At 64.0% G+C, this 57,099-nt stretch carries 47 protein-coding genes and 2 pseudogenes (1 of these 49 only partly in view); 31 read left to right on the forward strand and 18 right to left on the reverse strand.

All coding sequences use genetic code 11. From position 1 onward, the window contains the following. The first annotated feature begins 58 nt into the window (after positions 1 to 58). The 4 genes from ABID26_RS25595 (at position 59) to ABID26_RS25610 (ending at position 3,436) form a co-directional block, all read left to right on the forward strand. Positions 59 to 202 (forward strand): hypothetical protein, encoded by a 144-nt coding sequence (locus ABID26_RS25595; protein WP_189521228.1) that lies wholly within the window; start codon positions 59 to 61, stop codon positions 200 to 202. 92 nt (positions 203 to 294) lie between these two features. Further along, positions 295 to 753: a hypothetical protein gene (locus ABID26_RS25600; protein ID WP_292301787.1), complete on the forward strand. Its 459-nt coding sequence runs from the start codon at positions 295 to 297 to the stop codon at positions 751 to 753. A 310-nt stretch (positions 754 to 1,063) separates the two neighbouring features. Continuing rightward, the gene (locus tag ABID26_RS25605; protein WP_292301785.1) at positions 1,064 to 2,131 is read left to right on the forward strand and encodes an aldo/keto reductase; all 1,068 of its coding nucleotides are present in this window, start codon (positions 1,064 to 1,066) and stop codon (positions 2,129 to 2,131) included. A gap of 36 nt (positions 2,132 to 2,167) precedes the next feature. Further along, positions 2,168 to 3,436: a cysteine desulfurase-like protein gene (locus ABID26_RS25610; RefSeq protein WP_354416948.1), complete on the forward strand. Its 1,269-nt coding sequence runs from the start codon at positions 2,168 to 2,170 to the stop codon at positions 3,434 to 3,436. A 1-nt stretch (position 3,437) separates the two neighbouring features. On the opposite strand, the gene ABID26_RS25615 is transcribed toward ABID26_RS25610, so the two are convergent. From ABID26_RS25615 to ABID26_RS25630, 4 genes are all read right to left on the reverse strand, one after another. Further along, complete coding sequence (locus ABID26_RS25615; protein ID WP_354416950.1) at positions 3,438 to 4,466, reverse strand: histone deacetylase family protein; 1,029 nt, start codon at positions 4,464 to 4,466, stop codon at positions 3,438 to 3,440. Further along, a complete protein-coding gene (locus tag ABID26_RS25620) occupies positions 4,463 to 4,972 on the reverse strand; it encodes a GNAT family N-acetyltransferase (protein ID WP_354416952.1) in 510 nt (169 codons plus the stop codon). Before ABID26_RS25620 ends, ABID26_RS25615 begins: the two co-directional genes overlap by 4 nt. Positions 4,973 to 5,195: 223 nt before the next feature. Further along, complete coding sequence (locus tag ABID26_RS25625; protein WP_354416954.1) at positions 5,196 to 6,563, reverse strand: aminotransferase family protein; 1,368 nt, start codon at positions 6,561 to 6,563, stop codon at positions 5,196 to 5,198. Continuing rightward, positions 6,560 to 8,212 (reverse strand): N,N-dimethylformamidase beta subunit family domain-containing protein, encoded by a 1,653-nt coding sequence (locus tag ABID26_RS25630; protein ID WP_354416955.1) that lies wholly within the window; start codon positions 8,210 to 8,212, stop codon positions 6,560 to 6,562. The genes ABID26_RS25625 and ABID26_RS25630 overlap by 4 nt, the downstream gene beginning before the upstream one ends. 288 nt (positions 8,213 to 8,500) lie before the next feature. Between ABID26_RS25630 and ABID26_RS25635 the strand changes: the two genes are divergently transcribed. The 4 genes from ABID26_RS25635 to ABID26_RS25650 all read left to right on the forward strand — a co-directional run bounded on the left by ABID26_RS25635 (position 8,501) and on the right by ABID26_RS25650 (position 10,849). After that, positions 8,501 to 8,749 carry a ParB N-terminal domain-containing protein gene (locus ABID26_RS25635; protein WP_354416957.1) on the forward strand — a complete coding sequence of 83 codons (249 nt, stop codon included), beginning with the start codon at positions 8,501 to 8,503 and terminating at the stop codon, positions 8,747 to 8,749. 126 nt (positions 8,750 to 8,875) lie between these two features. Beyond that, complete coding sequence (locus ABID26_RS25640) at positions 8,876 to 9,823, forward strand: alpha/beta fold hydrolase (RefSeq protein ID WP_354416959.1); 948 nt, start codon at positions 8,876 to 8,878, stop codon at positions 9,821 to 9,823. A gap of 136 nt (positions 9,824 to 9,959) precedes the next feature. After that, complete coding sequence (locus tag ABID26_RS25645) at positions 9,960 to 10,355, forward strand: GFA family protein (protein ID WP_126100555.1); 396 nt, start codon at positions 9,960 to 9,962, stop codon at positions 10,353 to 10,355. Positions 10,356 to 10,636: 281 nt separating this feature from the next. After that, complete coding sequence (locus tag ABID26_RS25650; RefSeq protein WP_292301769.1) at positions 10,637 to 10,849, forward strand: hypothetical protein; 213 nt, start codon at positions 10,637 to 10,639, stop codon at positions 10,847 to 10,849. A 14-nt stretch (positions 10,850 to 10,863) separates the two neighbouring features. On the opposite strand, the gene ABID26_RS25655 is transcribed toward ABID26_RS25650, so the two are convergent. Continuing rightward, positions 10,864 to 11,769 carry a hypothetical protein gene (locus ABID26_RS25655; RefSeq protein WP_354416960.1) on the reverse strand — a complete coding sequence of 302 codons (906 nt, stop codon included), beginning with the start codon at positions 11,767 to 11,769 and terminating at the stop codon, positions 10,864 to 10,866. A 186-nt stretch (positions 11,770 to 11,955) separates the two neighbouring features. Here ABID26_RS25655 and ABID26_RS25660 point away from each other — a divergent pair, with 186 nt between their 5' ends. Both ABID26_RS25660 and ABID26_RS25665 read left to right on the forward strand, forming a co-directional pair. Beyond that, complete coding sequence (locus ABID26_RS25660) at positions 11,956 to 12,828, forward strand: undecaprenyl-diphosphate phosphatase (RefSeq protein ID WP_292301764.1); 873 nt, start codon at positions 11,956 to 11,958, stop codon at positions 12,826 to 12,828. A gap of 53 nt (positions 12,829 to 12,881) precedes the next feature. After that, positions 12,882 to 13,673, forward strand: a complete 792-nt coding sequence (locus ABID26_RS25665; RefSeq protein WP_292301762.1) for a phosphodiester glycosidase family protein — start codon at positions 12,882 to 12,884, stop codon at positions 13,671 to 13,673. A gap of 45 nt (positions 13,674 to 13,718) precedes the next feature. On the opposite strand, the gene ABID26_RS25670 is transcribed toward ABID26_RS25665, so the two are convergent. After that, positions 13,719 to 14,681, reverse strand: coding sequence for a Tim44 domain-containing protein (locus ABID26_RS25670; RefSeq protein WP_354416961.1), 963 nt, complete (start codon positions 14,679 to 14,681; stop codon positions 13,719 to 13,721). 294 nt (positions 14,682 to 14,975) lie between these two features. On the opposite strand from ABID26_RS25670, the pseudogene ABID26_RS37095 reads away from it, so the two are divergent. The 3 genes and pseudogenes from ABID26_RS37095 to ABID26_RS25680 form a co-directional block, all read left to right on the forward strand. Next, positions 14,976 to 15,114: pseudogene (locus ABID26_RS37095) on the forward strand (GH25 family lysozyme); the annotation flags it as partial. A 137-nt stretch (positions 15,115 to 15,251) separates the two neighbouring features. Continuing rightward, positions 15,252 to 16,112, forward strand: a pseudogene (locus ABID26_RS25675) (glycoside hydrolase family 25 protein); the annotation flags it as partial. A gap of 205 nt (positions 16,113 to 16,317) precedes the next feature. Beyond that, positions 16,318 to 16,788 (forward strand): YbhB/YbcL family Raf kinase inhibitor-like protein, encoded by a 471-nt coding sequence (locus ABID26_RS25680; protein WP_126100548.1) that lies wholly within the window; start codon positions 16,318 to 16,320, stop codon positions 16,786 to 16,788. A 309-nt stretch (positions 16,789 to 17,097) separates the two neighbouring features. Here ABID26_RS25680 and ABID26_RS25685 read toward each other — a convergent pair whose 3' ends face one another. From ABID26_RS25685 to ABID26_RS25700, 4 genes are all read right to left on the reverse strand, one after another. After that, entirely contained in the window at positions 17,098 to 17,337 is a 240-nt protein-coding gene (locus ABID26_RS25685; protein ID WP_430691635.1) for a hypothetical protein, read from the reverse strand. Between the two features lie 360 nt (positions 17,338 to 17,697). Further along, entirely contained in the window at positions 17,698 to 18,084 is a 387-nt protein-coding gene (locus tag ABID26_RS25690) for a VOC family protein (protein ID WP_126100547.1), read from the reverse strand. Between the two features lie 116 nt (positions 18,085 to 18,200). After that, a complete protein-coding gene (locus ABID26_RS25695; RefSeq protein ID WP_354416964.1) occupies positions 18,201 to 18,938 on the reverse strand; it encodes a hypothetical protein in 738 nt (245 codons plus the stop codon). Between the two features lie 306 nt (positions 18,939 to 19,244). Beyond that, entirely contained in the window at positions 19,245 to 23,036 is a 3,792-nt protein-coding gene (locus ABID26_RS25700) for a vitamin B12-dependent ribonucleotide reductase (protein WP_354416965.1), read from the reverse strand. 804 nt (positions 23,037 to 23,840) lie between these two features. Here ABID26_RS25700 and ABID26_RS25705 point away from each other — a divergent pair. From ABID26_RS25705 to ABID26_RS25740, 8 genes are all read left to right on the forward strand, one after another. Further along, entirely contained in the window at positions 23,841 to 25,379 is a 1,539-nt protein-coding gene (locus ABID26_RS25705) for an ABC transporter substrate-binding protein (protein ID WP_292301751.1), read from the forward strand. A 110-nt stretch (positions 25,380 to 25,489) separates the two neighbouring features. Beyond that, positions 25,490 to 26,431 (forward strand): ABC transporter permease, encoded by a 942-nt coding sequence (locus ABID26_RS25710; RefSeq protein ID WP_292301749.1) that lies wholly within the window; start codon positions 25,490 to 25,492, stop codon positions 26,429 to 26,431. Next, positions 26,431 to 27,294, forward strand: coding sequence for an ABC transporter permease (locus tag ABID26_RS25715; protein ID WP_292373603.1), 864 nt, complete (start codon positions 26,431 to 26,433; stop codon positions 27,292 to 27,294). The genes ABID26_RS25710 and ABID26_RS25715 overlap by 1 nt, the downstream gene beginning before the upstream one ends. Then, positions 27,294 to 28,514 carry an amidohydrolase/deacetylase family metallohydrolase gene (locus ABID26_RS25720; RefSeq protein WP_292301746.1) on the forward strand — a complete coding sequence of 407 codons (1,221 nt, stop codon included), beginning with the start codon at positions 27,294 to 27,296 and terminating at the stop codon, positions 28,512 to 28,514. Before ABID26_RS25715 ends, ABID26_RS25720 begins: the two co-directional genes overlap by 1 nt. Beyond that, positions 28,511 to 29,530, forward strand: a complete 1,020-nt coding sequence (locus ABID26_RS25725) for an ABC transporter ATP-binding protein (RefSeq protein WP_292373601.1) — start codon at positions 28,511 to 28,513, stop codon at positions 29,528 to 29,530. The genes ABID26_RS25720 and ABID26_RS25725 overlap by 4 nt, the downstream gene beginning before the upstream one ends. Next, complete coding sequence (locus tag ABID26_RS25730; protein ID WP_292301742.1) at positions 29,527 to 30,549, forward strand: ABC transporter ATP-binding protein; 1,023 nt, start codon at positions 29,527 to 29,529, stop codon at positions 30,547 to 30,549. The genes ABID26_RS25725 and ABID26_RS25730 overlap by 4 nt, the downstream gene beginning before the upstream one ends. A gap of 27 nt (positions 30,550 to 30,576) precedes the next feature. After that, complete coding sequence (locus ABID26_RS25735; protein WP_435528610.1) at positions 30,577 to 31,398, forward strand: IclR family transcriptional regulator; 822 nt, start codon at positions 30,577 to 30,579, stop codon at positions 31,396 to 31,398. Between the two features lie 115 nt (positions 31,399 to 31,513). Then, a complete protein-coding gene (locus tag ABID26_RS25740; protein ID WP_292301739.1) occupies positions 31,514 to 32,887 on the forward strand; it encodes a glutamate--tRNA ligase in 1,374 nt (457 codons plus the stop codon). On the opposite strand, the gene ABID26_RS25745 is transcribed toward ABID26_RS25740, so the two are convergent. From ABID26_RS25745 to ABID26_RS25760, 4 genes are all read right to left on the reverse strand, one after another. Beyond that, entirely contained in the window at positions 32,805 to 34,025 is a 1,221-nt protein-coding gene (locus ABID26_RS25745; RefSeq protein ID WP_292301737.1) for a DUF2865 domain-containing protein, read from the reverse strand. The two genes, ABID26_RS25740 and ABID26_RS25745, sit on opposite strands and share 83 nt — an antisense overlap. Before the next feature lie 60 nt (positions 34,026 to 34,085). Then, the gene (locus ABID26_RS25750; RefSeq protein ID WP_292301735.1) at positions 34,086 to 34,493 is read right to left on the reverse strand and encodes an MAPEG family protein; all 408 of its coding nucleotides are present in this window, start codon (positions 34,491 to 34,493) and stop codon (positions 34,086 to 34,088) included. Between the two features lie 112 nt (positions 34,494 to 34,605). After that, positions 34,606 to 36,930, reverse strand: a complete 2,325-nt coding sequence (locus ABID26_RS25755; protein WP_292301733.1) for an NADP-dependent malic enzyme — start codon at positions 36,928 to 36,930, stop codon at positions 34,606 to 34,608. Positions 36,931 to 37,160: 230 nt separating this feature from the next. Next, a complete protein-coding gene (locus ABID26_RS25760; RefSeq protein WP_292373597.1) occupies positions 37,161 to 37,940 on the reverse strand; it encodes an SDR family oxidoreductase in 780 nt (259 codons plus the stop codon). A 119-nt stretch (positions 37,941 to 38,059) separates the two neighbouring features. Here ABID26_RS25760 and ABID26_RS25765 point away from each other — a divergent pair, with 119 nt between their 5' ends. Next, positions 38,060 to 38,890 carry a UDP-2,3-diacylglucosamine diphosphatase gene (locus ABID26_RS25765; RefSeq protein ID WP_292301730.1) on the forward strand — a complete coding sequence of 277 codons (831 nt, stop codon included), beginning with the start codon at positions 38,060 to 38,062 and terminating at the stop codon, positions 38,888 to 38,890. Between the two features lie 18 nt (positions 38,891 to 38,908). Here ABID26_RS25765 and ABID26_RS25770 read toward each other — a convergent pair whose 3' ends face one another. Further along, complete coding sequence (locus ABID26_RS25770) at positions 38,909 to 39,829, reverse strand: AraC family transcriptional regulator (protein WP_292373595.1); 921 nt, start codon at positions 39,827 to 39,829, stop codon at positions 38,909 to 38,911. 129 nt (positions 39,830 to 39,958) lie between these two features. Between ABID26_RS25770 and ABID26_RS25775 the strand changes: the two genes are divergently transcribed. Next, on the forward strand, positions 39,959 to 40,849 hold the full coding sequence (locus tag ABID26_RS25775; protein WP_292301726.1) for an SDR family oxidoreductase: 891 nt from the start codon (positions 39,959 to 39,961) through the stop codon (positions 40,847 to 40,849). A 171-nt stretch (positions 40,850 to 41,020) separates the two neighbouring features. Next, positions 41,021 to 42,235, forward strand: a complete 1,215-nt coding sequence (locus ABID26_RS25780; protein ID WP_292301724.1) for an MFS transporter — start codon at positions 41,021 to 41,023, stop codon at positions 42,233 to 42,235. Here the strand turns inward: ABID26_RS25780 and dgcA are convergent. Next, positions 42,206 to 43,189 (reverse strand): N-acetyl-D-Glu racemase DgcA, encoded by a 984-nt coding sequence (gene dgcA / locus ABID26_RS25785; RefSeq protein WP_292301722.1) that lies wholly within the window; start codon positions 43,187 to 43,189, stop codon positions 42,206 to 42,208. The genes ABID26_RS25780 and dgcA overlap by 30 nt on opposite strands. Positions 43,190 to 43,266: 77 nt before the next feature. Here dgcA and ABID26_RS25790 point away from each other — a divergent pair, with 77 nt between their 5' ends. The 4 genes from ABID26_RS25790 (at position 43,267) to ABID26_RS25805 (ending at position 47,338) form a co-directional block, all read left to right on the forward strand. Continuing rightward, complete coding sequence (locus ABID26_RS25790) at positions 43,267 to 44,448, forward strand: ABC transporter permease (RefSeq protein WP_126100528.1); 1,182 nt, start codon at positions 43,267 to 43,269, stop codon at positions 44,446 to 44,448. A gap of 1 nt (position 44,449) precedes the next feature. Next, positions 44,450 to 45,268: an ABC transporter ATP-binding protein gene (locus tag ABID26_RS25795; protein WP_292301720.1), complete on the forward strand. Its 819-nt coding sequence runs from the start codon at positions 44,450 to 44,452 to the stop codon at positions 45,266 to 45,268. Positions 45,269 to 45,282: 14 nt separating this feature from the next. Further along, positions 45,283 to 46,656, forward strand: coding sequence for an MlaD family protein (locus ABID26_RS25800; RefSeq protein WP_292301718.1), 1,374 nt, complete (start codon positions 45,283 to 45,285; stop codon positions 46,654 to 46,656). Positions 46,657 to 46,735: 79 nt separating this feature from the next. Next, positions 46,736 to 47,338 carry an ABC-type transport auxiliary lipoprotein family protein gene (locus tag ABID26_RS25805; protein WP_126100526.1) on the forward strand — a complete coding sequence of 201 codons (603 nt, stop codon included), beginning with the start codon at positions 46,736 to 46,738 and terminating at the stop codon, positions 47,336 to 47,338. Positions 47,339 to 47,708: 370 nt separating this feature from the next. Here the strand turns inward: ABID26_RS25805 and ABID26_RS25810 are convergent, their stop codons facing one another. After that, positions 47,709 to 53,804, reverse strand: a complete 6,096-nt coding sequence (locus tag ABID26_RS25810; protein WP_292373592.1) for a kinesin — start codon at positions 53,802 to 53,804, stop codon at positions 47,709 to 47,711. A 291-nt stretch (positions 53,805 to 54,095) separates the two neighbouring features. Here ABID26_RS25810 and ABID26_RS25815 point away from each other — a divergent pair, with 291 nt between their 5' ends. From ABID26_RS25815 to ABID26_RS25825, 3 genes are all read left to right on the forward strand, one after another. Then, on the forward strand, positions 54,096 to 54,464 hold the full coding sequence (locus ABID26_RS25815; RefSeq protein ID WP_126102725.1) for an Hpt domain-containing protein: 369 nt from the start codon (positions 54,096 to 54,098) through the stop codon (positions 54,462 to 54,464). Positions 54,465 to 54,572: 108 nt separating this feature from the next. After that, positions 54,573 to 54,893 (forward strand): 2Fe-2S iron-sulfur cluster-binding protein, encoded by a 321-nt coding sequence (locus ABID26_RS25820; RefSeq protein ID WP_126100524.1) that lies wholly within the window; start codon positions 54,573 to 54,575, stop codon positions 54,891 to 54,893. Between the two features lie 196 nt (positions 54,894 to 55,089). Beyond that, positions 55,090 to 56,121, forward strand: coding sequence for an NAD(P)/FAD-dependent oxidoreductase (locus ABID26_RS25825; protein WP_292304216.1), 1,032 nt, complete (start codon positions 55,090 to 55,092; stop codon positions 56,119 to 56,121). 23 nt (positions 56,122 to 56,144) lie between these two features. Here ABID26_RS25825 and ABID26_RS25830 read toward each other — a convergent pair whose 3' ends face one another. Continuing rightward, positions 56,145 to 57,099: the 3' portion of an MDR family MFS transporter gene (locus ABID26_RS25830; RefSeq protein ID WP_126100522.1), read on the reverse strand. It continues 527 nt past the right edge of the window; the window shows 955 of its 1,482 coding nt (coding positions 528–1,482); its start codon lies beyond the right edge, outside the window; its stop codon occupies positions 56,145 to 56,147.

The raw sequence follows: 57,099 nt of genomic DNA on the forward strand, positions 1-57,099 counted from the left end.
CAATCGATTCTTTCTGAAACTTTCGCTGACGCTCTGCCGTACGCCTCGATGCTGGCGCATGGCCGGCTTTTTCCTCGCCACTCCTGGCGATCTTGCCGGGCTGCACGAAAATGCAGCCCGGCCTTTTATTTCGGCGAGTCGGGCAACGGGTTTCGGAGCTGAAAAGGCCGCAATTGTTAACGTCGCCGGCATTCATTTTTAACGAGAGCGATCTATGGTCGACGGCAGAATGAATGCCGTGACGACAAGAGGGAGGCTGAGATCGGCACCGGGAACAAGCTCGATTTCGCTTCGTTGCTCGACGACCTGATCATCGCCTCGGAGAAGGGTGAGGACGGGGGCGCCCGGCCATCCATTCCGTTCGACTACCTTTCGGTGGCGGACGAGCTTCACTCCGGCCGTATCAAAGTTGCCGGCGAGAGCGTTGCCGCTGAATATCGTGAGGCAGGCGCTGACCTTGCCGCTGAGTTCGCGGCACTTCTCGACCAGGCTAAGCCCGCGCTTGCCGACGAAGAGCACGGGCCGGAAGAAAAGCTGCCGCCGGTCGATCCCGAATCGATTGCCGGCGAGCTCGGCCTCGATCGTCCTGCCAAGAATGCCGATTTCGGCCGCATGCGCCGCAACTTTGCCTTCTCCAACCATCCCGACCGCGTTGCCCCGCATCTGCGCCAGCGCGCCATGATCCGCATGCAGGTGGCCAATATGCTGATCGACGAGGCCAAGCGGCGGGCGCTGGCAGGGGCTAGGCGGTAGTTCCCTCGACACCGGTATTTGAGAGGTTGCAGGCTTGTCGGCGGGCGAAGATTTCGCCGTTCGTTTCCGTCAATCGGCGCAAGCGCCGGGGATTGGCTGAAGCATCCCCAACCTCATCATCCAGGGCGAAGCAGGCGCGCAGCGACGCAGCGCAGACCCAAGGATGACGAACTGACTGCGCTTCGGCCCATGTCCGCACTGTGCGATTTTGCCAAACGACTGTGCGATTTTGCCAAACGCAAGCATTTTGCTTTATGCTTGAATTTCCCTCCCGCGCAGCCCGCGCAAAACCTCCCGCCGGAGACATTCCATGCAAAAACGCCGCCTCGGTCGGACCGATCTCCTTGTTTCGCAAATCTGCCTGGGCTCGATGACCTGGGGCCAGCAGAACACCGAGGCGGAAGGTCATGCGCAGATGGACCTGGCATTCTCGCGCGGGGTGAATTTCATCGACACGGCCGAACTTTACCCGATCCCGCCAAAGGCGGAGACGCAAGGATGGACCGAGAGGATCATCGGCAGCTGGATGAAGGCGAAGGGAAACCGTGACAAGGTCGTCATCGCCTCGAAAGTGGTCGGCCGCACGGCCAACACGTGGTTCCGCGGCGATCGGCCATCGAAGCTGGTACGCGCCGACATCTTTGATGCGGTCGAGAAGTCGCTGGCCAAACTCCGCACCGACTATATCGACCTCTACCAGATCCACTGGCCGGACCGAGACATTCCGTGGGGCTCGAATCCGACACGCGTCGGCGCGGTTGCACGGCGGGCCGACGCTGCCGGCGCTCCGGCGGGCGAGACGCCGATTGCAGAGACGCTCGCCGTCTTCGAGGAGCTGGTGAAGGCAGGCAAGATCCGGCATCTCGGCCTGTCGAACGAGAGCTCGTGGGGCGTCATGCGTTTCCTAGCCGAATCCGGCAACGGCATCGGCCCGCGCGTCGCCTCGCTGCAGAACGCCTACAATCTGGTCAACCGCACCTTCGAGGTGAACCTGGCCGAGGTCTGCGAGCGCGAAGAGATTTCGCTGCTTGCCTATTCGCCGCTGGCGCAGGGCTATCTGACCGGCAAATACGATCATGGGGCGCGGCCGCAGGGCTCGCGCTCACAGCTCTTCAATCGCGGCCAGCGCTACGAGACGCCGAATGCGGCAGAGGTGCTGCTCGAATACAATGAGCTGGCGCGCTCCTTCGGCATGGAGCCGGCGCTCTTCGCCAATGCCTATGTGTCGAGCCGACCGTTCGTGACCGCGAACATCGTCGGCGCAACAACCGTCGCGCAGCTCGACACGGCGCTGTCCTCCGCCGAGGTCAGGTGGACGGAGGAGATGCAGAAGGCTGTCGACGCCATCCATCAGCGCGTCGGCAATCCGTGCCCGTGAGCGGAAATCATTAGAAAAGACAAAGGGATGGAGACAATGGCAGACTTTCCGATCGAGGTCGTGCGCGGGAAGTTTCCGGCACTTTCGCTGACCGACAAAGGCCGCCGCCGCGTCTATCTCGACAATCCCGCCGGCACGCAGGTGCCGCAGGCGGTGGCCGACGCCGTGTCGCGCTGCCTGCTCACTACCAACGCCAATCTTGGCGGTTTCTTCGAAACGACGGTCGCAGCGCAAAAAGTGGGCGACGAGGCGCATGCTGCGATGGCCGACTTCCTCGGTGCGGCAAGCGTCGAGGAGATCATCATCGGCGCCAACATGACGACCTTGACTTACCACATGTCGCGAACGCTCGGCCGGACGATGAAGCCGGGTGACGAGATCATCCTGACGCGCATGGACCATGAGGGCAATGTCTCGCCCTGGCTGCAGCTTGCCGAGGATCTCGGTCTTGTCGTGCGCTTCCTGCCGTTCGACGAACGGAGCTGGCAGGTCGAGGAAAACGCTTTGAAGGCGCTGCTTTCGGAAAGGACGCGGCTCGTGGCGCTGAACTATGCCTCGAACCTCACCGGCTCGATCAACCGCGTGAAGGCACTGACGGCGATCGCCAGGCAGGCCGGCGCGCTGGTCTATGTCGATGCCGTGCAGTTCGCGCCGCACGGGCTGATCGACGTGCAGGAACTCGGCTGCGATTTCCTGGTCTGCTCGGCCTATAAGTTCTTCGGGCCGCATATGGGCATACTGTGGGGCCGTCGCGACGTCATCGATACGCTCAAGCCATACAAGTGCCGCTGCTCATCGAACGGCCTGCCGGAGCGTTTCGAACTCGGCACGCCGCAGATCGAGCTGATGGCCGGCCTCACCGCCGCGGTCGATTATTTCGCCGATCTCGGCGCTGCGGCTGGCGAGGGCGGCTCACGGCGGCAGCGGATTGCGAAAGCCTTCGAGGTGTCGATCGCCTACGAAAACGCACTGGCCCGGCAGTTGATCGAAGGCCTGTCAGATATCGCTGGCCTGACCATCCGCGGCATCACAAATCCGGAGCGTTTCGGCGAACGCGTGCCGACGGTTTCCTTCACGGTCGAAGGCATCGCGCCGGAGACGATCGTGCGGCAGATGAACGCCGAGAACAATTTTCTCTGGTCGGGCCATAACTACGCATGGGAAATCGTCCACCAACTCGGCATTCCGCCGGAACAAGGTGTCGTGCGCATCGGCATCGCCCATTACAACACGGCGGCAGAGATCGGCGAGACGCTGGAAAGCGTGCACCGCGTGATCGCGATGCTGAGGCAGCAGCGCTCTTGAGCTAACCCTTCTTGCCGCCGAAGCCGGTCAGGAACGCGGTCAAGTTGTCGCCGAGCGCATCGCAGAGATAACCGCCCTCCTGGACGATCACCGTCGGCAGGCCGAGCCCGGCAATCGCCTCGCCGATGCGCGCGAAGCCGGGCGTCGTCACAGAAAGCCCGCCGAACGGGTCGCCTTCGAAGGCATCGAGCCCGAGCGCCACGACCAACGCCTCGGGCGCGAAAGAGTGGACGCGCCGGAAGGCTGAGGCCAGCGCTTCGAGAAACGCAGCGTCGCCGGATTTGCGCGGCAGCGGCAGGTTGAAATTGTAGCCGAGGCCGGGGCCTTCGCCGCGCTCGTCGGCATGGCCCCAGAAAAAGGGATAGAAGCGCACCGGATCGGCGTGCAGCGAGACGGTGAGCACATCGGGCCTCGCGTAGAAGATGCCTTGCGTGCCGTTGCCGTGGTGCAGGTCGACATCGAGGATGGCAACCCGTGCCGCTTGTCCGCGCAGGACCTGTGCGGCGACCGCCGAATTGTTGATGAAGCAGAAACCGCCGGCGATGTCCGCGAAGGCGTGGTGGCCGGGCGGTCGGCAGAGCGCATAGGCCGAAGGCGCGCCGGCCATCACGGCTTCTGCAGCCTCGACCGCGCTCCAGGCGCTCCACAGCGCGCTGTTCCAGGTCTCGGCCGAGATCGGGCAGGCGGTGTCGGCCATGTGGTAGCCGGCCTGGCCGACCGCCGAGGCCGGATAGGAGCCGTCGCGGGCGATCGGGTGGATGTTCGGAATGACCTCTGCCGAGGCGCCTTCGATACGCTGCCAGCGTGCGAAGATGTGCTCGAGGAAGTCGAGATATTCGGGCGTGTGCACGGCGGCGATCGGCCCGAGGCCATGATTTTTCGGTCTCTCGATCGTCAGGCCGGCCGATCTTGCGCCGGCTAGCAATCTTTCGACCCGCTCCGGCTTTTCCGGATTGGGCTGGGGAGCGCCGCTGGAAAGGAAGGCCTTCGGGTCGTGGCGCTTCTGTTCCTCGGCATAGAAGGCTTTCATCGTTCTTCCTCCGGCGCGTCGGCAAAGGCGAAGAAGGCGTCGCCGACGATCTTTTGCACCTGCTCGTAGCTCGACCAGCCGATGCCGAGCTTTTCATAAAAAGCCTTGGCGGTCTCGTTGTCGGTGTCGACGGAGAGTCGGAGATAGATGCCGCCCGCCGCGCGGCATTCCCTGGCCACGCGCCGCAGGAGTTTCTCGCCGATGCGGCGGCCGCGAAAGCGGTCCTCGACATAGAGGTCCTGCACGTAAACGCCTGGCCCGCCCATCCAGGTCGAGAAAATCGGGAAATGCAGGCAGAGCCCGGCGAACTCGCCGCCGACCTCGGCGATCAGGGTCGAGAAGGCGGGGTTTTCGCCGAAGCCGTAGCGGCGCAGGTCATCGGGGGTGGAGGTGATTTCCTGATGCGCGCCGATGTGGGTGCCGAGGCGGAGCAGGGCGGCGTGGATGGTTTCGATGTCGTCGATACGGCCGGGGCGGAGGGTGATTGCCTGTGAGGGTTTACTCATGGAGAGGATGGCGCCAAGGCACCCCCCTCTGGCCTGCCGGCCATCTCCCCCTCAAGGGGGGAGATCGGCGGTTTCTGCGCTGCCGCCCACCCTGCGACGTTTGGGATTTGCGAAGGCTGTCGTGACGGCCAATCTCCCCCCTTGAGGGGGAGATGTCCGGTAGGACAGAGGGGGGCGCGAAGGAACGCAAACATCTCAGGATGTCTCAACACGCCACCCGATCCTATCTTCCCACCGGCAGATCGAGTTCCGCGGCCAGCGTTTCCAGCGCGTCGCCAAGGACCGCGATAATCTCGCCGATTTGCTCGCGGGTCGTGATCAGTGGCGGGCAAACCATGAAATTGTCGCTCACCGGTCCGCCACGCACGCGCCGCGAGTAGATGATCAGCCCGCGTTCAAACGCCAGGTCGATGAGCCGCAAATTGGCGTTGAGGCTTTGCGGCAGCGGCGTCCTGGCTACGGGGTCGGCGTAAAGCTCGGCGCCCATGAACAGGCCCTTGCCTCGCACGTCCGCTATGAAAGGGAAGCGGCCGGACAAGGTTTCGAGCTCGCTCCTCAACACCTCGCCCATGGCGGCGGAATTCTCGGTCAGGCCAAGGCGGTCGACCTCGCCGAGGACGGCAACGCCCGCCGCGCAGGCGACAGGATTGCCGCCATAGGTATGGCCATGCAGGAATCCACCCGCCTCAACAACCGGCCCGACAATCCTCTGGGTCGCGGCAAGTGCGCCGAGCGGCGCATAGCCAGATGAAAGACCCTTCGATAGCGCGACGATATCCGGCCGGCAGGCCCAGTGGTCTCCGCCGAGGAATTTGCCGGTGCGCCCGATGCCGGTCATCACCTCGTCGTGGATGAGAAGGATGCCGTAGCGATCGCAGATTTCACGGATCCGCGGGAAATAGCTGTCGGGCGGGACCAGCGCCGCGGTTGCGGCGCCGCCGATCGGCTCCATGATGAAGGCGAGCACGCTTTCAGGCCCTTCCTCCAGGATTTTTTCCTCCAGCATGTTCGCGTAGCGGACGCCTCGCTGTTCTATCGAAAGATTGTCGTGATCGCGATGAACAAACGGAGCCGGTACCAATGGCATGGGCCGGCCAACCGGGTCGAATGTCTTGGTGAGGACGTCATCGCCGGTCACGGCAAGCGTACCGAGCGTGATGCCATGATAGGAGGGCATACGCCCGATGGTCTTCCAGCGTTTGTCCTGACCTGTCGCCACCGCCCATTGCCGCGCGAGCTTGACGCAGGCCTCGACCGCCTCGGAACCGCCGGATACGAAATAGATGCGGTCGAGCCCGTTCGGGAGCCGGTCGGCCAACCCCCGCGCGAGTTCGATGGCCTGCTCGTTCTCGAATTGGAAGATGTAGGCGAAGCTGACGCGATCCAGCTGCCACTTCATCGCATCGATGACATTGCGGTTGCCATGACCAACGTTGACGTTGACCGCGCCGCTCGATCCGTCGATGTAGCGGCGGCCGCTCTTATCCCACAGGTAGATGCCGTCGGCGCGGTCCACCATCGGCTGAGGCCGCCGCGTGAAATGGAAAAGGTTCTGTCGGCGGTCGGTTTCGACGGACTGCATGGCGCTCATTCACCCTTCTTGTCTCGGCCAAGATAGCGGTCGAGAACATTTTTGGTCACGCGTTCGACCATCGCGTCCTGCCTTAGCAGGCCGGCGACCCATTCGCAGCTTCCGGCGTGGAAGACCTCGCCCTTGCCGCGCGGGAAATTGACGATCATGCCGTCGCCGCGCTTGACCTTGTCGAGATTGGCGTCGCTGGCCTCGCCGAACAACGTCTCGGCGGTGAAGCGCCCGTCCTCGTCGGTGAGGAACTGGTCCTCGATCGGGATGTCGGCGCTTTCCTCGACCTGGCTCGCCATGCCGACCGCCAGCACCTGCAAGCCGTCCGGCGCGCCGCTGGTGGCGGTCGGATAGGGCAGGCCGCCGCGGATCTCGAAATCGAGCCCGTCGACCTCGTAGCCATAGACATGGCTGTCGGCGCCGAGCAGGTCGCCATAATAGATGCCGGTGCCGGCAAAGGCCCAGTGCTCGGGCCGGTAGACCGGGAAGCCGCGCACGCCGCGCGGCGCGCAGCCGCCCCAGCCGGCATAGACGCCCCTGGTCGCGTTAAGGCCGAAGGTGGCGCTGCCCGGACGGCCGATCTCCGGTGCTTCCCAGGAATTGGTGGCGCGGGTGACATCGCCGCCGCGATAGGCGGGGTCCTCGGCGCGGGCTCGGTACTTGTAGCAGACCTGGCGGCGGCCTTCGTCCTCCAGCCTGGTCTGCCACATGAAATTGCCGGCGAAACGGGCGGCACGACCGCCTCGCTCGACGTAGTTGTCGACCGCGTCGCGCATCTCCCAGGTCCAGTATTCGTCATGGCCAACGAAGGCGACGCAGTCATAGCCGTCGAGGATTTCGGGCGAGAAATGCAGCTCGTGCTGGCTGGCGATATCGATTTGATAGCCGGCGCGCTCGGCGAAGCGGAAGAAATGGCTGTCGTAGCTCGCCCAGCCGGAAGAGGCGTATTTCTTCGAATGGCCAGTCGCGAAGGCCCATTCCATATGCGGATAGCGCGGCACCGTCTTCGGCGGCACAGCGACTTCCAGCGGCACGCGCGGCGCCTCCTTCGGCAGCACGACGAAGCCGCGGCACCAGGGGCGCTGCGTGGAAACCATCGTCGCGTATTGATCGCGGTTCGGGCCGGTTATGCCCTGATAGTGGTTGGAGCCGCCCCAGGTGTTGTAGGCAAGCCAGGTGCCGGTCGCCGCGACCTGCAGCAGGCGGCCGGGTTTTTTGCCGGGCAGGGGCGCGACGAGGAAGAGATGGTGGCTGTGGATCGGGCTGCCGTCCCGCCCTTCGGCCGATAGGGTGACGCGATAGGCGCCCGACGGCCAGTCGTTGCCGATGCGGAATTCGAACGAGGCCTCCCAGCCGCAGCCTTCGACCGAGCATTGATCGGGTGTCTCCTGCCAGCGTGCCGAAAGGCCGGTCTTCTCGAAGACCTTGGTTTCGCTGCCGCCGTCGCGGATGACGACGATGCCGAATTGCGGTGCCGTCGAGCTGACATGCAGCACCACGGTCTCGCCCGGCCGATAGGAAAAACGGTCGCTGTAGCACCAGATCTCGCCGCTCGAGCCATCCATGCCCGGCCATTCATAGTAATGGCCGCGCACCGCCTCGCGGCGCTGCTCGGGCGTCAGCCCGAAATCGGGAAATTCGGTGGGCAGTCGCGTCAAAGAGCACCTGAAACCAAGACGCCGCCATTGAGACCATCAGCCGGCCAAGCGTCAAATGGAAACAATCGGGCCAGCGAGCGCTTGGCCATATGCGGCAAACCAACTATTTCATTCTAGGGTCTATCGATATTCAGGTGAGGCCGGCCTGCGAACGGCAGTTCCCTGAGCTTCCGGTGCTCACGTACTTCAAGTACGCTCCGCTCCGGTTCGCGGAAACTGCCCTTCTCGGCTCGGCCTGACCTGAATCTCGACGGACCCTAAGGCAAGATTTCCGCACTGGGAGCCGACATGCTGCGCGTGCAAAAGGTCAAGGTCGACGACATCTACGTGCCAGCGGCGCGCCGCAAGACGCTGCATCCCGAGACCGTGCGCCATCTTGCCGAGGACATCCTCGAGAACGGCATGAAGATGCCGATCCAGGTGCGTCACGACGGCAAGCGCCATGTCCTGGTCGAGGGGCTGCATCGGCTCGAGGCCGCCAAATGGCTCGGCGAAACCGAGATCGATGCCTACCTCGTCCAGGCGCGGCGCCACTAACCTTCCTTTCTCCACTTGGGCTCGAGACGCAGCAACTCGCCGCCCGTTTCCATTTTTTTTGGGCAAGCCATGTCGGCTTGGGCTTTGTCGCCGCGTCCTTGGGCACACAGACGGAGGAGACCAAAAGTGTCCAAGACCCTGCTTTTAGCCATTCTCGCGTCGGTCGTGGCCCTAATTGCCGCGCCGGACGCACAATGCGAGGAGTCCAAGCCTGCCATGACCACCGAAGCCAAAGCCCTTTTGAAGCCGGAAAGATCCGGCCTGCTGCCGATCGACGGCCTGAACTATTACTTCGCCATCTACGGCAAGGGCGAGCCGCTGCTCCTGCTTCACGGCGGGCTTGGCTCGACCGACATGTTCGCACCGATCCTGCCGAAATTCGCCGAGCATCGCACCGTGATTGCCGTGGACCTGCAGGGTCATGGCCGCACCGCGCTCGGCGAACGGGCATTCGGCCTTGAGGCGATGGGCAACGATATGGCGGCCATCGTCAAGGCGCTCGGCTACGACAAGGTCGATGTCATGGGCTATTCGCTGGGTGGCGGCGTTGCCTTGCGCATGGCCGTCCAGCATCCGGAAGCCGTGCGCCGGCTGGTCATGATGTCGACCGGCTACGCCGCCGATGGCTTCTACGACGAGATGCGCCCGCAGCAGGCGCAGGTGAGCGCGGCGGCCGCCCCGTTCATGAAGGACACGCCGATGTACAAATCCTATGTCGCCGTGGCGCCGAAGCCAGAGGATTTCCCGAAGCTGCTCGACGCGCTCGGCAATTTCATGCGCAATGACTATGATTTCTCGGCCGATGTGCCGAAGCTGAAGATGCCGGTCATGCTCGTTTATGGCGACAGCGATATGTACAAGCCCGAGCACGAGATCAAGTTCTTCCAATTGCTCGGCGGCGGGCTGAAGGACGCGGGCTGGATGCGCGAGAACCTGTCGCAGAACCGGCTGGCGATCCTGCCCAACCGCACCCACTACGATGTCTTTCTTGCGCCGGAACTCGCTGCCACCACGCTTCCCTTTCTCGACGGCCAGACCAAGGTGAAAACCTGGGACGAGATGGTCAACGAGTAACCCTTGACCGCTGGCTGCCCGAGGGAAGGCGGCCAGAGGCATCACGACAATCGATAGCATCCCATCAAAGCTTTTTGATTGACCACGCCATGCCGGCCGCTACCGTGCCCGCACTCCCACGAACCGAGTGCTTGTGATGACCAAATACCAAGGCGGATGCCTGTGCGGCGCGGTGCGCTATCGTGCCGAGGCCGAGCCGATCAACGAGCGCATCTGCCATTGCCGGGTCTGCCAGAAGGCGATCGGCGCCGCCTTCAACGCGCGGCTCCTGTTCCGCATCGAAGACGTGACCGTCGAAGGGCCTTTGGCGACGGTCAATTCATCGCCGGATCTCGAGCGCGGCTTCTGTCCCGCCTGCGGCACGACGATGTTTTCGCGCCGCGACTCCAGGGGCATTCTCGGCATCACGTCCGGCTCGCTCGACGATCCGTCCGCGTTCAAGCCAGACATGCATTTCTGGACGGCGTCCATGCAGCCTTGGGTCCGGCTCGATGATGGTTTGCCGCAATATGAGGGCGCGCCTCCGGCTTAGAGTTTCTTCCTCCTCCCCTTGCGGGAGAAGGTGGCCGAGCGAAGCTCGGTCGGATGAGGGGTGTTCCAGCTTGGCAATGCGCTTGAAATTGCCGCCGCCTCATTCCTTCCAACACCCCTCATCCGTCGCCTTCGGCGACACCTTCTCCCACAGGGGGAGAAGGGGAAAACTGCACAAAAATTTCATCTTCGATTCACGAGATAGCCGGCAAAGCGTCATTGGCGGGCCATCATTGGCTGCCTATCTAACCGCCATGCGGGAAGGCATCGAGGAGGCGACGGATGAGCGAGAGCATCAACACCCTGGACGAGCTTTTGAACGACCCGATGATCCAACTCGTGATGGAACGCGACCGCGTGCGCCCGGCGGAACTCCGCATGCTCTTGGAAAAAGCGCGCGACAGGGCCGCCGACGATTCCCGGATCGACCAGCCTATGGTGCCGCCGGCCCATGTCGTGGCCAGAAGCTGCCTTGCGCAATGGCTGTACCGCTAGAGCCGTGAAGGGCTCTAGCTCGAATGCGCCGGCAAATAGCTGTAATGGTTGCGGAAATAGGCAATTTTAAAACCGAGCCGCGCGTAGTTGCGGTAGGCCGGACCGTCGCGGTCGGGGTGTGGCGCCTCGATATCGGCGACGAACAGTTTCGCGCCGGCGGCGATGCCGTCGCGCACCAGCATTTCGCCAAGCACGGCGTCGAGATCGAAACTCGGCGCCATAATGCCTGGAACCGGCGCGTCGATGCCGCTCCAGGCGGCGCCGTCTGAGATGAACAGCGAGCGCACCGCGACCACCGCGGCATCTCGTTTCAGCATGTAGTGACGCCAGCCCTTGCGGCCGACCAGCGCCATGAGCCAGGGCGAAGTGGGCAGTCTGTACTTGCCGTCGATGAAGGCAGCCCATTCCGGAGCCGTTTTGGACGTGACCTCTTCGACTGACACATCGTCTGACGGGAAGAGTGGTTTGGCCGGCAGCGGCGTCGCGTCGCGGAAGATGCGTTCCCAGCCGCTCTGATGCTGCAGCCCGCGTGCTTCCAGCCAGCATCTCAACCGCGACGGCTCGGTATGCGGACTGGTGTAGAACCAAGGCCGCAGGATGCCGGCCGCGCGATAATGCGCCAGCAGCGCATCGAGCTGAGCCTCCGAAGCCGGAGCCTCGACGCCGATGTTCTTCGCGCAGTTGAAATGGATGAATGGGATCGTCGTGCAGGTGGTCCAGACCAAGTCGCCGTCGCGGGCGATCGACAGGCCGTGCCGGGCGGCAAAATCCGCGGGCGCCGCGTCATAGAGGTCGAGCCAGGCATTGACCTCGGCGCGTTCGATGGCGCGGCTCAGATCGCGCGAGACATCCTCGACCGCAATTTCCGGCAGGTGCGGCTCCGGCGGTGGCTGCAGTTCCGAGAGGGCGGCGGTCGACATGGTGGTCTCCTCCGATCTACCTTACAGTGTAAGATTAGCGGATGATAATATGGAGGCGCCCATTGTCAAGCAAGATTAGCGGCACCTTACAAATCCGTGAGTTGGATTCCCGGTTTCGCGCGGTTAAGGCTGTCCTTGAGGGGCTTTGCGAATGACGATGCACTTTGTTCTGGGGAAAGGACCGGGATGACCGACGTCTGCACGCAGGGACTGGATACGGGCTTTGTCGGCCTGGGTTATGCCAAGGTGGCGTTTCTCGGCATCGTGCAAGGCATAACCGAACTGCTGCCGATCTCTTCAACGGCGCATATGCGCGTCGTGCCTGCCGTGCTCGGCTGGCAGGATCCCGGCTCAGCCTTCTCCGCCGCCATGCAGCTTGCGGCCTTGGCGGCGGTCGTCAGTTATTTCTGGAGCGATGTCAGGGATGTCGCGGTGGGTTCGCTGTCGGCGCTCGCAAGCCGCGATTTCGCCAACCGCTACTTTCGCCTGGCGGTCGGAATCGTGCTCGCGACCGTTCCGATCGTCATCGCCGGCCTTGCGCTTTCCGGTGTTCTCAATGCCTGCAACTCGCCGCTGCGAGGGCTGGCCGTGATCGGCTGGGCCTGCATCGTCATGGCCGTGCTGCTGGCGCTCTCCGAAATCTATGCCCGCCACAGGCTGACCCTCGAAAAGGTGTCCGTGCTCGACGCCTTGCTGGTCGGCGTCGCCCAGGTCGGCGCCCTCATCCCCGGTGTGTCGCGCTCGGGGTCGACGCTGACGGCGGCGCTTGGACTTGGCTATGCCCGGCCGGAGGCGGCGCGGCTCTCCTTCCTGCTCGGCCTGCCGGCGATCGCGCTTGCCGGCCTGAAGGAGCTTTGGGAGCTGCATAAGATCCATCTCGGCGCCTATGGCTGGTCGGTCCTGGCCGTCGGCCTTGTCGTCGCCTCCATCTCGGCCTTCTTCGCCATATGGGGGTTGATGCGGGTGCTCGAGCGCTTTTCCGCCTGGCCGTTCGTCATCTACCGCGGACTGCTGGGCATCGTGCTTTTGATCGGCGTCGCTTTCGGCTGGTTGAGCTAGAGGCCCTCACAGAATCCGCTATACCGGCACCTGGACATTCTTCGGGTGCGCTGATGGATCTCGCGACGCTTCTGCAATCGGTGCCTTTGCTCGCTGCGCTGGTGAAATCGGCGCTGCCGGCCGCTTTCGGCGCCGGCTTAGGCGCAGGCCAGTGGCTGGCGGCGCTGCCGCCATGCCGCGACCACACTTTCGAAAGCGCGGCCTATCTGGTCTGCGAGGCCGATCCGAAGCATTATTCGATCGAGTTGTTCTGGAAGAACAAGGACGGCGATCTCTATCGCTCGCTGCACAATCTGCGCACCGCCGAGCAGGCCGCCGGTCGCACCATGCTCTTCGGCATGAATGCGGGCATGTATCACCCCAACCTTGCGCCGGTCGGGCTCTATGTCGAGCACGGGCAACAGATCACATCGGCGAAGACCGGGGCAGGCAGCGGCAACTTTTCCATGCAGCCGAACGGCATCTTTTATCTCGGCGACGGCAAGGCAGGCGTTCGCGCGACGAAGGACTTTTTGAAGCGTTCGCCGCGCGTGGATTACGCAACCCAGTCCGGGCCGATGCTGGTCATCGACGGCAAGCTGCATCCGAAATTCCAGGCGGGCAGCCCGTCGCGAAAAATCCGCGACGGCGTCGGTGTGCGCGCCGACGGCGTTGCCGTTTTCGCCATCTCCAACGACGTCGTGACCTTCCACGAATTCGCGCGCCTGTTCCGCGACGAGCTCGGCTGCCCGAACGCGCTGTTCCTCGACGGTTCCATATCCAGCCTGTACGCGCCAGCCATCGGCCGCAACGACGATTTCTGGAATCTCGGGCCGATGATCGGGGTGTTCAGGCGAGGCCGGTAGGCACCAGCGTAGGTTACCGCGGCGCGGATAGCGCCGCGGTTGCGTTTAGCTGGACGCGTCCTGGATTGCGGACAGCAGCCATCGCCCACCGGCCTCGCGGGTGAAGGTCCACAACTCGGTGGCTTCGACCGGATTTCTCGGGTCGCCTTTTTCGACGGCGCCGGTCTGGCGGTTGCGCATGACATCGATGGCCGACCAGCGCATTGCCGCGGTGGCGTAATCGCGCGAGCCCTCTCGCCACGCCTCCGCAATATCGGCTTCCAGCAGCTCGAGATTTGTGACATCGTTCTTGAGGCCATGGGTTGCGTTGTCCGCCAGCTCCTCCGAAAGGTAGGAAACCATCTCGGGCGTCGTCAGCCTTCGCAATCCCTGGTGATCCTCGCGACTGAATGCGGCCTGCACGTCGCCGAGGATATTTTCGAACGCGTCCCGATCGGCATCCGTGATGCCGATTTCGTCAGCGCCGGATGCGCCGAAACCCGTGGTGCGGGATGGGTGGCTGTGCTGCGCGCCTCCCCAGTCTTGCCGGCCGAAGGGAAAGCCGGAGCTTCTCATATTGGCCGGCGCGGCATTATAGCGGCTGAAAAACCGCATCGCCAGCATGACGAGGCCGCCGATGAGCAGCAGCTGGAAGATGAAGCTGAAGCCGCCGCCGATGCCGCCGAAGCCATGGCCGAGCATCATGCCGAACAGGCCATTGAAGAGCAGTCCGCCGACCAGCCCGCCGACCAAGCCGCCGCCAAACCCATTCCAGAATCCCGGGCGCGCCTGGCCTGGAAACGACTGCGACGGCGGGATCGACTGGGTGGTGTTCGGCGTCATCGAGCGCGTCACGGGCGCGGTATAGGGCGCTGTCCTGGTCGGGGCCGGGGCTTGGAAAGTCCTGCTGCCGCGGCTGCCGAAACTGCCGCCCATGCGCGCCTCCGCCGGGCCGATGGTGACGCTTCCGAGCGCCATCAGCAGGATCAGGAAGATCGATGCAACTTTGATCGCCCGTGATTTTGACATTGGTGACAATCCTTTGGTCGGAGCGTTTCAACGCATCTAGTGAGCCTCCTATATGGGTACGAATTGGGGCAGGGTTAGACCCCGACTTTCAGGACATAGGTTGTAGCGGCCCACAGCCCCATCCGATCAGCCTGTTGCTTTCTCGAATTCACGGCGACGCGGCCGGCCGCGAATCGCTTCCCCGACCAAAAGTAAATTTTGATTCAAACTTTGTTGGTAATTTCTCATTAGGAAAGGGGCTTCCGGCGGCGCCGTTCCTGCCTTCGGTCTGTTTTGTTTTGCGTACAGGTCAAGATGCGGATTTTTGGCGTCGTCAGTTTCGTGCTCGCAGCGCTTTGCCTTGCCGGCTGCTCGTCCACGTCGGGCGTCGATGCCTTGCAGATGCCGTCCAATGAGACGACCAGCTCCGTGGTCAGGCCGAGCGCGCCGGTGACGAAGGCCGTGAGGACGGCTGAGACCGAGACAACCGTTGAGACTGCGTCGATGTCGGGCGCCACCCGCTTCGAGCCGCCTGCGCCGTTGCCCGAGGACAACGCGCGTCCTGACGACGAGAATTCGCGTCTTGACGACGAAAATTCGCGTCCTTTCGGGCTGGCCGAGGAAGAGACGGTGGCGTTTCCCACGCCCGATCTGCCAGGCAGCGTCGAGCCGCCGGTTCAGGAGGCGGCGCTCGTGTCGCCGCCGAAGCGGCTATCGCGCGCGGCACCGGCAATGATCGCGAGCCCGGTCACCCGCTACGCTTTCCGCGATGCCAAGCCGATCAATTTCGGTCGCTCCTCGCCGCGGCACCTTGCCGTGCACGGCGTTGATGTCTCGCGCTGGCAGGGCAACATCAACTGGGAAAAGCTGCGCGCCCAGGGCGCCAATTTCGCCTATATCAAGGCGACCGACGGCGGCGACCATCTCGATCCGATGTTCAGGGCGAACTGGCGCGGCGCCGATGCCGCCGGGCTGAAGCGCGGCGCCTATCATTTCTTCTACTGGTGCCGCACCGCCGGCGAGCAGGCCGACTGGTTCATCCGCAACGTGCCGCGGGTCGAGGGCGCGCTGCCGCCGGTAATCGATGTCGAGTGGAACGGCGACTCCTCCTGCAGGCGGCGGCCCTCGCGCGAAAAGGTGCTGGAGAAGATGCAGGTGTTCATGGACAAGCTGGAACGCCATTACGGCCAGCGGCCCATCATCTACACCAGCCCCGACTTCTATCGCGACAACCTGCGCGGCGCCTTCCTCGACTATCCGTTCTGGCTGCGCGCGGTGGCCGCGCATCCCTCAAAGGTCTATCCGGGCCGCAGATGGCTGTTCTGGCAGTATTCCGGCTCCGGCCTGTCGCATGGGGTGAGGGGACGCATCGACCTCAACGTCTTCCACGGCGACGAGCGGCAATGGCGCGCCTGGTTGGGCGGCGGGCAAATGGTGGCCGACGCGGATTAGGGTGCGTCCGCTCATGGCTGGCACGATGCGCCACGCCACGATCTCACCGCCGGCGGCTGAGCCGGCCGTCCTTCCTTAAGATCCGACAGGACGAAAACAATTCCATGCGCGCCGCAACTCGCTGGCGCCGCGGAACGATCCGGTGCGGCATTCGTTGGTGGTTGCGGGTTGCGGTCTTGCGGCGTCAAAAGCGGAAGGGACCAACATGCCATTAACACTCACCAGTCCGGCCTTCGCCGACGGCGATCCCATCCCCGAACGTTTCACCCGCGATGGCCAAAATGTTTCTCCGCCTCTGAAATGGTCCGGGATCCCTGACGGGACCAGGAGCCTGGTTCTCGTCGTGGACGACCCCGACGCACCACGCGGGACGTTCGGCCACTGGGCGGTGTTCAACATTTCGCCCGACGTCGAGCAACTCGCCGAAGGGGAGGACGGGAAACCGGGAACCGAAGCGCTCCATCAGGGGAAGAACGACTTCGGCAACGCCTCCTACGATGGCCCGGCTCCGCCCGCCGGGCATGGCGTCCACCATTACCATTTCCGGCTGGCGGCTCTCGATGTGCCGAGCCTCGGCATTCCCGGCCAGACCGGCGTCAAGGAAATCTGGAAGGAGGCCCGGCGCCACGCGATCGAGGCGGCGGAACTCGTGGGCACCTACGAACATGCCGCCTGAATGCAAAAGGTGATCTTTTCAGCTGGGCAACGCTGGCCGCATGACTCAGGAGGCCTGCAATGAACAATCCAGACCCGAACAATCCCGAACCGATGCCGGGCGATCCCAATCCCGAGCCCGCGCGGCCTCCAACTCCGCCGGAAAACCCGCCCGGAGAACCACCGGGCGTTCCTCCACCTTCACCCGATCCCATCCCGGGACCGGGGAGGGGACCCCCTGATATTCCGCCGGACGCGCCACCTGAGTTCCCGCCGGAGGAGCCGACATCTCCCAGCCCGAGGGCAGGAGAGTTCCGCCGACGTGTTCAAATCAGATCGCCGGAACCCATTTCCAGAACACGCCTTCCATCCTCTCGGGATAGTACTTGAATTCACATTCGAACCGTCGTCCGTAGCTGGCGGCGGCAGCAAGCGCTGCTTTGCTGACGGGCCGCATGCCCGTTCCCGGCGCGAACCAATCCTCCAGCAGATCGTCGGGCACATAGGCGCCGATCCTCAGCGGCAGTTGTTGCAGGACGACGTCCATTTCCTTCGGCGGCACCGCGTTCATTCCCTTCCGGCTCCTCCCGGGTGCGGTGAATTTGAAGTTCCTGCGATTGCGAAATCACACTAGTGAACTGCGTTCTCGGTCTCGAGTTCCATGAGAACCGGCAGGAACGCTTCTTCCCTTCTCCCCTTGTGGGAGAAGGTGGCCGCGAAGCGGCCGGATGAGGCATGCTGGATGGAACGCCGCCCCTTGGGCTTCGCGCCTCGTAGCGCGCCTTCGTCATCCTCGGGCTTGACCCGAGGATCCATGCCGTGACCGTTGTCGTAGCGCGCAACGGTGCAGAATTCTGAACCGCTGCAACGCCTTGATGCAATGGCATGGATTCTAGGGTCTGCGCTGCGTCGCTTCGCTCCTTGCTCCGCCCTAGAATGACGAAGCCGAAGGCTCGTTGATCATCGCCTCGATGTTGTAGCCGTCGGGATCGAGCACGAAGCAGGCGTAGTAATGCTCAGCATAATCCGGACGCGGACCGGGCGCGCCATTGTCCTTGGCACCTGCCTCGAGCGCCGCGCGATAGAACGCCTCGACCTCCGCCTTGCTCTTTGCCCGGAAGGCGACATGCAGATGGGTGAGCGGCGGCTTCCCCCCCGTGCTCTGGATCTCGAACAGACAGCCAGTGCCGACATCGAAGGCCCAGAAGATGCCGTCCTTGCCGAAGGAGAGGCCATAGCCCAGAGGCGCAAAGGCTTTTTCGTAGAAGAGCTTGCTCTTATCGAGGTCGCTGACTTCGATCGTGATGTGGTCGATCATGGCTATTTCGAAACCTTTGTAATTGGCCGTCGACATGCCCGCAGGTGTTGTACGTCGAATCCTCCCTTCTCCTAACCAGGAGAAGGGAGGAGCGGCCAGTTTCTTAGGGCTTCGGTCTACTTATCTTTCTGCTGTTTGCGACGTCCCGCCTCGTCCGCAATCAGTCGGGCTCTTATGGATTGCCACCTATCAGCAATCTCTAGGCACGAAGCTGCCAGCAGTTTTCGCCGTTGGCTATAGTTACGAGGTCCGGTGAAGATTTTCTGCGCAAAAACGTCAACGACAAAGCACAACTCCGGGCGAGGTTCGCCAGCACCAACGAACGACTCCTCCGCGTACCAATGCAGCAGGGTACCGTGGAGTGCGGAGGTTTCCGTAGTTAACGGCAGCGTTTTGCAAATGTAGGGCTTGATCAGACCGAAAGCTGATGACTTTTTTCCCACCTGCGGCAACTTGAATGAGTTCGTCGGTCGAATGCCAACCGCGACGCCCCCAAGAGAGAAACGCGGCTGATTATCTGGAATGCCGACTATCTTTGCAGCCGCAGGTAGCTTCGCCAAGCTCATGGTACGGCAAAGCTCTATTGCGTCATGCGCCGTGAGCAGCCTTTGCTCATCATGAGAGGTGGCAGGCTTACGAGACAACAGAGCTTTGTCGAGCTGCGTCAGTCGGGTGTCGTCTTTCCCATGAGACTCAATGAAATACATCATTGAGCGCTCTATCTCGTTGTAGCGCGTGTCGAGAAGGAAGTTCTTTGGTTTAATGATATCTTCGATAATCGCAGTTCTTCGGGTTGATCGCGCGAAACAATATTCAACTAATTTGTTGGCGCTTATTTGTGGCTCGATTTTCATATACGAGAAATCCTTCTCTAGATTCGTTAAGTTACGGAAAGTGCCGATGCCTTCTCGACTCTGAGATGAGAATCTCCATATAATAACCTTGTCACAGGAGATGGGATTCTCGATCTCGTCGCCCCGCGTGGGCCTCGGCTTTTCGCGGTATCCAAAGCCGATCCCGAGGGGTCGGCTTTGGTGTTTTTGAGCGCATTCGCGCAATTTAAAGTCTTTAAGGCTGTTTCCCTTTTTGTTCCCTTTGCCATTTCGGCCCGATCTTACGACCGGGCCGATGATGTTGCGTTTTAGTTAGCGTTTCAGATTTCAGCTGCACCCGCTCGTCGAACCACAGGTGTCGCACTTCTCGCAGGTGCCGTTCCGCACCATGGTGAAGTTGTGGCATTCGGAGCATTCGTTGCCGGTGTAGCCCTGCAGCAGCGACTGCTGGCGACGGGTCGCGGCGAGCTTCTTCGCTTCGGCCGCTTCGTTGGCGGCGGCGTCGGTGAAGAGTGCCTCGGCGCCGCCGGCGGCTTCGGCTTCCTGTTCCACCATCTCCTCGGCCAGTTCCCTGGCGCGCTCCTCATAGTCGCGCTTGTAGGCGAGGGCTTCGTCGCTCGCTGGCTTCAGCGCCAGCACGTTGGAGCCGGCGAAGGCGGTAGGTGCTGCGCGGGCAGGGGCGGGCGTCGGGGCCGAGCCGCCAAAGCCCTTGGGTTCGCTGCCGATGCCCGACACCAGCTTCACCGGCGAGGCGCCGCGATAGAGACCCTTGGAGAAGGGCGTTGCCTTGCCTTCGGTGATGCCGCGGCCGAGCGCGGTCTTGTCGAAGTCCGACTGGTCGACATGGGCGAGGTCGTGGCGGCCGAGATAGGACACGGCGAGCTCGCGGAACACGTAGTCGAGGATCGACGTCGCGTTCTTGATCGCGTCGTTGCCCTGCACCATGCCGGCCGGCTCGAACTTGGTGAAGGTGAAGGCCTCGACATATTCGTCGAGCGGCACGCCGTATTGCAGGCCAAGCGAGATGGCGATGGCGAAGTTGTTCATCATCGCGCGGAAGGCGGCGCCTTCCTTGTGCATGTCGATGAAGATCTCGCCGAGGCGGCCGTCGTCGAACTCGCCGGTCCTGAGATACACCTTGTGGCCGCCGACCACTGCCTTCTGCGTGTAGCCCTTGCGGCGGTTCGGCAGCTTTTCGCGGTCGCGGTAGAGACGCTCCACCACGCGCTCGACGATCTTTTCCGTCACCTGCACGGCGCGCTGCGCGGCGGGCGCCGCGATCAGCTGCTCGACAGCCTCGTCCTCATCCTCGTCGTCATCGGCGAGCAGCGAGGCGTTGAGCGGCTGCGACAGCTTCGAGCCGTCGCGGTAGAGCGCGTTGGCCTTCAGCGCCAGCTTCCAGGACAGCATGTAGGCGTTCTTGGCGTCCTCGACCGTCGCCTCGTTCGGCATGTTGATGGTCTTGGAGATGGCGCCCGAGATGAAGGGCTGCGCCGCAGCCATCATCAGGATGTGGCTCTGGATCGACAGCGACCGCTTGCCGATCTTGCCGCAGGGGCTGGCGCAGTCGAACACCGCGAGATGTTCGGCCTTGAGGAAGGGGGCGCCCTCCAGCGTCATCGCACCGCAGACATGGATGTTGGCGGCGTCGATGTCCTTCTTCGAGAAGCCTAGCGCCGGCAGCATCTCGAAGGAGAAGTCGCCGAGCTGCTCATCGGTGAAGCCAAGCGTCTCCTTCACCCAGTCGGCGCCCAGCGTCCACTGGTTGAACACGAACTTGATGTCGAAGGCCGACTTCAGCGCCGCGTTCAGCGCCGCGATCTTCTCGTCGGTGAAGCCCTTGGCCTTCAGCGTCGACGGGTTGATGCCGGGCGCCTGGTTGAGGTTGCCGTGGCCGACCGCATAGGCCTCGATCTCGGCGATCTGGCTCTCGGAATAGGCCAGCGTGCGAAGCGCTTCCGGCACGGCGCGGTTGATGATCTTGAAGTAGCCGCCGCCGGCGAGCTTCTTGAACTTCACCAGTGCGAAATCGGGCTCGATGCCGGTGGTGTCGCAGTCCATGACCAAGCCGATCGTGCCGGTCGGCGCGATCACGGTCGCCTGCGCGTTGCGGTAGCCATGTTCCTCGCCGAGCTCGATGGCGCGGTCCCAGGCGGCGCGGGCATGCTCGGCCAGCGCCTGCTGCTTGAGGTCGGACGCGACCAGCGGCACCGGGTTGACGGCGAGCTTCTCGTAGCCGTCCTTGTCGCCATAAGCGGCGCGGCGGTGGTTGCGCATGACGCGCAGCATGTTCTGAGCGTTGCGGTCGTAGTCCGGGAAGGCGCCGAGCTCGGAGGCCATCTCGGCCGAGGTCGAATAGGCGACGCCGGTCATGATCGCGGTGAGCGCGGCGCAGATGGCGCGGCCCTCGTCGGAGTCGTAGGGAATGCCCGAGGTCATCAGCAGGCCGCCGATATTGGCGTAGCCGAGGCCGAGCGTGCGGTAGTCGTAGGAGAGCTTGGCGATCTCCTTCGACGGGAACTGCGCCATCATCACCGAGATTTCGAGCACGATGGTCCACAGCCGCACGGTGTGCTCGTAAGCCGCGATGTCGATCATGCCGTCTGCCTTGCGGTAGGGCAGGAGGTTGATCGAGGCGAGGTTGCAGGCCGTGTCGTCGAGGAACATGTATTCCGAGCACGGGTTGGAGGCTCGGATCGCACCGGCGGAGGCGCAGGTGTGCCAGTCGTTCATCGTCGTGTTGAAGTGCAGGCCGGGATCCGCCGACGCCCAGGCGGCGTAGCCGATCTTTTCCCACAGGTCCTTGGCCTTCAGGGTCTTCAGCACCTTGCCGTCCTTGCGGGCGGTAAGCTGCCAGTCGCCATCGGCCTCGACAGCGCGCAGGAAGTTGTCCTTCAGCGACACCGAGTTGTTGGAGTTCTGGCCGGAGACGGTGAGGTAGGCGTCCGAATCCCAGTCGGTATCGTAGGTCTTGAACGACATCGAGGTGTAGCCCTGGCGGGCGAACTGGATGACGCGGTAGATGTAGTTCTCCGGCACGGCGTCCTTCTTGGCCGCCTTGATCTCGCGCTTCAGCGCGGTGTTCAAAGCCGGGTCGAAGCAGTCGTCGCCATCGCCTTCGCAATTGACGCAGGCCTTCATGATCGCTTCGAGGTGCTTCTTGACGATCTTGGAGCCGGTGACCAGGGAGGCGACCTTCTGCTCCTCATTGACCTTCCAGTCGATGAATTCCTCGATGTCGGGATGGTCGGCGTCGACGATCACCATCTTGGCGGCGCGGCGCGTCGTGCCGCCCGACTTGATGGCGCCGGCGGCGCGGTCGCCGATCTTGAGGAAGCTCATCAGGCCCGACGAGCGGCCGCCGCCGGAAAGCTTCTCGCCTTCGCCGCGCAGCATCGAGAAATTCGAGCCGGTGCCGGAGCCATATTTGAACAGGCGCGCCTCGCGCACCCACAGGTCCATGATGCCGCCCTCGTTGACGAGGTCGTCCTGCACGCTCTGGATGAAGCAGGCATGCGGCTGCGGGTGCTCATAGGCCGACTTCGACTTGGTCAGCTTGCCGGTGAAGGGGTCGACATAGAAATGGCCCTGGCTCGGACCGTCGATGCCATAGGCCCAGTGCAGGCCGGTGTTGAACCACTGCGGCGAGTTCGGCGCGACGCGCTGGGTGGCGAGCATATAGGCGAGCTCGTCGCGGAAGGCGCGCGCGTCCTCTTCCGACTTGAAGTAGCCGCCCTTCCAGCCCCAATAGGTCCAGGTGCCGGACAGCCGGTCGAAGACCTGGCGGGCATCGGTTTCCGACCCATAGCGTTCAGCCTCCGGGAGCTTGGCGAGTTCGGCCTCGTCGGCGACCGAGCGCCACAGGAAGGAGGGAACGTCGTTCTCCTCGACCTTCTTCAGGCGCGCAGGCACGCCGGCCTTGCGGAAATACTTTTGCGCCAGGATGTCGGCCGCGACCTGGCTGAATTGGGCCGGCACATCGATGTTGTCGAGGCGGAACACCACCGAGCCGTCGGGATTCTTGATCTCCGACAGGGCCTTGCGGAATTCGATCTCCGCGTAAGCTGCCCTTTCTTGACCTGCTTGTTCTGGCTTGGTGAAGCGACGCTCGATGCGCATTGGTCCGGTCCCCTTTTGTCTACATATAGCGCTTTTCCCCAGGGATTTCTGCCCCGCATGGCTAAAAGCGCAGTCCGCCGTTTGCCGGCATCGCAGGCGACGCCGGCACTCTCCTCGTCGCAAGTGCCGGCATGCAGACAGCAATACGCTTCCCCAAGCGCTTACCCGGGCTGCAGACCGACCCTCGCGGGTCCCTAACTGAAACTTTTGTCGATTCCCTCAGAAGAGGGAGGTTCACACTATCTAGGGTCGAGCCTGCCTGCAAACACTAAATATAGTGTTAACAGATCATTTTTTCAAGGCCGACAATTCTCCCTTTCGCCCACCCAAGCCCCAACATTCCCAACGCTTCCGCCGGCCTCGTGAACAGGCGGAAATGCGGGCAAAACGCACAAAATCCGGGAAAAAAGACCGGCCTCTGAACTTTCCGGTCACGCCCGCAACAGGAGCGCATGGCCTATAAAAAGCGACTCGTTCTGACCCGTCAAGGATTCGTTTTTGTAGGTTTTGTGACCCCCAATATGTTGTGTGTCACATATGTGGATAACGGGGACAGAAACGGCCGACGCGGAATTCGCTTCGGCCCGATTGAAAGCCGCTCCGCACCGCAAATCGCGACCCGTTCCGCGCCCCCTGACGACGCGAACATGCTCAAGCGCCTTGTGCGGCGAGCGCCCGACCCGTGTTCCAGACGCAACCATTGCAAATTCCGAAAGACCTTGACGCAGCGATATCCCGATGCACTAATTAGTCCGTAACTAAGATATAAATTCCATAAATATGGAATAGCAGAAGGGAACCAAGATGAAGCGCTTCGTGAAAATTGCTGCTTCGCTGGCGGCGCTTGTGCTTTCGGCAACGGGCACAGCGTGGGCCGAGCCTGCCAAGGGCGGCGTCATCGACGTGGCCACGATCGGCGAGCCGCCGACACTCGATCCGATGGCGTCGACGGCCGATCTCGTCGGCATCGTCACCCAGCACATTTATGAGACGCTTTACACCTTCGACAAGGATTGGGGCATCACTCCGCTTCTCGCGGCCGACATGCCGCAGATTTCGCCCGACGGGCTCGTCTACACGATCAAGCTGAGGGCCGGCGTGAAGTTCCACGACGGCAGCGATATGGACGCCACGGACGTCATCGCGTCGCTGCAGCGCTGGATGAAGATCGCCACCCGCGGCAAGCAGGCCGCCGAGGTGATCGCCTCGGTCGACAAGGTCGACGACAACACGGTCAAGATCACGCTCAAAAAACCCTTCGCGCCGCTGCTGGCGCTGCTGTCGCTGAACAACGCGGCCGCCATCATCATTCCTTCTGAGAACGCCAAGCAGGACCCGCTGACCAGCTTTGTCGGCACCGGGCCCTACATGCTGAAGGACCGCAAGCCCGACCAGTTCATCCAGCTTGCCCGTTTCGACGGCTACAAGTCGCGCGACGGCGAGCCGAACGGCTATGGCGGCGCCAGGAAGCAGTATCTCGACGAAATCCGTTTCGTGCCGGTTCCCGACGCCAACACGCGCGTGGAAGGGGCGGTCGCCGGCCAGTTCGCTTATGCCGACGCGCTTCCCGTCGAATCCTTCGACAAGATCTCCGGCGGCAAGACTGCGCCCGTCATCCTGAAACCGTTCGGCTGGCCGGTCTTTGTCCTCAACACCAAGCAGGGGCCGAACAGCGACATCCGTATCCGCAAGGCGATCCAGGCAGCGCTTGCCCCCAACGACATGCTGCTCGCGGCGTTCGGTTCCAAGGATTTCTTCGCCGCCGACGGCGCGCTCTATCCGGAAGGCTATGCCTGGCACAGCGATGCCGGCACCGAAGCCTACAAGCCGGATGGCGACACCGAGGCGGCCGCGACCCTGCTGAAGGAGGCCGGCTATGACGGCAAGCCGCTGCGCATCCTCACCAGCCGCCAGTACGAGTTCCACTACAAGATGGCGCAGGTCGCGGCGGAATATCTCAAGGCCGCGGGCTTCCAGGTCAAGCTGGACGTGGTCGAGTGGGCGACGCTGACCAAGAACCGCACCGATCCGGCGCTCTGGGACATCTACATCACCCACAGCCCGTTCCTGCCCGAGCCGTCGCTGACCGGCATCATGTCGGACTCTTCGCCCGGATGGTGGGTCTCCGATCGCAAGCACAAGGTGCTCGACGCCTTCAACGCCGAGCCCGATCCGGCCAAGCGCGTCACATTGTTCGCGGATGTCCAGAAGGCGGTCCTCGACGAGGTTCCGGCAGTCAAGATCGGCGACTTCAACGCACTGGCCGCCCAGGCGCCGACGCTCAAGGGCGTGACCCCGGCGCCGTGGCCGTATTTCTGGAACGCTTATCTCGAAGGCAAGTAGGTTTCCTCCCGCATGTCCCGGCGCGCAACCGGGGCAGGCAACAGGGTGCCGGCCAGTTACGGTCGGCACCCAAAAACTTCGCTAGACCACCGAAGAGAGGCTGAACGCCGATGCTGCGCTCTATCCTCAACAGGCTTCTCGGCATGATCGTCGTGATGGCGCTGGTCGTCACCATCGTCTTTGTCATCGTGCGGATAACACCCGGCGATCCGGCCGCCGTGATGCTCGGCCCGGATGCATCCGCCGCCGACATCGCGGCACTCCGCTCCAGGCTCGGACTCGACGGCTCGATCCTGGAGCAGTTCGGACGCTACGTGCTTGGCGTCGTTCAAGGCGATTTCGGCCAGTCGATCTTCCTCAACGAGCCGGTCACGACAGCGCTCGCCCAGCGCGCCGAGCCCACCTTCTTTCTCACCGTGTTCTCGCTGCTGATCGCGACGGCGATCGCCTTGCCTGTCGGGATCCTCGCCGCCTACAAGCGCGGCTCGATCTTCGACCAGGCGACGACGACGGTCGCCATGTTCGCGGCCAGCGTGCCGAGCTTCTGGCTGGGTCTTTTGTTCATCCAGTTCTTCGCCGTCCGGCTCGGCTGGTTCGACACGTCGGGCTATGGCGGGCCGGGCGCATCCTTCATTGTGCGGTTGAACCATCTCGTGCTGCCGGCGCTGGCGCTCGGCCTGGTCAGCTCGGCGCTGATCACGCGCTTCACCCGCGCCTCGATGCTCGACGTGCTCAACGACGATTACGTGCGCACCGCGCGCTCGAAAGGCATGAGCGAATGGCGCGTCGTGCTGAAGCACGCCTTCAAAAACGCGCTGATCCCGATCATCACCGTCATCGGGCTCACTGCCGCGCTGCTCATCTCGGGAGCCGTGGTGACCGAAACGGTATTCGGCCTGCCGGGCGTCGGCAGTCTCGTCGTGTCGGCGGTGCTCAGGCGCGACTATCCCGTCATCCAGGGCGCGCTGCTGGTCATTGCCGGCCTCTATGTGCTGGTCAATTTCGCCATCGACATGCTCTACCTCGTCGTCGACCCAAGGGTTCGCTACTGATGGCCGCGATCTCCGTCCCGATCCACTCCGAACCCAACATCCTGTCGCGGCTGATTGGCCGGCCGACATCGGCAATCGGCCTGATCGTGCTCGTGGTCATCGTTCTGGCGGCGATCCTGGCGCCGGTCATCGCGCCCTATGCGCCGTCGAAACTCTCGATCGCCAGCCGGCTGCATCCGCCTAGCCTCGATCATCTGTTCGGCACCGACGATCTCGGTCGGGACGTGTTCACCCGCATGCTCTATGCCGCGCGCACCTCGCTCAGCGTCGGTTTTGCGGTGGTCGTGCTGTCGTCGATCATCGGCACCATCTTGGGGCTGACGGCAGGCTATTTCAAACGTCTCGACACGCCGGTATCGCGGCTGATCGATGCCGTGATGGCGTTCCCGGACATCCTGCTGGCGATCGCGCTGGTCGCCGCGCTCGGCCCGACGGCGGTCAATGTCGTGGCGGCGCTGGGCATCGTCTATGCGCCAAGGATCGCTCGCGTCGTGCGAGCCTCGACGCTGGTCATCCGCGAGCTTCCTTATGTGGAAGCGGCGCGGGCGCTCGGCGTGCCGACACCGGTCATCCTGATCCGTCACGTGCTGCGCAATGTCACTTCGCCGCTCCTGGTGCAGGGCACCTTCATCTTCGCCAATGCCATCCTGGCGGAGGCCGGCCTGTCCTTCCTCGGCGTCGGCATTTCGCCCGACATTCCGACCTGGGGCACGATGATCGCCACCGGCCGCCAGTACATGGACCAGGCCGGTTGGGTGATGATGTTCCCTGGCGCGGCGATCGTCGTGACGGTGCTGTCGCTGCAGCTCCTCGGCGACGGGCTGCGCGATCTTCTCGATCCACGTCTCGCCAAGGATATCTGATGTTTGCAAACCGTTTCCCCCGGGCCGACCGGCCATTGCTGATCAAGGGCGCCAGACCCGTCGGGTTCGGCGACGGCTTCGATCAGCCGATCGACGTCATGATCGACGAGCATGGGCGGATCGCCGAAGCTGCCTCCGCCATAGCCGCCGGCGATGGTGTAGAGACCGTCGACGCCAAAGGTATGTTTTTGTCGCCGGGCTGGACCGATCTCCATGTCCATGTCTGGTATGGCGGCACCGATATCTCGCTGCGCCCCGAACAATGCGGCGCTGCGCGCGGCGTGACCACCATGGTCGACGCCGGCTCGGCCGGCGAGGCTAATTTCCACGGCTTCCGTGAGTTCATCATCGAGCCCGCGAAGGAGAACGTCTACGCCTTCCTCAACATCGGCTCGATCGGCCTTGTCGCCTGCAACCGCGTCAGCGAGCTGATCGACATGCGCTCGATCGATTTCGACCGGATCATCGCCACGGTCGAGGCCAATCGCGACGTCATCATCGGGCTGAAGGTCCGCGCCAGCCACGTCATCACCGGCGGCTGGGACCTGACGCCGCTGCGGCTGGCCAAGAAGCTCGGCCGCATCCTGAAACTGCCGATCATGGTGCATGTCGGCGAGCCGCCGCCGCTCTATGACGACGTGCTCGGCCTCTTGAGCGAGGGCGACATCGTCACCCATTGCTTCAACGGCAAGGCCGGCGGCTCGATCATCGAGGACGACGACCTCTACCGGCTCGCCGAGCAGGCGGCGGCGCGCGGCATCGTGCTCGATGTCGGCCATGGCGGGGCGTCTTTCTCCTTCGATGTCGCCAAGGCCGCGCTCGAGCGCGGCCTGCCGCCGGCGACGATCTCAACCGACCTCCACAACCGATCGCTCGACACCTCCGTCTGGGACATGGCCACCACCATGTCCAAGCTTTTGTCGCTTGGCATGAAATTCGAGGACGTGGTGGCGGCATCGACCACGGCTCCCCGCCGCGCTATCCGCCTGCCGACCGAAAGGCTGCTGGACAAAGGCAAGCCGGCGGAATTCACGCTGTTCGACGTCGTCGACGCGGACCTGACCGTGCGCGATTCGCAAGGCGCTTTGAGCACGCTGCATCGCCTGTTCGAACCGCGCCATGCCATCCTGGGCGCAGAAGCTGTTGCCGCGCATCGCCATGTGCCGGCGGAAGGCGAGGGTGGTTCCCATGCCTGTCCGCATTGCGGGTGGAAATCATGACCGAGCCTTTAGCCAGCGACGTCATCCTCTCGGTCCGCGATCTCAAGACCTGGTTCGTGACGCGCCGGGTGACGGCGAAGGCGGTCGATGGCGTGACCTTCGATCTGAAGCGCGGCAGGACGCTGGCGGTGGTTGGCGAATCCGGCTCCGGCAAGTCGGTCACCGGCCTCTCCATCATGGGGCTGCTGTCGCGGCCGGGCCGCATTGCCGGCGGCAGCATCCTGTTTCGCGACCGGCAGGAGCGCGTCCACGACCTCGCCGGCTTCGGCCAGCGGCAGTTCCGCAAGCTGCGCGGCAGCGAGATCGCGATGATCTTCCAGGAACCGATGACCAGTCTGAACCCGCTGTTCACCGTCGGCGACCAGATCGGCGAGATGATCGCGCTGCACGAGCTGGTTGACCACCGCGAGGCGCGCAGGCGCGCTTTAGCCATGCTGAAACATGTCGAAATCCCCGACGCGGAATCGCGCCTGGACGACTATCCGCACCAGATGTCGGGCGGCATGCGGCAACGGGTCATGATCGCCATGGCGCTGTCCTGCAGCCCCTCGCTCTTGATCGCCGATGAGCCGACGACCGCGCTCGACGTCACCATCCAGGCGCAGATCCTCGATCTGTTGCGCCGGCTGCAGGCCGAGATGGGCATGTCGATCCTCTTCATCACCCACAATCTCGGCGTGGTGGCCGAGATCGCCCACGATGTCGTCGTCATGTATGGCGGCCGCGTCGTCGAGCAGGCGCCGGTCAACGATCTCTTCGCGCATCAGCGCCATCCCTACACCAAGGGCCTGCTTGCCAGTACGCCGAATGCAGCGCGCGACATCGATGCAGCCGGGCAACGCCATGCGCTGCATTCGATCCCCGGCAGCGTGCCGCCGATCACCGACCTGCCGCCAGGCTGCGCCTTCGAGCCACGCTGCGATTTCGCCATCGCGCCTTGCCGGGCCGCGCCGCCGCCGCTTGTGCCCGCCGGTCCGCATGGTGCGTCCCGCTGCATCCGGAGCGCCGAGCTATGAGCCCTGCCACATCCGTCGAGGCGAAGCCCCTGCTCAGCGTGCGGGGCCTGACCAAGCATTTCCCGGCCAGGGGCGGCCGCATCGTCCACGCCGTCGAGGATGTCAGCTTCGACATCCAGCGCGGCTCGACCGTCGGCCTCGTCGGCGAATCCGGGTCCGGCAAGACCACCGCCGGCCGCGCGCTGCTGCGACTGATCGAGCCGACCGGCGGCAAGGCGCTGTTCGACGGCGTGGACCTGTTCTCGCTGTCGCAGCGCGAGATGCGCGGCTACCGGCAAAGGCTGCAGATCGTCTTCCAGGATCCGTTTTCGAGCCTCAATCCGCGCATGCGGATTGGCGCCATCATCGCCGAGGCCCTTGACGCGGCCGGCTATCCGCGTGGCAGGCGGCGCGCCGAACGCGTCGGCGAGTTGCTGACGCTGGTTGGTCTCACGCCGGAGCATGCCGGCCGCTACCCGCATGAATTCTCCGGCGGCCAGCGCCAGCGCATCGGCGTTGCGCGGGCACTTGCCGTCGAACCGCAATTCATCGTCGCCGACGAGCCTGTCTCGGCGCTCGATGTTTCCGTGCAGGCACAGGTGCTCAACCTGTTCGGCGACCTGCAAAAGAAGCTCGGGCTCACCCTTCTGTTCATCGCGCATGACCTGTCGGTGGTCGAATATCTCTGCGACGAAGTGGTGGTCATGTATCTCGGCCGCGTCATGGAGCGTGGGCCGAGCCGGCTTGTCTATGCCGCGCCGCGCCATCCTTACACCAGGGCGCTGCTCGCAACGGCGCCGGTGCCCGACCCGTCGCGCCGCCGCACGCATACGCCTTTGCACGGCGACATCCCGAGCCCGATCGCGCCGCCCTCCGGCTGCGTCTTCCGCACCCGCTGCCCCGAAGCCGTCGCCGCCTGCGCGCAAGCCGTTCCGCCGGTCGAGCATATTGGCGGAGGACACCACGTGGCGTGCATCCGCCACAATGAGAAGCTGCCTGATCTGAACCGGGTTGACCACCACCGGGATGCTGCCCTTTAGATCATCGCGATCAACATTTGAAACCACATGACTGCTGACGTGAGAGACCAAGACCTGAGCCGCACCGAAGTAGCCGTCGAACCGCGCCGGTCGCGCACCAGTGGCATCGACCGCGTGCTGCAGATCCTGGACTGCCTGCAACGGCGGGGACGCCCGGCAACCGCCTATGAAATCGCGCGCGATATCGGCGCGCCGCTGTCGACCGTCTACGTCATCGTCGACGACATGGTCGAGAAGGAGCTTCTCGATCGCAAGGATGGCGGCCTGCTATGGCTCGGGCCGAGGCTTTATCAGTACGGGCTGACTTATGCCCGCACGCTCGATCTGCTCAATGTGGCGACGCAGGAAATGCACGAACTCGCCCAGGGATCGAAGGAAACCGTCCAGATATGCGGCCGCGACAGCGACTATATGGTCGTCTTGGCCATGGAGGAGGGCAAGGACCATTTCCAGGTGACGTCGCGCGTCGGCACGCGCACGCCGCTCAACTGGACAGCGTCGGGCCGGTTGCTGGTCGGTCACCTGCCCGAGGACGAGCGTCTCGCCATTTTCGCTCGTTCAGCGATCGCTTCACCAACAGGGCGTGCCGAAACGGACAAGGACGTGCTTTCTAGAGCCTCGGCAGCGGCGCTGACGGAGGGGCTAGCGATCCAGGCCGGCGAGTCGGATTTTTCGGTCGCCTGCATCGCGGCTCCGATCCGCGACAACCTTGGGGCGTGCCGGGCGACAATCTCGATTGTCGTACCGGATGTGAAACTTCGGCAAAAAGATCCGGATTTGACGTCGCTGGTCAGGCAAAGCGCCAGGCGTATCGAGGAGCGGCTGGGCTGGCGCCACGGAGCCCGGTAACGCTACATCCAGACATCGGCCGGCAGGCTTTTCATTTTAGCTGGCTTGCACTATCTCTTGCCCTTGCGCGGGGGCGTGTCTTGTCAACCGTAAAAGCATTCGTTACGCCCCGCTCATGACAGTTACCGTCCGTTTCGCACCGTCGCCGACCGGCCGCATCCACATCGGCAATGCGCGCACCGCTCTGTTCAACTGGCTTTTCGCCATGAACAACAAGGGCCGCTACATCCAGCGCTTCGACGATACCGACGTTGTCCGCTCGACACAGGAATTCGCCGATTCGATTCTCTACGACCTGCACTGGCTCGGCATTTTTCCCGATGTTACCGAATACCAGTCGCGTCGCTCTGAGATCTATGAGGCGGCGGTCGAGCGGCTGAAGGCGGCGCGCGTGCTTTACGCCTGCTACGAAACGCCGGAGGAACTCGACCTGCGCCGCAAGGTGCGCCGCACGCGCGGCCAGCCGCCGGTCTATGGCCGCGAGGCGCTGACGCTGACGCCGGAGCAGGTGGCCGAGTACGAATCGGACGGGCGCCGGCCGCATTGGCGCTTCCTGTTGCCGAACTTCACCAGCGACCCGCTGCAGCCGGAGCGGACCGAGGTGCACTGGAATGACCTGGTACGCGGCGAGGAGACCGTCGATCTCGCCTCGCTGTCGGACCCGGTCCTGCTGCGCGAGGACGGCACCTATCTCTACACGCTGCCGTCCGTGGTTGACGACATCGAGATGGGCGTCACCCATGTCATCCGCGGCGACGACCACGTCACCAACACCGGCGTGCAGATCGCCTTGTTCCAGGCGCTGGGCGCTGAACCGCCAGTCTTCGGACACCACAATCTCTTGACCACGGTGTCGGGCGAGGGGCTGTCAAAGCGCACCGGCGCGTTGTCGATCGAAAGCCTGCGCGGGGACGGCATCGAGCCGATGGCGGTCGCCTCGCTGGCGGTGCTCGTCGGCACGTCGGAAAACGTGACGGCAGCCCACGATCTCGGCGAACTCGCCGGGCATTTCGATCCGGCGGCGACGTCCAAGTCTGCCGCCAAGTTCGACCCGGACGAGCTCTTCGTGCTCAACCGGGCCCTCATGCATCACATGCCGTTCGAGGAAGCGCGCGACCGGCTGATCGTGCTCGGCATTTCCGGCGACAGGGCCGAGCCGTTCTGGCTGGCGGTGCGCGGCAATCTGGACCGGTTGTCGGATGCGGTTGCGTGGTGGCGAATCCTGAGCGACGGGCCGCAGGAGGCGGCGGAATTCTCCGGCGAGGACCGCGACTTCCTCCACCAGGCGTTCGACCTGTTGCCCGAGGAGCCATGGAACGGCACCGTCTGGAAAGACTGGACCGGCAAGATCAGGGAAGCGACCGGGCGCAAGGGCAAGCCGCTGTTCATGCCGCTGCGACTCGCTCTTACCGGGCGCTCTTCCGGGCCGGAGCTTGCAGATCTATTGCCGCTGATGGGTCGGGAAGGAACGCTGGCCCGACGACCCTGACCTTGCGCTGTTCCGGCGGTAGTGACGATACAGGCGATACCGGTGTCTTGGTGGTCAGGCGCTTGATCGCCTCGCGGTCGAGTCCTCCTTCGACATTGGCGAGGGTTTCGGGATCGGCGCCCGGATCGGGCTTTGAGGCCGGAACCGGGACGGACGGCGTCATCTCGCTGTCCGGCTGCGACTGTTCCGGATTGGGCGGATTGCCGCCAATGATCGTGAAATTCTCAGCCTGGGCGTTGCAGCCGCAGGCGGCTGGCCGCGAGAAATTGGCCTGCTTGTAGAGATAGGCGGTAGGCAGCTCGCTGTAGGGGCGGCCGGTCACCGACGAGGTCATCGTGCCGGAATCGTCCTCCATTCCACGCGAGTAGAAGACCTGCATCTCAGTGCCGGGGCAGCTCGATTCGCAATTCTTCTGATCGCGTTCGAAATCGCCGTAAGAGGCGGCGTTCGACATCGGGAAGAAATAGCCGTCGCAGGTGCGCACGCAAACCGTGTGGAACTCGCCGTTCATGCTCGGCAGGTCCATGCCGTCCGGCTGATTGATCACGCGGCGGATGTTGCGCACGCTGGGATCGTCCGGCGGAACATCGGGCGCTTCAGGCGTGTCGAGCCTCTCGGTCTCCTGGTCGCCGCGGCCGAAAAGCTGCTCGAACAGATTGCCATTGCCGTTGTCGCGGGCGGCCTCCTGAATGGGAGCGTGCCGCGGAGCGATCTCGTCGTCGCGGCAGCCATTCGCGTCGAGCGCCGCAAGGATGCGGCTGCGGTCGCGCCGCGTGCCGCCGCCAGCCAGGCGCTCGCGCTTCATCTGCAAGGTGTCGAGATTGGCGTTCATGCGCTCTATCGAGGCATTGATCGCCGCGCATTGGCTGACATTGCGCGAAAACAGCGTGAAGCCGCAATCGGCATCGCTTGCCCGGCTGCGTGCCTTCGCCAGTTGCTCGCGCTGGCGTGTGATCGCGTCGTCATATTTGCGGATCAGGCCTGGCCCGCCGCCGCCACCGCGAGCTGCGCCGAGCTCGGCTTCGAGCTGGCGGCACGTGCGGGAGGCTGCCTGCGGTTCGGTCACGGCTACAGCCGACCCCGCCAACGCTGCAAGCAGCGCTGCAAGGTGGGTCAGCTTCAACCCCGCGCCTTTCATTCGCCTGAAACCCCGATTGCCTGTGGCCGGAAAGCTACCGCGTTCGTGGTTAACTGTCCCCTAGTAAGGCAGGTCGGGCCACACCGATGCCAGCAAAAGCAGGACGATTCCAACAAATGCAACGTTCCAGACGAGCGAGCGGAGCAGGGGAACGCCGAATGCATAGAGCGGAAGATAGACCAGCCTGGCCGAAAAATAGAGTCCGGCTCCCCACTTGCTGAGCGCGGTCTCGTGGCCAACCGCGTGGACAAGAAAAACCGCCGCCACGAATACCGGAAATGTCTCGACGAAGTTTCGCAGTGCCCTTTCCAGCCGCCCCGCCGTTCCTGTGAGCGGAGGGACTTCGGCGTCTCGGGCGCTGGCCGTCCAGCGGTAACCGCGCTGGAAGCTCGCCGAATGGGAGGCGAGAACTATGTGAATGAAACAGAGCACGCAGCTTGCGGCGAGCATGGCTAGTTCGAAGCTCATTCAACCCTCGCACCTGCCCATTCGACTTTCGCCTGAATATCGAAAACGCGACAGTGTAGCCGCGATGGCCAACTTACGATGAAGCACCATCGGTTTTCGGCCGGAGTCGTCCTCAATCCAAATGGGCGATCGCCTGCGCCTTATGCGCCGCCTCGACAACGGCCAGCGCCGTCATGTTGACGACGCCGCGCGAAGTCACCGAAGGCGTCAGGATATGCGCGGGCTTGTCGGTGCCGAGCAGGATCGGACCGACATGCAGCGCGTCCATCATCGCGCGCAGCGCCGTCAGCGTGATGTTGGCCGAATCGAGGTTCGGAAACACCAGCAGATTGGCTTCGCCCTTCAACCGCGAATGCGGGTAGACGCGCTGGCGCAAATGTTCCGAGAGAGCGGAGTCGGCATGCATCTCGCCGTCGCACTGCAGGTCCGGCGCGATGCGCGCCAGGATCGACGCCGCCTGGCGCATCTTCAGCGCGCCGGGCGAATCGCGCGAGCCGAAATCCGAATGCGACAGAAGCGCCGCCTTAGGCTCGATGCCGAAACGCTGGATTTCCTCAGCCGCAAGCACCGTCATCTCGGCGATCTCCTCCGCCGTCGGATCGACCGAGACATGGGTATCGGTGAGGAAGATGATGCCGCGCTGCGAGATCAGCATCGACAACGTTGAGAGATCGCGGTCCTTGATGCCGGGACGCGGCCCGATGATCAGCGTGACATTGCGCAGATGCCGCTCGAAGCGGCCCTCGAGCCCGCAGATCATCGCATCCGCATCGCCCCGCTTCAGCGCGAGCGCCGCGATCACCGTATTGTTGGTGCGCACCATGGTGCGGGCGGCCTCCGTCGTTATACCGCGGCGGCCGGCAAGCTCGATCAGGAGGTCGACATAGTGCCGGTAGCGCGGGTCGTCTTCCGGGTTGATCAGGCCGAAATCGACGCCAGGCCGGATGCGCAGGCCGTAGCGCTTCAGCCGGACTTCCACGACATGCGGGCGGCCGATGAGGATCGGCTCAGCGATGCCTTCCTCCAGCACCACTTGCGCGGCGCGCAGCACGCGCTCGTCCTCGCCGTCGGCATAGATGACGCGCTTGGCGCTGGAGGCCTTGGCCGAGGAGAACACCGGCTTCATCACCAGGCCGGAACGGAAGACGAAGCGGTTGAGCTTGTCGATATAGGCAGAGAAGTCGGCGATCGGCCGCGTCGCCACACCGGTTTCGCAGGCTGCCTTCGCCACCGCCGGCGCGATGCGCAGGATAAGGCGCGGGTCGAAGGGCGAAGGGATCAGGAAATCCGGGCCGAACACCGGCGTCTCGCCGGAATAGGCGCGCGCCGCGACGTCCGAAGGCTCCTCGCGGGCAAGAGCCGCGATCGCCCTGACCGCCGCCATCTTCATCTCCTCGTTGATGGCGCTGGCGCCGCAGTCCAGCGCGCCGCGGAAGATATAAGGAAAACAGAGCACGTTATTGACTTGATTGGGAAAATCGGAACGCCCGGTGCAGATCATGGCGTCCGGGCGCGCCGCCCTCGCCACTTCCGGCATGATCTCAGGCGTCGGGTTGGCGAGCGCCAGGATCAGCGGTTTCGGCGCCATATGCTGCAGGAGGTCGGGCTTGAGCACGCCGGCGGCGGAGAGGCCGAGGAATACATCGGCGCCCGGGATGACATCGGCCAGCGTGCGCGCTTCCGTGTCCTTCACATAGGGGTCTTTCCAGCGGTCCATCTCCTCGGCGCGGCCCTTATAGGCAACGCCGAAGCGGTCGGTGACCCAGATGTTTTCCACCTTGGCGCCGAGCGAGACGAGCAAATTGAGGCAGGCGAGCGCCGCGGCACCGGCGCCGGAGGTGACGATCTTGATGTCGGCAATCCTCTTGCCGGAGAATTCCAGCCCGTTGAGCACCGCCGCCGCGACGATGATCGCCGTGCCATGCTGGTCGTCATGGAAGACCGGAATGCCCATGCGGGCCTTCAGCCGCTCCTCGACCTCGAAGCATTCCGGCGCCTTGATGTCCTCGAGGTTGATGCCGCCGAAGGTCGGCTCGAGCGCGGCCACCGTCTCGACCATGCGCTCGATCTCCGGCGCGTCGATCTCGATGTCGAAGACGTCGATGCCGGCGAACTTCTTGAACAGCACCGCCTTGCCTTCCATCACCGGCTTGGAGGCGAGCGGGCCGATATTGCCGAGGCCGAGCACCGCCGAGCCGTTGGAGACGACGCCGACGAGGTTGGCGCGCGCCGTGTAGTCGGCGGCGGTCGCCGGGTCGTCGCGAATCTCGAGGCAGGGCGCGGCGACGCCCGGCGAATAGGCAAGCGCGAGATCCCGCTGGTTGCCGAGCGGCTTGGTCGCCTGGATCTCGAGCTTCCCCGGGGTGGGATGCTTGTGGAAGAAGAGCGCGGCCTCGTCGAGGTCCGACCTGGCCGTTTTCTTGCTCTCGCCGTCCATCCTGCCCCTCCCTGTGCTTTCTGCTTTCGAGCCTTTTAGAGCAATTCCAGGAAAAGTGTGAAACGGTTTTCCGTCCGGAATTGCGTCAGGCAGATACATGCGGCGACGATTCTTCGCGACGCCAAATTTTGGCTGATGCGTTCACATTGCCGAAGCTGAAATAGCTAAGCTATTTCAGTCGGTTGGAGCGAAACTCTCTGGCTTTTTGCGGCAGCCGCCGACCAGCCCGGTCAAAACGCACTGACATAGAGCCCGCCGTCGACCGGAATGTTCTGTCCGGTAAGATAGCCTGCGTGGACCGAGCAGAGGAAGGAGCAGATCTGGCCGAATTCCTCCGGCGTGCCGAGACGTTTTGCGGGCACATCGGCGCTGATGCGGGTTTTCCGCGCGGCGGCGGCTGCCGGGTCTTCCGGCGTGCCGGCCTCATGCGGGCCGCGCAGCCGGTCGGTGTCGAGCTTGCCGGGCAAAAGGCTGTTGATGGTGACGTTTCGGTCGATCACCGTGCGCGCGACGCCGGCGAGGAACGAGGTCAGCCCGGCTCGGGCGCCCGACGACAGGTCGAGCCCGGGGATCGGCACATAGACCGACAGCGAGGTGATGTTGACGATCCGGCCGAAGCCGCGCTTCGCCATGCCGTCGATCACCGCCTGGATCAACTCGATCGGCGTCACCATGTTCTGCGTCACGCCTTCGAGGATCTTTGCGCGGTCGAGCTCGCGGAAATCGCGAAGCGGCGGGCCGCCATTGTTGTTGACCAGGATGTCGGGGTCTGGGCAGGCGGCAAGCATTGCCTTCTGCACCTCCGGCTTCGACACGTCGCCGGCGACTTCGATCACCTTGACGCCGAACTTTTCGCGGATTTCCTGCGCGGTCTTTGCCAGAAGCTCGGCGTTGCGGCCGTTGACGACAAGGTTGACGCCGGCTTCGGCGAGCGCGATCGCGCAGCCGCGCCCAAGTCCCTTGCTCGAGGCGCAGACGATGGCTTTCTTTCCGCGAATGCCGAGATCCATGGTGATTTCTCCTTTTTCGAGGGCGGCAAGCTAGCGCCTGGGCTGGACCAACCGCAACCGTCATACGGTTGTTGCATGAATCGAGGCATAGGCACGCGAAAGCAAAGGGTGAAATCGCGATGTCCGGTCCAGAGCCCCGTACTTTTCGCACGATGTTCATTTCCGACGTGCATCTCGGCTCGAAGGCGGCCAAGGCCGATTTCCTGATCGATTTCCTGCGCCATCACGACGCCGATACCATCTATCTGGTCGGCGACATCGTCGACGGCTGGCGCCTGCGGCGCAGCTGGCATTGGCCGCAGAGCCACAACGACGTCGTGCAGAAATTGCTGCGCAAGGCGCGCAAGGGCGCCTCGATCACCTACATCGCCGGCAACCACGACGAATTCGCCCGTCAGTTCCAGGGCGTGCATTTCGGCGGCATCGTCGTTGCCGACCGCGCCATTCACGAGACCGCCGACGGCAGGCGCTTGCTGGTCATCCATGGCGATCAGTTCGATACTGTCGTGCACAACCAGCGCTGGCTCGCTTATCTCGGCGACTACGCCTATGACGCGGCAATGCTGGTCAACCGGGTGGTGACCAAGCTGCGCCATCTGCTCGGGCTGCCTTACTGGTCGTTCTCGTCCTGGGCGAAGGTCAAGGTCAAGAAGGCGGTGAACTTCATCGGCTCGTTCCAGACGGTGCTCTCCGAGGAAGCGCGGCGCTCGCATGTCGACGGCGTCATCTGTGGCCACATCCACCATGCCGCGATCGAAAACTATGGCGATGTGCAGTACATCAACACCGGCGACTGGGTGGAGAGCTGCACGGCGGTGGTCGAGCATTTCGATGGCAGCATGGAAATCCTGACCTGGGCGCATGTGCTGCCCGGGGTTCCGGCAGGCAAGGATACGCTGGTGCCCGTCGATATCGTCGATCTCAAGGGCAGGGCGGCCCGGGCTGCCTGAGCGCCTCGCGCATCGATCTCAAGCGGCAACCGCGCTGCGATCGCGGCCATACTGGCGCGGTGAAGCACCCATCACGCGTTTGAAGGCAGTGCTGAAGGCGCTCTCGGATACGTAGCCGAGCGAGAGCGCAATGACCGAGGTGTGCTCGCTGGAATTGGCGAGCCTTTCGCCGGCGAGCAGCATGCGCCAGCGGGTCAGATATTCCATCGCCGAGGTTCCGACCATCTCCTTGAACTTCAGTGCGAAATTCGACCGCGACATGCCGGCGCGCTCCGCCAGTTCCTGCAGGGTCCAACGGTGCGCAGGATCCTCGTGCATGGCGCCGATCGCGGCGCCCATCTGCTTGTCGGCAAGGGCAAAAAGCCAGCCGACACCGCCATTCGGCCCTTCCGCCATGTGCAGGCGCAGCGCCTGGACCAGCATCATTTGCGAAAGGTGCTGCGCCACCAGGAAGCCGCCCGGCTGACCTTCGCTGAGCTCCTGCATCATCCGCTCCACCGACCAGCGGAGTGCGGATTTGTCCTCTTCCCGACGGATATGGATAATCGGCGGCATCATCTTGAGCAAGATGTCGGCGTGACGGCCGCTCAGCACGAAACGGCTGCCGACCAGGAAGACATCGCCGCCGCCATTGTAGGTGACGACGCCGCCGGCGCGGGCAGGGGGAAAGATGGTGTGCGCACCGACCGGTGTGAGGCTGATGTCGCTTGTCATACGGAACGGTCGCCCACCCGGCAGCAGGAAGCAGTCGCCCGCGGTTAGATGCACCGGCTCGGGCACGCCTTCCACGACCAGCCAGCATTGGCCCGAGACGACCGCGTAGCATTTGATGCCGATGTTGCGGGGGAACTCGATCGACCAGTCTCCGCCGGCATCGAAGCCGGCCGAGACGTTGCTCTGCGGTTTCAATAGCGACAGCACGTCAGATAGCGGGTCCATAGGCGGTCCTGGACGATTGCAAAGATAATTCGGACTTTGCCGCATAGATCGTCTTTCCTCAAGCGCTTATTTGAACGCGACGGGCCGCCAAGGCAGCGGCACCGGTCAAATCAAGCAAAGGAAACTGCAATGCGTGTCTTCGTCACCGGAGCCACCGGCTTTGTCGGCTCGGCCACCGTCCAGGAACTTCTCGGAGCCGGCCACCAGGTGCTCGGCCTTGCCCGTTCGGATGCCGGCGCCGATGCTCTCGCCGCCGCGGGAGCCGAGGTGCTCAGAGGAAATCTGGAGGATCTCGACAGCCTCCGGCGCGGCGCGGCGCGGGCGGATGGCGTTATCCACACCGGCTTCAACCACGACTTCTCGAGGTTCAAGGAGAATTGCGAGACCGACCGGCGCGCCATCGAGGCGATGGGCTTGGAGCTTGCCGGCTCCGACCGGCCGCTGATCGTCACCTCCGGCATCGGTCTGGTCCAGCCCGGCCGTCTCGCGACCGAGGACGTTCCGTCTGCGTCCAATCCATCGATCCCGCGTGTGTCGGAGCAGACGGCCTATGCCGCCGCCGAGAAGGGCGCGCGCGTGTCGATCATCCGCCTGCCGCCATCGGTCCATGGCGCCGGCGATCACGGCTTCGTCCCGATCCTGATCGGCATTGCCCGCGAGAAGGGCGCCTCGGTCTATACAGGCGAAGGCCTCAACCACTGGCCGGCCGTGCACCGGCTCGATGCTGCCAGGCTCTACAGGCTGGTGCTGGAGAAGGGCCGGGGCGGCGCCCGCTACCACGCCGTCGCCGAGGAGGGCGTGCCGTTTCGCGAGATCGCCGGCGTCATCGGCCGCAGGCTCGGCGTTCCGGTGGTGAGCAAGAGCCGGGAAGAATCCGCCGAACATTTCGGCTGGTTCGCGCATTTCGCCGCGATCGACAACGAGGCCTCGAGCGCCCTGACCCGGCAGGAACTGGGTTGGGAGCCGACCCAGGCCGGGCTGATCGAGGACGTCGACCAGCCGACCTATTTCCAGAACTGAGCGAGGAGCACGGCAAGCCCGGGGCGCAGGAGCGCCACGGGCCTGAGATTTCTTTGTCTTTCAACAGCTTTAGCTTGATCGATTGGTCCAGGCAGTTCCGCCGCGTCTTGCCGCATGATAGGGATCGAAACGCGTTGCAGGTCGTGGGATGCAGCGTAATTGGATCGATTCATGTCGCTGCCGCCGCTTTCGCCTGAGCAACTCGTCAAGCCGAGCCATTTCGAACTGCGCATGAGCCTGATCTTCGCGACATTGTTTGTGTCGCAGGGCACGCATCTGCCCTATTTTCCGCTCTGGCTGGAGGCGAAAGGTTTTCATGCCGAGCAGATCGCCGTCATCCTGGCCGCGCCGATGTTCCTGCGCGTTGTGACGACGCCGATGCTGACCGCGCTTGCCGACCGGGCGAAGGATCGCGCCAACGTCTATATCGCGCTTGTCGCGGCCACGATGATCATTTCGGCCGGCTATTTCCTGCCGGCCACCTATGTGGGCGTGCTGGCCGTCTCGCTGTTGCTCTCGATCCCTTGGACGCCGCATTCGCCGATGGCCGATTCGCTGGCGCTGTCGGGCGTGCGCCGATTCGGCTCGAACTACACAGCCATGCGCAAATGGGGTTCGATCTCCTATTTCTGCGCCAATATAGTGGGCGGCTTCATCCTGGCAGCCACCGGTCCTCAGGCCGTTCCGGTGATCATCTTCGTGGCCCTTGCGGCGGCCCTTGTCGCCGGGTTGTGGGCGCCGCGCATGGGCAAGCCTCGCAAGGCGTCGCCGCTGTCGGCGACCGATATCCAGCATTCGGCCCCGAGCCTTCTCAACGCCTATTTCCTCTATTTCACCCTCGGCGTCGGCATCATCACGGCCAGCCACGCTTTCCTCTACGGATTTGTGTCGATCTACTGGAAGTCGATCGGAATCGACGATTCCGTCGTCGGCCTGCTGTGGGCCTGGGGCGTGATCTCCGAAGTCTGCATGTTCCTGTTTTTCAACCGCATTTTCGCCTCTGTCTCGGTCGTCAGGGTCATGGTGATCGCCGGTATCGGCTCGATCGTGCGCTGGATCGCCTTTCCGCTGGTCTGGCCGCTCGGGCTGGGCGTCGCCGGCTTCTTCGGCGTCCAGACGCTGCATTCCGTATCGGTGGCTATGGTGCTGATCGGCCTGCAGAAGATGATCGGCGAAACGGTTTCCGAAGAGCGCACGGGTGCTGCGCAAGGCATTGCCTATTTCTTCAACGGTTTCTTCATGGCGGCGGTGACGCTCGCTTCCGGCCCGCTCTACGATCGTCTCGGCGTTGACGGGTTCCTGGCGATGATCCCGATCGCGATTGTCGGCCTCGTGCTGATCGGCCTTGCCGCCCGCTCAGCCCCACAGCGCCCGGTCGGGGGGTGACACCAGCGATCCCTGGTAGACCAGGCCGGGCTCACGGTCGCGCGCAAGCAGCAGCGGGCCGTCGAGATCGACGAAATCGGCGCCTTGCGCCAGCAGCACCGCCGGCGCCATGGCAAGCGACGTGCCGACCATGCAGCCGACCATGATGCCGAAACCCAGTTCGCGGGCGCGGTTGCGAAGGATCAGCGCTTCGGTCAGGCCGCCCGATTTGTCGAGCTTGATGTTGACGGCATCGTAGAGGCCGGCAAGCGCTTCGAGGTTCTTCGCCTCATGCACACTTTCGTCGGCGCAGACCGGCACCGGATGCGCGATCCGACGCAGGATGTCATCCTTGCCTGCCGGCAGCGGCTGCTCGACCAGCGCGATGCCGTACTCGGCAGCAAAGGCAAGGTTGGCTTCGACATTGTCGTCGGCCCATCCCTCATTGGCGTCGAGGATGATGCGGCTTTGCGGAGCGGCTTCGGTCACCGCACGTATCCTTGCCATGTCGTTGTCGCCGCCGATCTTGACCTTGAGCAACGGCCGCGAGGCGTTGGCGCGGGCCTGCGCCGCCATCGCCTCGGGCTCAGCGAGCGAAAGCGTGTAGGCGGTTTCCAGCGCCTTCGGCGAAACAGCGCCGATCGCGTCCGCCACCGGCCTGCCGCTGAGCTTGGCCTCGAGGTCCCACAAGGCGCAGTCGAGGGCATTGCGCGCCGCGCCGGCCGGCATGGCGGCGAGCAGGGCGGTGCGGTCGATGCCGCCGATGATCCGGCCGCGCATCGCCTCGATTGCGGCGTGCACGCCCTCCATCGTCTCGCCGTAGCGCTTGTAAGGGACGCATTCGCCGCGCCCGACGTGCCCGTTCTCGCCGATCGTCACCGTGATGACCTCGGCCTCGGTTTTCGATCCGCGCGAGATGGTGAAGGTGCCGGCGATCGGGAATCGCTCGGCCTCGACCGAAATGACACGCGCCATATTTTTCTTCTCCGGCTGTGCGACACCGGTCTGCCGGCAAATCGACACGCCAGTCCCGTCACGCTAAACAGGACGCCATGTTGACTATCCGCAAACGCGACGCAAGCGCCGCCGCCAAGGACAACCACCAGCCGCGCATCGCCGTCGGCGAGGAGTCCGGCGTGCTCGGCTGCGCTTTTTCCGGTGTCTGGACGACGCGGACCGTGGCATCGGTCGATGCCGAGATGCGCAAGATCGAGAAGCGCAGCGGCGCCAAGCAGCTGATGCTCGATCTTTCCCATATCGAGAAGATGGATACGGCCGGCGCCTGGCTGATCGACCGGCTGGCCAGCGCCTTCGAGAAGAAAGGCGTCGAGGTCCATGTGCAGGGGCAGAGCGAGATCGCCTCGATTCTGCTCGGCGCGGTCGGCGACGCGGTGCGGCGCGAGCCCGAATCGGGCCCGGCCGGGCCGCCCAACATCATCCTGCGCGCGCTGGAGCTGGTCGGCCGCCGCGTCTACGAGATGCGCGACGACTTTCTCGCCTCGATGAACATCCTCGGCGCCACCATCCGCGGCGCGCAGATGAAGCTCGGGCGCGGCCATGCCGTCAATCCGGCCGCGATCTTCAACCAGATCGACCGCATGGGCGTCGGCGCCATTCCCGTGGTGGTGCTGATGTCGGCGATCGTCGGCGCCATCGTCGCCCAGCAGGGCGCCTACCAGCTCAGCTATTTCGGCGCCGACATCTTCGTCGTCGATCTCGTCGGCGTGCTGATCCTGCGCGAGCTCGGCGTGCTGATGACGGCGATCATGCTTGCCGGCCGCTCGGGCAGCGCCATCACCGCCGAGATCGGCTCGATGAAGATGCGCGAGGAGGTCGATGCGCTGAAGGTGATCGGGCTCAACCCGATCGGCGTGCTGGTGTTCCCGCGGCTCGTCGCCCTGGTGATCGCGCTGCCATGTTTGACGATCATCGCCAATTTCGCCGCCCTTGGCGGCGGCATCGTCGCCGCCTGGCTCTATTCCGACATTCCGCCGGCGGCGTTCATCGACAGATTGCGTGTCGCCATCGACCTCAGCACCATCTTCGCCGGGCTGATCAAGGCGCCGTTCATGGCCATGATCATCGGCACCATTGCTTCCGTCGAAGGCATGAAGGTCGGCGGCAGCGCCGAATCGCTCGGCCGGCATGTGACCGCCTCGGTGGTGAAATCGATCTTCGTCGTCATCATCCTCGACGGGCTTTTCGCCATGTTCTACGCAGCGATCGAGTTCTGAAATGGCAATCGCGAACGGCAACGGAGCTCAGACGACGCAGAACGCGGATGAAAGCGAGATCGTGCTTTCGGTTCGGGACGTCACCGTCGCCATCGAAGACAAGCTGATCCTCGACAAGCTTTCGCTCGACATCAAGCGTGGCGAGATCCTGGGTTTCGTCGGCGCGTCCGGCGCCGGCAAGTCTGTGCTCTTGCGCACCATCCTCGGGCTGATGCCTAAGCAATCGGGAACCATCAAGCTGTTCGACGTCGACGTGGACAAGGCAAGCGAGGTCGAGCGCCTGCGCATCGACATGCGGCTTGGCGTTCTCTTCCAGCACGGAGCGCTGTTTTCGGCGCTGACGGTGCAGGAAAACGTGCAGGTGCCGATGCGCGAATATCTGGACCTGCCGAAGGCGCTGATGGACGAGCTCGCCATGCTGAAGGTCGAACTGGTCGGGCTGCCGCCCGATGCGGCGCAGAAATTCCCCTCCGAGCTTTCCGGCGGCATGATCAAGCGCGCGGCGCTGGCGCGCGCGCTGGCGCTCGATCCGGATATCGTCTTTCTCGACGAACCGACCTCGGGCCTCGATCCGATCAGCGCGGCCGAGTTCGACGAGCTGGTCGTCAAGCTGCGCGATACGATGGATTTGACGGTCTACATGGTCACGCACGACCTCGATACGCTGTTTACCGCCTGTGACCACGTGGCGGTGCTCGGCAAGAAGAGGGTGCTGGTCGAAGGCACGATCGACGATATGCTCAAGAGCGAGGAGCCGTGGGTAAAGTCCTATTTCCGCGGAAAACGCGCTCGGCAACTTGATCTTGCGGCGCGCGCATAGCCATAAGTGAGGCAATGGAAACCAGAGCCAACTACGTCATTGTCGGCATCTTCACGCTGGCCGCGATCCTCGCGGCCTTCGCCTTCGTCTACTGGACCGCCGCGATCGGCGAACGGGGTGAGACGACACTTTTGCGCGTGCGCATTCCCGGTTCCGCTTCGGGCCTTGGCCGCGGCAGCTTCGTGCTGTTCAACGGCGTCAAGGTGGGCGACGTCAAACGGGTCTATATCGACGTCGACAATCCGACCGTCGCCATCGCCGACACCGAGATCGACCGAATGACCCCGATCACCAAGTCCACGCAGGCCGATATCGGGCTCGCGGGCCTTACCGGCCAGGCCAATATCGAGCTCAGGGGTGCCAATCCGAAGGAAGTGAAGCTGCTCGACCAGGCCGAGAAGGAAGGCCGGGTTCCGGAGATCGTCGCAAATCCGTCGGCCGTGACCAACTTGTTGCAGACGGCGCAGAACATCTTCACCCGCGCCGACAAGGTGCTGTCCGAACTCGAGGGCTTCACCAAGGACGTTCGCGGCCCGCTGACGCAGACCGTCAAGAATGTCGAGACCTTCTCCGACGCGCTGGCCAAGAATTCGGACGGCATCGACAAATTCCTGTCCGCCGTGAGCTCGCTTTCGGAGCAATTGCAGAATGTGTCGGGCCGACTCGACAGCACGCTGAAGGCGGCCGAGGGGCTGCTCAACTCGGTCGACAAGGACCGGATCAAGAGCATCGTCGCCAATGTCGACACGGTGACCGCAAACCTGAAGGAAACCTCGAAGCAATTCGACTCCACCATCGACAACGTCAACACGGCGGTTGGCTCGATCAACGACTTCGCCAAGCAGACGCAAGGCACGCTCGCCAAAGTCGACAACGTGCTCGACGGCATCGATCCGGCCGACGTGCGCACGGCGATGGCCAATATCCAGAAGGCGAGCGACAGCGCCAACAAGGCGGCCGCCGACATCGCCAAGGTCACCGACAAGATCGCCAACCGCTCCGACGACATCAACGACACCATCAAGAATGCCCGCCAGCTTGCGCAGCGCCTCAACGACGCTTCGGTGCGCGTCGACGGCATCCTCGAAAAGGTCGACAAGCTTCTCGGGTCCGGCGAGGCCAACGGCGTGATGGCCGACGCCAGGGCGACGCTGAAATCCTTCAAGCAGGTCGCCGACACGCTGAACGCTCGCCTCGGCACCATCACCGACAATCTGGCGCGCTTCTCGGGCTCGGGGCTGCAGGACGTGGAAGCGCTGGTGCAGGACAGCCGGCGGTCCATTAGCCGCATCGAGGAAGCAGTGACCGACCTCAGCCGCAATCCGCAGCGCATCCTGACGGGCGGCGAGGGAGAGGTTCGGCAATTCGATGGCAGGGCGCGGCGTTGACTTCGGATGCTGCGAACGTCAAGAACATGGCTTGCAGCTGTAAGTTGATCGTAAGGTCCGGGGACAACGGGGATCGCGCGTGAAGTCGGGTAGAGGGTGGTTGAAGCCGGTTGCCGCCGCGGCGCTCGTGTTGGCGCTCGCCGGTTGCGCGGCACTGGCAAGCAAACCGGCGCCGCTCGATACGTTCGAGCTTTCGGCTCCTTCGGTCGAAATGCGCGGCCACAGCCGCCGTCAGATCCTGATCGCTCAGCCTTCGGCGCTGAAGGCGCTGGACAGCCAGAACATCGTGATCAGGCCCTCCGACCAGTCGATCCAGTTCCTCAAGGGCGCGCAATGGGCGGACCGCCTGCCGCTGATCGTGCAGGCCAGGCTCGCCGAGACCTTCCAGCGTTCCGGCAGCTTCGCCGGCGTCGGAAAGCCGGGCGAGGGGCTGGCGATCGACTATCAGATCATCGTCGAGGTCCGCTCTTTTGAAGTCCGGGTCAATGGCGGCGAACATGCCGATGTCGACCTGTTCGTGCGCGTCCTCAACGACCGCAATGGCGAGGTGCGCGCCTCGAAGAGCTTCACGGCGAGCGCACCGGTCTCCGGCAGCGGCAATGCCGCCTATGTCGGCGCGCTGGACAACGCCTTCGGCCAGGCGGCAAAGGACATCGTCCGCTGGACGGATTCGGTGATCTGATATCGCTCACTGAGGCGAACGACAGCCGATCTTCGCGCCAAGCCAGAACGAGATGCAGGGCGGCAAGCTTAGCTAAATTAAGAGACGCCGGCGCTGCCCCTCATTGCCCTGCCGGGCATTTCTCCCCGTATAGAGACGGGGAGAAAGACGCCGTCACCAATGATTTCGCCAAACACCAGCGTTGCAGGAAGGGGCCGGCGGACGATCAGCCCCTTCTCCCCGTCACTATACGGGGAGAAGGTGCCGGCAGGCGGATGAGGGGCGGCGCCTACCGACGATATCTATTGCAGATCGCGTCACGAGCTTGCTGCCAGGACAAAAAAGGCGGGCTTTTGGGCCCGCCTTCTTGTGTGCTCTCGCTCCGCCCGGCTTAGTGCAGGCGGCCGCTGGCGTGGGCCAGCATGGTGTAGACCTTGCCGGTGTCCGACGTCAGATAGGTCTGCGCCATGATGTTGTCGCGGTCGTTGCGTGACACGTCCTTGAGCAGTTTCTCGAAATCGTCGCAGTAGCGGTCGACGGCGGCGCGGAACTCGGCTTCGGCCTGATACTTGCGGCGGATCTCGTCGAATGTCTGCTGGCCCTTCAGCGTGTAAAGCCGACGGGTGAAGACGTCGCGCTCGCCGCGGCGATAGCGGTTCCACAACTCGATCGAGGCGTCATGGTCGATGGCGCGCGCGATGTCGACGGACAGCGAGTTGAGCGACTCCATGACATGCAGCGGCGAGCGCTGGGCAGGCGCCGCGCGCGGCGCTTCCGCCGGCGCCGCCGGCTTCAGCTCTTCCTCACGCGAGGCATTGGTCAGGAGATCACGCACCCAGCCGCCCTGCGCCGCGCGGCCGTTGGGATCGCGGCGCGGCGGCGCCTCCGCGGGACGCTCGAGATCGAGCGTGCCGCGCAGCGTCGTCTCGGCGAGCGGTGGCTGCGGCGCGCGGCGCTCAGCTTGAGGCTGAGGCGCCGGCGGACGGCGCAGCGGCTGTTCGGCGGGGCGGGCAGGCGCCTGCGGCGCGGGGCGCAGGGCGCGCGGCTCGCCGGTCTCGCTGCTGCCGCTGCGGCCGGATTTCGCAACGATATCCGACAGTTCCTTGAGCGCGTTGATCTGCTCGGAGACGGCGCGGCGGATAGCCGAGGTCGATTCCTTGGCTTCCTCCGGCATCTCGATGACGCCCTTCTTGAGCTCGGCGCGGGTCAGGTCGAGCTCGCTCTTGATCGAGCCCGCGGTGCGCCGCATCTCCTCGGTCGCGTCGGCGAAGCGCCGCGTCGCCGAATCGACGACCTCGGCGATGGCCGTGCGGATCTTTTCCGCCGATTCCATCGTCCGGCCTTCGGCGTTCTGCATCGTCTGGCCGACGAGGCTCTCGAACGAGCGCATGACCTTCTCGAGGTCTTCCGATTTCTTGACCAGCCCGACGGCAAGGTCTTCCAGCGAAGACTGCCGCTCCAGCGTGTGCTCGAGATTGCTCTGCGCGGAGCTCAGCAGGTCCGAGGCGCTTGACAGCAGGCGGCTGTGCTCGTCGAACTTGGTCGCGATCGAGGCGACCTCGCGCAAGGTCGCCGAGGACAGATCGGTGAGCCGCGTCGTGTTCGAATCGACGAGACGTGCCGAGCTGGCGAAGGTTTGGGCGGCCTTTTCCGTGGTCGTGGCGAAGCTCTGCGTGCTGCCGGTGAGGCGTTCCTCGACCTGGCCGAGATTGACGGCCGCCTGGTCGATCAGTTGACCGAGCTGCGCGCTGGAGGTGGACATGCGGCCGATGAGGTCGGCAACGCTGTCGGCCAGCGTCGAGCGCGCGCCTTCGACCGCCGAAAGCGTCTCGGCGGTTCGGTTGGCAAGCGCGTTGACGAGGTTTGCGTTTTCGCTGCGCAGCTTCTCGGTCGCCCGTTCGGTGACTTCTTCCATACTCCGTTGCAGCTCGGAGCCGCCCTGGGCGAAGCGCTCGACCAGAGGCCGCGCCGTCTCGTCGAGGATCCTCGACATTTCGGCGGAGCGCGCCGCAAGCATGGTGTTGAGCTCGCGGGTGTTGGCGCCGATGGTCTTTGCCGCCTCGTTGGTGCTCTGGCCGATATGCTGGCCGACCGCCGTGAAGGTCTCGGCGATGACATTTGCGCGCGAGATGAGCTGGGCCTCGGCGCCGGAGACCTGCTCGTTGAGCTTCTGGCCCATCGTTTCGGCGCCGTAGGCGAGGCGGTTCTCGACGCTCGCAACCTGCTCCTCGACACGGGCCGCCGCGGCGGCGGCGCTCGACGCCAGCCGCTCGTCGGCACCGGCAAGCGCCTGCTCGATCTCGCGGGCGTGGACGGCGAGCTCCTGGCCGGTCTGCCGGGCACGATCGGCGACGCGCTGCTCGGTGGCGGCGAATGCACCGACAATCGCGTCAGTATGTTCGCCGATGGTCGAGCTGCTGCTGGCGATGCGCGACACCAGGCGGTTGTCCGCGTCGTCGAAGATGCGGGCAATTTCGGACGCCCGCGACGACAACGCTTCCGAACCCTCGGCAATGCGCGAGATCAGATGCTGGTCGGCGGCGTCGAAGATGCGGCCGAGATCCGATGCACGGGCAGCCAGCGCTTCAGCCGATTCGCTGATGCGCATGCTCAGCCGCTCGTCGGCGCCTTCGAAGTTGCGCAGGATGTCGCCGGCGCGTGCCGCCAGCGACTGCGCCGTTTCCACCGCGCGAGCCACCAGCTTCTGGTCCGCGGCGTCGAAAGTGCCGGCGATCTCGCCGGCGCGGGCCGCCAGCTTGTCCGCGGTTTCCTCGGCCCGGGCCATGAGCGAATTGGACGCATCGTCGGCGCGGGCCATCAGCATGCTGGATGTATCCTGAGCGCGCTCGTGCAGGCGGCGGTCGGCCGCCTCGAAAGCATTGGCGATGTCCTCGGCCCTGGCAAGCAGCGCAGCCGAAGTCTGCTCGGCGCGTTCGGCGATCTTGCGATCGGCGTCGCTGAAGGCAGTACCCGCCTGCTCATGCAGGGTGCTGGTGATTTCCATGACCTTGTCGCGCAGGGCGCCGGCAACGAAGACGGCGGTCTTTTCGAGAACGCCGCGGACATTGTCGACACCGGTCGACAGCGCACGTTCCATGGTGCCGGCGCGCTCCTCGATGACGCCGGTCTGGCGGCTGAAGGCCTGCTCGATCTTCTCGACATCGGCAGCGATCGCCGCCGAGATGTCGCTGCTTTTGGCCGCGATCTGGTCGATGTGGCCGGACACGGAGCGGTCGACGTCCTTGCGCGCTTCGGCGAGCTTGGCGAGATCGTCCTCAAGCGCCCGGGCCAGCATGTCGCGGCCCTCCGACAGTTTGCCGACATGGCCGGCAATGACGCCGTCGATCTCGGAGCGGCTTTCGGCCAGCTTCTGCAGGTCGGCTTCGAGCGCACGCTTGAGGATATCGCGACCCTCGGCAAGCTTCTCGACCTGGCCGGAGACCAAGCCGTCGATCGAGGTGCGGCTCTCGGCAAGCTTGGCCAGATCCGCTTCCAGGGCGCGCTTGAGGATATCGCGGCCTTCTGCGAGCTTCTCGACCTGGCCGGCGACCAGCCCGTCGATCGAGGCGCGGCTCTCGGCCAGCTTGGCGAGGTCGTCCTCCAGGGCCTTGGAAAGCGTCGTACGGTCCTGCGAGAGCCTGTCGGCGTGGGTCTGCATGAGGCCGCTGGCATTGGCCATGTCGGCATCGAGGGCGCGCGACAGCTCGGCGCGATGGTCGCTGATCTTCTCCGAATGGTCGACGATGGCACCCTGGATGGTATTGAGGTCCGCCTCCAAGGCGCGCTTGAGGATATCGCGGCCTTCGGCGAGCTTCTCGACCTGGCCGGCGACGAGGCCGTCGATGCTGGAGCGGCTCTCCGCCAACTTGGCGAGATCGTCCTCGAGCGACTTCGACAGCACCGAACGATCCTGGACGAGTCTGTTCTGGTGATCGGAGATCGCGCCGCTGACCGTCTGCAGGTCGGCCTCCAGGGCCTTCGACAGCTGAGCGCGTTCCTCCTGCACCCTCTCGGAATGCCCCGCGATGGCACCCCTGATGGTATTGACGTCCGCTTCCAGGGCGCGCTTGAGGATATCGCGCCCTTCGGCGAGCTTCTCGACCTGGCCGGCGACGAGGCCGTCGATCGAGGCGCGGCTTTCGGCGAGCTTGGCGAGATCGGCCTCCAGCGTCTGCGACAACAGGCTTCGATCGTCCGCGAGTTTGCCGGCATGACTGTCGATCAGGCCACGGATACCGCCGAGGTCGCTCTCCAGCGCGCGGCTGAGTTCGCCCCGGTCTTCGGCGAGCTTGGCGGAATGGGTCTCGATCAAGTTCCGGATGCCGACGATATCGGTCTCGAGCGCTTTGGCGAGCACCGCGCGACCTTCGGCGATCTTCTCGACCTGGCCAGCGACGAGGCCGTCGATCGAGGCGCGGCTGTCTGACAGCTTACCGAGATCGGCTTCCAGCGCGCGCGCCAGAATGTTGCGTCCCTCGGCCAGCTTGCCGACATGGCCAGCAACCATTTCATCAATCAATGTACGAGCTTGCACGAGTTTGCCGGAGTCTTCGTTCAACGCCTGGGACAGGCGGTTGCGACCCTCTTCGAGCTGTTCGAGGTGGCTGCCCAACGAAGCATCGATGGCGGCGCGCGACTCGTTGACCTTGCGCAGGTCCTCTTCCAAGGCGCGCGAGATCAGACCGCGGCCTTCCGCCAGCTTCTGCACCTGATTGGTTACGGCCGCATCGATCTCGGCACGACCCTCGGCGAATCTCGCAAGGTCCTCCTGCATCGCGGCGGCCATGCGGTCGCGGCTCTCGGAAAGCTTTTGGCTGTGGTTTTCGACGGCTTCCTCGATGCCGACGCGGGCATCGGCAAGCCGCTGGATGTCGGCGTCGAAGGAACGCGACACGACGTGGCGTGCGGCCTCCATACGACCGGCGAAATCGGTAGCACGGGCTTCGAGCATGGACGAGGTCGACGAGATGATGTCGGCCATATCCGCGCCGATCTGGGTCTTGCCCTGGTCGATCATCGACGACAGCTGGTCCTTGCTCTCGGCGAAGGTGTGGGCGATCTCGCGGGCGCGCTCGACCAAGGTTTCGTTGATCTGGCGGGCGCGGGCCTCGAGCGCGGCGTTGAGCTTCTGCGTGCCGGTGTCGAGCGCCTCGGCGCGCGTCTGGAACTCGCTGATCAGCGCCTGGCCGCGCTCGGCCAGCGTCCGCTCGATGCCGGTGAGACTCGCTTCGAACTCGGAGCTCAGCGTGCGCGCGGCGCCGCCGAGCAGCGAGACCATGCCGGTGGTGCGGTCGTCGAGCAGATCGGTCAGCGAGCGGGTGAGGCCGTCGGTGGTATCGGTCAGCTTGGCGATGCGGGTGTCGAGCAGGCTGGCGAAGGCCTCGCCCGAGGTCGACAGGCGGTCGGTGATCGTATCGAGCCGGGTTTCCACCGAATCGAAGATCGACATCGAGCTTTCATTGATGCGATCGATCAGCGTGTCGCCGGAATTGTTGATCGTCATCGACAGTTTGGTCGAGGCGTTGAGGATCGAGTCGCGAATGATGTCGCTGGCCGAGCCGATCTCGTCGCGCAGCGTCTCATGCGCGCCGTGTATCGAGGCGCGCACGCGCTCTGCGTGGCTCACGACGGCTTCGCGTTCGCTACCGAGCCCGTCGACCAGCGAGCGGATGCGGGCCTCGTTCTCGGAATAGGAGCGCTCGATCTGGCTGACTTCGCTGTGGACGAGGGTTTCGAGCTCGACGGCGCGCGCCAAAGTGCGCTCGATACCTTCGCCCATGGCCGCCACCTCGCGGCGAACGGCCTGGCCGATCATCATGACGCGGTCCTGGGCAAGGTTTTCCGGCTCGGCAAGGCGGAAGGCCACTTCGGTCATCGATTGCGCGGCGATGCGCATTTCCTGGGCACGCCGGATCATCGCGGCGAAGGCCCAGAACAGAATGACCGGGATAATCGCGGCGACCGCCAGCCCGATCAGCTCGGGGCGGGCGAAGAACTGGTCGAAGGTGCGGATCTTCCAGATGCCTGGGCCGAACAGAAGGTTGGCGAGGCCGCCGGCGCCCGCGATCCAGGCGAGCGAAATGAACGCTATCACCCAGTAGACGGTGCTCGACGCACGCCGGTTGAGGCCGTGCAGAAGCGTCCGGTAATCCTTTTGGCGATCGTCATTGGCCGGCGTGAAAGCGGCAGGAGCCGGCGTGAAACCGTTCGGCTGCGAGGCGCGCGATTCGACCGGGCGCAACTCCGCCGGCTTCGGCTGAGGTGCCGCCTTCGCCGCCTGAGGCTCATTTGCAGGCTCTGATCTCTGGCTGCGGCCTTCGCGCGCCAATTCGTCCGCGGCCGCCGATATCTGGGCCTCGAGATCCTCCATCGACGCCGCCATGTCGAGCCCGCCTTCGTCGCCGTTGAGGTCAAGGTCAAGCGCCTTTTCCAGCTCCGCGGCTACGTCGCTCTCGAGGGATTTGGTCGTCGTCGGTTTCTTAGCCATGCCTTCGCTACCCTGTACTAGCTGCCGCGGGACTTATGATTTTGGCCTGATTCTGGCTTGTCTGGTCCCAGACAGGAGGCTGAAAATGGACGTTCGTATCGTAATGACACACTGGGGTAAAGAAAACATGCATTCCGGGCGATACGTAAAACTTTAAATATAAGGTTAACGGAAGCGTGATTCAGGCTGCCTCCGTGACAACATTTTTCCCGGCCAATCGTTAACCCGATGGCGACGCGGATCGCCTATTTTTGTGGGCGCCAGCCGCCTTTTTAGGGAGTTGCAGTGCGTATGCGTGGCGAGAGTGGAATCGCGTTTTCCATGCCCGGCGGCGACGTGTCGGGAACGGCAGGGTCGCGACCTGTGGATATGGCTCATCTTGCGCGGCAGACGATGGATGACCGCGCGCTCGAACAGGAAGTGCTGGCGCTGTTCGTGCAGCAGGCGCTTTCGGTGCGCGACAAGATCCTCGACGCCGATGCCAAGGAACGGGTGCTGCTTGCACACAGCCTGAAAGGCTCGGCGCGCGGTATCGGCGCCTTTGCCGTCGCCGAATGCGCCGCGACCATCGAAAAGCAGCCCGAGGACGCCCGCACCGTTAAGAAACTTGGCGTATTGATCGAGGAAGTGCGGGACTTCATCGCCGCCATCAGCCGCTAGCGCCGGCAAAGCGCGCCTTCTGAAAAAACGTCATGCGGTGGCGTTTTCGCGCCGCAGTTGACTTGTCCGGTGGAGTGATTATCTCGGCTGCGACTCCTCAGGTGACAAATGACCAAGCTGACTTACATCGCCAATGACGGCACTCAATTCGACGTGGAGGCCGAGAACGGCTCGACCGTCATGGAAAACGCGATCCGCAACGCAGTGCCCGGCATCGAGGCGGAATGCGGCGGCGCCTGCGCCTGCGCGACCTGCCATGTCTATGTCGACGAGGCTTGGACAGCCGAAGTCGGCGAGCCGGAAGCGATGGAGGAGGACATGCTGGACTTCGCCTACGACGTTCGGCCGAACTCGCGCCTGTCCTGCCAGATCAAGGTGCGCGACGCGCTCGACGGTCTTGTCGTCCGCGTGCCCGAGCGCCAGGGCTGAACCAACTCTCGATTTTCCAATTTTGCCCGTGGCTGCTTGGCAGCGGGCTATAGGTCATGCACTGTCCCCACCATTTCACTACAGCGCCGCGCGCCCTCTTGGACGCGCAAAGGATACTGTAGCACTTTGATTGGCGCATGATCCTTTCCGAAAATCGATTCCGATTTTCGGGGTCATGCGCGATGGGGCGGAGCTGATGACGGACATGATCAAGACGGACGTACTCATTGTCGGGGCAGGGCCAATCGGCCTGTTCGCCGTATTCGAGCTCGGCCTCTTCGATATGAAATGCCATCTCATCGACATCCTCGACCGTCCGGGCGGGCAGTGCGCCGAACTCTACCCGGAAAAGCCGATCTACGACATTCCCGGCTGGCCGATGATCACGGCGCAAGGCCTGGTCGACAAGCTGATGGAGCAGATCCATCCGTTCAAGCCGGAGTTCACCTTCAACCGTATGGTCTCCAGCCTCGAGAAGCTCGAGGACGGCAGTTTTCGCGTCACCACGGACGAGAACGAGGTGTTCGAGGCCAAGGTGGTGGTGATCGCCGCAGGCGGCGGCTCGTTCCAGCCGAAGCGCCCGCCCATCCCGGGCATCGAGGGCTATGAAGGCAAGAGCGTCTTCTATTCGGTCCGTCGCATGGAGGATTTCCGCGGCCACGACCTCGTCATCGTCGGCGGCGGCGATTCGGCGCTCGACTGGACGCTCAACCTGCAGCCGATCGCGAAAAGCGTGACGCTCGTCCACCGGCGCCCGGAATTCCGGGCAGCGCCCGACAGCGTCAACAAGATGTATGCCATGCAGGAGATGAAAGAGCTGGAATTCCTGGTCGGCCAGGTGAGCGGCCTTGCCGGCGCCGACGGCGAGCTGTCGTCCGCGACGATCAAGGGCGGCCCGGACGGCGACATCGAGGTGCCTTGCACCCGCATGCTGCCATTCTTCGGTCTCACCATGAAACTCGGGCCGATCGCCGAATGGGGGCTGAACCTGCACGAGAACCTTATCCCGGTCGACACCGAGAAATTCCAGACATCGGTTCCCGGCATTTTCGCCGTCGGCGACATCAACTCCTACCCCGGCAAGCTCAAGCTCATCCTGTCAGGCTTCCACGAGGTCGCCCTGATGGCGCAGGCCGCAAAACGCATCGTCAGCCCCGGGGAACGCATCGTCTTCCAGTACACGACCTCGTCGACAAGCCTGCAGAAGAAGCTAGGCGTCCACGAATAGCGCGTTGCGGGAAATCAAGCGCGCTACTCCGAGAGCACCGGCGCGGCGTGCTCGGCCTGGCCGCGCAACGGCTTTTCCGGCATCAGCGCCAGCGCAATCAGCGCCAGGACAAGCGTGATGCCGGCGGTGACGAAGATCATCACGAAAGGTGTCACCGAGGTGACCTCGATGCGGGTTAGCGAGCCCTCCGCTGCGAGCGGCAAGCCGTAGCCGAGCGCGACGGCGCCGAGCATGGCAACGCCAAGTGCGCCGCCCAGCGAACGCAGGAAGGTCAGCACCCCGGTCGCGACGCCGAGATGCGCGCGGTCGACCGCGTTCTGGACCGAGACGGTGCTGACCGGGAAAGTCGTTCCGGTGCCGAGGCCGATCAAGGTCGTCAGCACCTCGACTTCGAGCAGCGAAGCGTGGCCCGCAATGGCACTGAGCGCGCCGATGCAAAGGATCGCGAAGGCGATGCCGAACATGGCGATGCGCTTGTAGTGGACGAAGCGCGGGATGGTGCGGCCGCTGAACGTGGCGCCGGCGACGGTGCCGAGCAGCAGTCCAAGCATGGCCGTGCCGGACTCGCTGACCGAGAGCCCGACGACCGCCTGCAGATAAACCGGCAGATAGACCGAGATGCCGATGCTTGCCGCCTGCAGCAGGAACATCGACAGCGTGCCGGCGAGCACGATCGGATTGCTCAGCACTTCGAGCGAGACCAACGGTTCGGCGGCGCGGAGCAATCTGACCGCGAACAGCGCCCAGAACACGGCCGAACAGGCCACCAGTCCAAGGATTTCCGCAGAGAGCCAGGGATAGCTGCTGCCGCCCCAGTTGAGCGCCAGGAGCAGCAGCGCCGTGGCGATCACCAGCAGCGCTGCGCCAAGCCCGTCGATGCGGTGGTGTTTCGCCGCAATCGGCAGCTTCTTCAGCGGGTTGTTGATGATCGCCATCGCCAGGAAGCCGAGCGGCAGGTTGATCCAGAAGATCAGCGAC

Source organism: Mesorhizobium shonense, assembly GCF_040545255.1.
Lineage (GTDB): Bacteria > Pseudomonadota > Alphaproteobacteria > Rhizobiales > Rhizobiaceae > Mesorhizobium > Mesorhizobium shonense.

Bases quoted from the DNA above. Each gene is read 5' to 3' on its own strand.
- ABID26_RS25730 (WP_292301742.1), top strand. From the start codon at position 29,527: ATGAGCCCTGCCACATCCGTCGAGGCGAAGCCCCTGCTCAGCGTGCGG.
- ABID26_RS25635 (WP_354416957.1), top strand. From the start codon at position 8,501: ATGCTGCGCGTGCAAAAGGTCAAGGTCGACGACATCTACGTGCCAGCG.
- ABID26_RS25825 (WP_292304216.1), top strand. From the start codon at position 55,090: ATGACGGACATGATCAAGACGGACGTACTCATTGTCGGGGCAGGGCCA.
- ABID26_RS25800 (WP_292301718.1), top strand. From the start codon at position 45,283: ATGGAAACCAGAGCCAACTACGTCATTGTCGGCATCTTCACGCTGGCC.
- ABID26_RS25745 (WP_292301737.1), bottom strand. From the start codon at position 34,025: ATGAAAGGCGCGGGGTTGAAGCTGACCCACCTTGCAGCGCTGCTTGCA.
- ABID26_RS25690 (WP_126100547.1), bottom strand. From the start codon at position 18,084: ATGATCGACCACATCACGATCGAAGTCAGCGACCTCGATAAGAGCAAG.
- ABID26_RS25655 (WP_354416960.1), bottom strand. From the start codon at position 11,769: ATGTCGACCGCCGCCCTCTCGGAACTGCAGCCACCGCCGGAGCCGCAC.
- ABID26_RS25620 (WP_354416952.1), bottom strand. From the start codon at position 4,972: ATGAGTAAACCCTCACAGGCAATCACCCTCCGCCCCGGCCGTATCGAC.
- ABID26_RS25625 (WP_354416954.1), bottom strand. From the start codon at position 6,563: ATGAGCGCCATGCAGTCCGTCGAAACCGACCGCCGACAGAACCTTTTC.
- ABID26_RS25710 (WP_292301749.1), top strand. From the start codon at position 25,490: ATGCTGCGCTCTATCCTCAACAGGCTTCTCGGCATGATCGTCGTGATG.
- ABID26_RS25725 (WP_292373601.1), top strand. From the start codon at position 28,511: ATGACCGAGCCTTTAGCCAGCGACGTCATCCTCTCGGTCCGCGATCTC.
- dgcA (WP_292301722.1), bottom strand. From the start codon at position 43,189: ATGGCGCGTGTCATTTCGGTCGAGGCCGAGCGATTCCCGATCGCCGGC.
- ABID26_RS25765 (WP_292301730.1), top strand. From the start codon at position 38,060: ATGTCCGGTCCAGAGCCCCGTACTTTTCGCACGATGTTCATTTCCGAC.
- ABID26_RS25610 (WP_354416948.1), top strand. From the start codon at position 2,168: ATGGCAGACTTTCCGATCGAGGTCGTGCGCGGGAAGTTTCCGGCACTT.
- ABID26_RS25810 (WP_292373592.1), bottom strand. From the start codon at position 53,804: ATGGCTAAGAAACCGACGACGACCAAATCCCTCGAGAGCGACGTAGCC.
- ABID26_RS25760 (WP_292373597.1), bottom strand. From the start codon at position 37,940: ATGGATCTCGGCATTCGCGGAAAGAAAGCCATCGTCTGCGCCTCGAGC.
- ABID26_RS25740 (WP_292301739.1), top strand. From the start codon at position 31,514: ATGACAGTTACCGTCCGTTTCGCACCGTCGCCGACCGGCCGCATCCAC.
- ABID26_RS25795 (WP_292301720.1), top strand. From the start codon at position 44,450: ATGGCAATCGCGAACGGCAACGGAGCTCAGACGACGCAGAACGCGGAT.
- ABID26_RS25705 (WP_292301751.1), top strand. From the start codon at position 23,841: ATGAAGCGCTTCGTGAAAATTGCTGCTTCGCTGGCGGCGCTTGTGCTT.
- ABID26_RS25595 (WP_189521228.1), top strand. From the start codon at position 59: ATGGCCGGCTTTTTCCTCGCCACTCCTGGCGATCTTGCCGGGCTGCAC.
- ABID26_RS25685 (WP_430691635.1), bottom strand. From the start codon at position 17,337: ATGAACGCGGTGCCGCCGAAGGAAATGGACGTCGTCCTGCAACAACTG.
- ABID26_RS25820 (WP_126100524.1), top strand. From the start codon at position 54,573: ATGACCAAGCTGACTTACATCGCCAATGACGGCACTCAATTCGACGTG.
- ABID26_RS25660 (WP_292301764.1), top strand. From the start codon at position 11,956: ATGACCGACGTCTGCACGCAGGGACTGGATACGGGCTTTGTCGGCCTG.
- ABID26_RS25605 (WP_292301785.1), top strand. From the start codon at position 1,064: ATGCAAAAACGCCGCCTCGGTCGGACCGATCTCCTTGTTTCGCAAATC.
- ABID26_RS25680 (WP_126100548.1), top strand. From the start codon at position 16,318: ATGCCATTAACACTCACCAGTCCGGCCTTCGCCGACGGCGATCCCATC.
- ABID26_RS25790 (WP_126100528.1), top strand. From the start codon at position 43,267: ATGTTGACTATCCGCAAACGCGACGCAAGCGCCGCCGCCAAGGACAAC.
- ABID26_RS25615 (WP_354416950.1), bottom strand. From the start codon at position 4,466: ATGAAAGCCTTCTATGCCGAGGAACAGAAGCGCCACGACCCGAAGGCC.
- ABID26_RS25750 (WP_292301735.1), bottom strand. From the start codon at position 34,493: ATGAGCTTCGAACTAGCCATGCTCGCCGCAAGCTGCGTGCTCTGTTTC.
- ABID26_RS25770 (WP_292373595.1), bottom strand. From the start codon at position 39,829: ATGGACCCGCTATCTGACGTGCTGTCGCTATTGAAACCGCAGAGCAAC.
- ABID26_RS25735 (WP_435528610.1), top strand. From the start codon at position 30,577: ATGACTGCTGACGTGAGAGACCAAGACCTGAGCCGCACCGAAGTAGCC.
- ABID26_RS25700 (WP_354416965.1), bottom strand. From the start codon at position 23,036: ATGCGCATCGAGCGTCGCTTCACCAAGCCAGAACAAGCAGGTCAAGAA.
- ABID26_RS25720 (WP_292301746.1), top strand. From the start codon at position 27,294: ATGTTTGCAAACCGTTTCCCCCGGGCCGACCGGCCATTGCTGATCAAG.
- ABID26_RS25715 (WP_292373603.1), top strand. From the start codon at position 26,431: ATGGCCGCGATCTCCGTCCCGATCCACTCCGAACCCAACATCCTGTCG.
- ABID26_RS25670 (WP_354416961.1), bottom strand. From the start codon at position 14,681: ATGTCAAAATCACGGGCGATCAAAGTTGCATCGATCTTCCTGATCCTG.
- ABID26_RS25695 (WP_354416964.1), bottom strand. From the start codon at position 18,938: ATGAAAATCGAGCCACAAATAAGCGCCAACAAATTAGTTGAATATTGT.
- ABID26_RS25780 (WP_292301724.1), top strand. From the start codon at position 41,021: ATGTCGCTGCCGCCGCTTTCGCCTGAGCAACTCGTCAAGCCGAGCCAT.
- ABID26_RS25815 (WP_126102725.1), top strand. From the start codon at position 54,096: ATGCGTGGCGAGAGTGGAATCGCGTTTTCCATGCCCGGCGGCGACGTG.
- ABID26_RS25645 (WP_126100555.1), top strand. From the start codon at position 9,960: ATGACCAAATACCAAGGCGGATGCCTGTGCGGCGCGGTGCGCTATCGT.
- ABID26_RS25775 (WP_292301726.1), top strand. From the start codon at position 39,959: ATGCGTGTCTTCGTCACCGGAGCCACCGGCTTTGTCGGCTCGGCCACC.
- ABID26_RS25665 (WP_292301762.1), top strand. From the start codon at position 12,882: ATGGATCTCGCGACGCTTCTGCAATCGGTGCCTTTGCTCGCTGCGCTG.
- ABID26_RS25755 (WP_292301733.1), bottom strand. From the start codon at position 36,930: ATGGACGGCGAGAGCAAGAAAACGGCCAGGTCGGACCTCGACGAGGCC.
- ABID26_RS25650 (WP_292301769.1), top strand. From the start codon at position 10,637: ATGAGCGAGAGCATCAACACCCTGGACGAGCTTTTGAACGACCCGATG.